The 57671-nt window shown below is 40.9% G+C and carries 42 protein-coding genes, 4 tRNA genes and 1 riboswitch (2 of these 47 only partly in view); of the genes, 16 read left to right on the top strand and 30 right to left on the bottom strand.

The features are described 5' to 3' along the window. The 4 genes from holA to leuS all read right to left on the bottom strand — a co-directional run. A protein-coding gene (gene holA, locus HXT58_RS01870) for a DNA polymerase III subunit delta (RefSeq protein ID WP_112928706.1) crosses the window boundary here: on the bottom strand, positions 1-461 show its beginning. 547 nt of this gene lie to the left of the window's left edge; the window shows 461 of its 1008 coding nt (coding positions 1-461); the start codon lies at positions 459-461; the stop codon falls past the left edge of the window. Positions 462-527: 66 nt separating this feature from the next. After that, positions 528-2219 (bottom strand): ComEC/Rec2 family competence protein, encoded by a 1692-nt coding sequence (locus HXT58_RS01865; protein WP_415706045.1) that lies wholly within the window; start codon positions 2217-2219, stop codon positions 528-530. A 7-nt stretch (positions 2220-2226) separates the two neighbouring features. Beyond that, positions 2227-3030 carry a ComEA family DNA-binding protein gene (locus HXT58_RS01860; protein WP_415706044.1) on the bottom strand — a complete coding sequence of 268 codons (804 nt, stop codon included), beginning with the start codon at positions 3028-3030 and terminating at the stop codon, positions 2227-2229. 650 nt (positions 3031-3680) lie between these two features. Next, entirely contained in the window at positions 3681-6665 is a 2985-nt protein-coding gene (gene leuS / locus HXT58_RS01855; protein ID WP_415706042.1) for a leucine--tRNA ligase, read from the bottom strand. A 240-nt stretch (positions 6666-6905) separates the two neighbouring features. Between leuS and HXT58_RS01850 the strand changes: the two genes are divergently transcribed. From HXT58_RS01850 to HXT58_RS01835, 4 genes are all read left to right on the top strand, one after another. Next, positions 6906-7346, top strand: coding sequence for a hypothetical protein (locus HXT58_RS01850; protein ID WP_415706040.1), 441 nt, complete (start codon positions 6906-6908; stop codon positions 7344-7346). Positions 7347-7420: 74 nt separating this feature from the next. Next, positions 7421-7864: a DUF2871 domain-containing protein gene (locus tag HXT58_RS01845; RefSeq protein WP_004106454.1), complete on the top strand. Its 444-nt coding sequence runs from the start codon at positions 7421-7423 to the stop codon at positions 7862-7864. A 90-nt stretch (positions 7865-7954) separates the two neighbouring features. After that, positions 7955-8770, top strand: coding sequence for a fructosamine kinase family protein (locus tag HXT58_RS01840; RefSeq protein ID WP_064340255.1), 816 nt, complete (start codon positions 7955-7957; stop codon positions 8768-8770). A gap of 123 nt (positions 8771-8893) precedes the next feature. Beyond that, complete coding sequence (locus HXT58_RS01835) at positions 8894-10603, top strand: hypothetical protein (protein ID WP_004106457.1); 1710 nt, start codon at positions 8894-8896, stop codon at positions 10601-10603. Between the two features lie 97 nt (positions 10604-10700). On the opposite strand, the gene HXT58_RS01830 is transcribed toward HXT58_RS01835, so the two are convergent. Continuing rightward, on the bottom strand, positions 10701-12512 hold the full coding sequence (locus tag HXT58_RS01830) for an AMP-dependent synthetase/ligase (RefSeq protein ID WP_116442767.1): 1812 nt from the start codon (positions 12510-12512) through the stop codon (positions 10701-10703). 142 nt (positions 12513-12654) lie between these two features. Further along, positions 12655-13272, bottom strand: a complete 618-nt coding sequence (locus HXT58_RS01825) for a M23 family metallopeptidase (protein WP_240321009.1) — start codon at positions 13270-13272, stop codon at positions 12655-12657. A gap of 205 nt (positions 13273-13477) precedes the next feature. Between HXT58_RS01825 and HXT58_RS01820 the strand changes: the two genes are divergently transcribed. Both HXT58_RS01820 and HXT58_RS01815 read left to right on the top strand, forming a co-directional pair. Next, a tRNA-Asn gene (locus tag HXT58_RS01820) sits at positions 13478-13553 on the top strand. Positions 13554-13734: 181 nt separating this feature from the next. Continuing rightward, complete coding sequence (locus HXT58_RS01815; RefSeq protein WP_116442768.1) at positions 13735-14631, top strand: ATPase; 897 nt, start codon at positions 13735-13737, stop codon at positions 14629-14631. 113 nt (positions 14632-14744) lie between these two features. On the opposite strand, the gene HXT58_RS01810 is transcribed toward HXT58_RS01815, so the two are convergent. From HXT58_RS01810 to HXT58_RS01795, 4 genes are all read right to left on the bottom strand, one after another. After that, on the bottom strand, positions 14745-16136 hold the full coding sequence (locus HXT58_RS01810) for an amino acid permease (RefSeq protein ID WP_004106466.1): 1392 nt from the start codon (positions 16134-16136) through the stop codon (positions 14745-14747). Positions 16137-16285: 149 nt separating this feature from the next. Further along, positions 16286-16472: riboswitch (Lysine riboswitch) on the bottom strand. A 113-nt stretch (positions 16473-16585) separates the two neighbouring features. Continuing rightward, positions 16586-16658 (bottom strand) — tRNA-Ala (locus tag HXT58_RS01805). A 166-nt stretch (positions 16659-16824) separates the two neighbouring features. Next, positions 16825-17901 (bottom strand): ATPase, encoded by a 1077-nt coding sequence (locus HXT58_RS01800; protein WP_116442769.1) that lies wholly within the window; start codon positions 17899-17901, stop codon positions 16825-16827. A gap of 190 nt (positions 17902-18091) precedes the next feature. Continuing rightward, positions 18092-19099 (bottom strand): DMT family transporter, encoded by a 1008-nt coding sequence (locus HXT58_RS01795; RefSeq protein WP_116442770.1) that lies wholly within the window; start codon positions 19097-19099, stop codon positions 18092-18094. 344 nt (positions 19100-19443) lie between these two features. On the opposite strand from HXT58_RS01795, the gene HXT58_RS01790 reads away from it, so the two are divergent. Then, a complete protein-coding gene (locus HXT58_RS01790) occupies positions 19444-19848 on the top strand; it encodes a pyridoxamine 5'-phosphate oxidase family protein (protein ID WP_004106472.1) in 405 nt (134 codons plus the stop codon). 314 nt (positions 19849-20162) lie between these two features. Here the strand turns inward: HXT58_RS01790 and HXT58_RS01785 are convergent, their stop codons facing one another. The 10 genes from HXT58_RS01785 to HXT58_RS01740 all read right to left on the bottom strand — a co-directional run bounded on the left by HXT58_RS01785 (position 20163) and on the right by HXT58_RS01740 (position 28471). Beyond that, the gene (locus tag HXT58_RS01785; RefSeq protein ID WP_004106474.1) at positions 20163-20612 is read right to left on the bottom strand and encodes a DUF3021 family protein; all 450 of its coding nucleotides are present in this window, start codon (positions 20610-20612) and stop codon (positions 20163-20165) included. A 112-nt stretch (positions 20613-20724) separates the two neighbouring features. Further along, positions 20725-21234 carry a LytTR family DNA-binding domain-containing protein gene (locus HXT58_RS01780; protein ID WP_004106477.1) on the bottom strand — a complete coding sequence of 170 codons (510 nt, stop codon included), beginning with the start codon at positions 21232-21234 and terminating at the stop codon, positions 20725-20727. A 138-nt stretch (positions 21235-21372) separates the two neighbouring features. Further along, on the bottom strand, positions 21373-22191 hold the full coding sequence (locus tag HXT58_RS01775) for a histidine phosphatase family protein (protein WP_415706037.1): 819 nt from the start codon (positions 22189-22191) through the stop codon (positions 21373-21375). A gap of 24 nt (positions 22192-22215) precedes the next feature. Continuing rightward, positions 22216-22638: a ribosome silencing factor gene (rsfS, locus tag HXT58_RS01770; RefSeq protein WP_004118984.1), complete on the bottom strand. Its 423-nt coding sequence runs from the start codon at positions 22636-22638 to the stop codon at positions 22216-22218. Positions 22639-22674: 36 nt separating this feature from the next. Then, positions 22675-24084: a bifunctional UDP-N-acetylglucosamine diphosphorylase/glucosamine-1-phosphate N-acetyltransferase GlmU gene (gene glmU / locus HXT58_RS01765; protein ID WP_004118983.1), complete on the bottom strand. Its 1410-nt coding sequence runs from the start codon at positions 24082-24084 to the stop codon at positions 22675-22677. Positions 24085-24198: 114 nt separating this feature from the next. Next, positions 24199-24269: transfer RNA gene (locus HXT58_RS01760), tRNA-Gln, on the bottom strand. A gap of 91 nt (positions 24270-24360) precedes the next feature. Next, positions 24361-25383 (bottom strand): ribose-phosphate diphosphokinase, encoded by a 1023-nt coding sequence (locus tag HXT58_RS01755; RefSeq protein ID WP_032835511.1) that lies wholly within the window; start codon positions 25381-25383, stop codon positions 24361-24363. A 96-nt stretch (positions 25384-25479) separates the two neighbouring features. Then, positions 25480-26292: a nicotinate-nucleotide adenylyltransferase gene (gene nadD / locus HXT58_RS01750; RefSeq protein WP_004106489.1), complete on the bottom strand. Its 813-nt coding sequence runs from the start codon at positions 26290-26292 to the stop codon at positions 25480-25482. Continuing rightward, complete coding sequence (locus HXT58_RS01745; RefSeq protein ID WP_410294615.1) at positions 26282-26800, bottom strand: phosphoribosylglycinamide synthetase; 519 nt, start codon at positions 26798-26800, stop codon at positions 26282-26284. Before HXT58_RS01745 ends, nadD begins: the two co-directional genes overlap by 11 nt. Before the next feature lie 393 nt (positions 26801-27193). Beyond that, on the bottom strand, positions 27194-28471 hold the full coding sequence (locus HXT58_RS01740; protein ID WP_415706035.1) for a glutamate-5-semialdehyde dehydrogenase: 1278 nt from the start codon (positions 28469-28471) through the stop codon (positions 27194-27196). A gap of 199 nt (positions 28472-28670) precedes the next feature. Between HXT58_RS01740 and thrC the strand changes: the two genes are divergently transcribed. Then, positions 28671-30197 carry a threonine synthase gene (gene thrC / locus HXT58_RS01735; protein ID WP_415706033.1) on the top strand — a complete coding sequence of 509 codons (1527 nt, stop codon included), beginning with the start codon at positions 28671-28673 and terminating at the stop codon, positions 30195-30197. 59 nt (positions 30198-30256) lie between these two features. On the opposite strand, the gene HXT58_RS01730 is transcribed toward thrC, so the two are convergent. From HXT58_RS01730 to HXT58_RS01695, 8 genes are all read right to left on the bottom strand, one after another. Then, positions 30257-30925 carry a regulatory protein RecX gene (locus HXT58_RS01730; RefSeq protein WP_004118976.1) on the bottom strand — a complete coding sequence of 223 codons (669 nt, stop codon included), beginning with the start codon at positions 30923-30925 and terminating at the stop codon, positions 30257-30259. Between the two features lie 31 nt (positions 30926-30956). Further along, positions 30957-32096, bottom strand: coding sequence for a recombinase RecA (gene recA / locus HXT58_RS01725; protein WP_004118965.1), 1140 nt, complete (start codon positions 32094-32096; stop codon positions 30957-30959). A gap of 205 nt (positions 32097-32301) precedes the next feature. Continuing rightward, positions 32302-32991, bottom strand: a complete 690-nt coding sequence (locus HXT58_RS01720; RefSeq protein ID WP_421775647.1) for a CinA family protein — start codon at positions 32989-32991, stop codon at positions 32302-32304. 109 nt (positions 32992-33100) lie between these two features. Continuing rightward, on the bottom strand, positions 33101-33781 hold the full coding sequence (gene pgsA / locus HXT58_RS01715) for a CDP-diacylglycerol--glycerol-3-phosphate 3-phosphatidyltransferase (RefSeq protein ID WP_032835516.1): 681 nt from the start codon (positions 33779-33781) through the stop codon (positions 33101-33103). Positions 33782-33859: 78 nt separating this feature from the next. Next, entirely contained in the window at positions 33860-36559 is a 2700-nt protein-coding gene (locus HXT58_RS01710; protein ID WP_004118953.1) for an FtsK/SpoIIIE family DNA translocase, read from the bottom strand. A gap of 216 nt (positions 36560-36775) precedes the next feature. Beyond that, positions 36776-37789 carry a class C sortase gene (locus HXT58_RS01705; RefSeq protein ID WP_415696154.1) on the bottom strand — a complete coding sequence of 338 codons (1014 nt, stop codon included), beginning with the start codon at positions 37787-37789 and terminating at the stop codon, positions 36776-36778. An 89-nt stretch (positions 37790-37878) separates the two neighbouring features. Further along, positions 37879-39615 carry a SpaH/EbpB family LPXTG-anchored major pilin gene (locus HXT58_RS01700; protein WP_180946750.1) on the bottom strand — a complete coding sequence of 579 codons (1737 nt, stop codon included), beginning with the start codon at positions 39613-39615 and terminating at the stop codon, positions 37879-37881. A 233-nt stretch (positions 39616-39848) separates the two neighbouring features. Next, complete coding sequence (locus tag HXT58_RS01695) at positions 39849-43622, bottom strand: Rib/alpha-like domain-containing protein (protein WP_421775646.1); 3774 nt, start codon at positions 43620-43622, stop codon at positions 39849-39851. A 46-nt stretch (positions 43623-43668) separates the two neighbouring features. Between HXT58_RS01695 and HXT58_RS01690 the strand changes: the two genes are divergently transcribed. Next, positions 43669-43854 (top strand): hypothetical protein, encoded by a 186-nt coding sequence (locus HXT58_RS01690; protein ID WP_421775645.1) that lies wholly within the window; start codon positions 43669-43671, stop codon positions 43852-43854. A 178-nt stretch (positions 43855-44032) separates the two neighbouring features. Here HXT58_RS01690 and HXT58_RS01685 read toward each other — a convergent pair. Further along, positions 44033-44108: transfer RNA gene (locus HXT58_RS01685), tRNA-His, on the bottom strand. Between the two features lie 139 nt (positions 44109-44247). Here HXT58_RS01685 and purT point away from each other — a divergent pair. The 6 genes from purT to purD all read left to right on the top strand — a co-directional run bounded on the left by purT (position 44248) and on the right by purD (position 54414). Continuing rightward, the gene (gene purT / locus HXT58_RS01680; protein WP_101886090.1) at positions 44248-45531 is read left to right on the top strand and encodes a formate-dependent phosphoribosylglycinamide formyltransferase; all 1284 of its coding nucleotides are present in this window, start codon (positions 44248-44250) and stop codon (positions 45529-45531) included. A gap of 175 nt (positions 45532-45706) precedes the next feature. Beyond that, positions 45707-46489, top strand: coding sequence for a phosphoribosylaminoimidazolesuccinocarboxamide synthase (gene purC / locus HXT58_RS01675; protein ID WP_004105967.1), 783 nt, complete (start codon positions 45707-45709; stop codon positions 46487-46489). Positions 46490-46631: 142 nt separating this feature from the next. Continuing rightward, positions 46632-50387: a phosphoribosylformylglycinamidine synthase gene (locus HXT58_RS01670; protein ID WP_421775644.1), complete on the top strand. Its 3756-nt coding sequence runs from the start codon at positions 46632-46634 to the stop codon at positions 50385-50387. Between the two features lie 81 nt (positions 50388-50468). After that, positions 50469-51956, top strand: coding sequence for an amidophosphoribosyltransferase (gene purF, locus HXT58_RS01665; protein WP_004105975.1), 1488 nt, complete (start codon positions 50469-50471; stop codon positions 51954-51956). 80 nt (positions 51957-52036) lie between these two features. Then, the gene (purM, locus tag HXT58_RS01660; protein ID WP_410297023.1) at positions 52037-53071 is read left to right on the top strand and encodes a phosphoribosylformylglycinamidine cyclo-ligase; all 1035 of its coding nucleotides are present in this window, start codon (positions 52037-52039) and stop codon (positions 53069-53071) included. Between the two features lie 71 nt (positions 53072-53142). After that, positions 53143-54414 (top strand): phosphoribosylamine--glycine ligase, encoded by a 1272-nt coding sequence (purD, locus tag HXT58_RS01655; protein WP_415706025.1) that lies wholly within the window; start codon positions 53143-53145, stop codon positions 54412-54414. Positions 54415-54530: 116 nt separating this feature from the next. Here the strand turns inward: purD and HXT58_RS01650 are convergent, their stop codons facing one another. Further along, positions 54531-56600 carry an LTA synthase family protein gene (locus HXT58_RS01650; protein WP_415706023.1) on the bottom strand — a complete coding sequence of 690 codons (2070 nt, stop codon included), beginning with the start codon at positions 56598-56600 and terminating at the stop codon, positions 54531-54533. A 308-nt stretch (positions 56601-56908) separates the two neighbouring features. Here HXT58_RS01650 and HXT58_RS01645 point away from each other — a divergent pair, with 308 nt between their 5' ends. Next, positions 56909-57671, top strand: the 5' portion of a protein-coding gene (locus HXT58_RS01645) for an alpha/beta hydrolase (protein WP_064340224.1). Its footprint extends 617 nt past the window's final position; 763 of the gene's 1380 nt are visible here — the first part of the coding sequence; the start codon lies at positions 56909-56911; the stop codon falls past the right edge of the window.

Raw genomic sequence — 57671 nt, 5'->3', positions numbered from 1 at the left:
ACGAAGTTGAGCTTGGCATCGTCTTTTTTAAGATCCGGCACTGTAATTGTGTTTGCGCCAGCTTTCGTAAGGCGCGTAATAATAGACTTTCCTTTAAGCCCACCTTCGTGACGCGCAATAACCCAAGTTGCAGAAGAGTCTACAAAATTATTTTCGCTATTTTCACTATTTTGCGCTTGTTTGCAGAAATTTTCGATTGCGTCCACTAAAGACTCGTCTGCTTGTTGCAAATTATTTATTATTACAATCGTTCCGTCACCGAAAAGCGAAGGACCTACAGCTTCGTCAAATGCGTACTGATCCGCAGTTGACGCATCAAGTTCAATAATTTCAGCATCCGGAGCACTTTTTTGAACTTTTTCACGCACATTTCGAGCATTTAGCTCGTTTAAGTAAGCGTCACCTCCAACTACCAGCGTAACTGGCATAACGCGTTGCGCGCGCTTATTATTTGCTGCCATAATGCTCCTTAAACCAACCAACTCTTAACCATCATAATATTGCATTCGAATATGCGTGCGTGTTTGCTACTCTTCGAAAATTTTCTCTGCTTCTCGTAATGTTCGCTTTGCCGAAGCAGACCACAGTTGACCAATTATGCTAGCTCTTTGAGCATAATACTTATTGCGAAAAGCGCGCAAAGCTAGCATAAACAAAGCCAATATCACAAATTCTGCACACAACATTGCCCACGCTCCTGCAGCACCTTTTATCCATGGAAACACGCCAAAAGATACTTCATCGCACCAACACGCGCACTTTTGCATAAAGCTTGTTCCAATTGATGAAGCTCTCGCAAAAATAAGCGATAATCCACCGTTAAAGCTCGCACAAACTAGTGAAATTAAGCCGCACACTGTTGCCCAATCCATAAGAGGCGCAACTATTAGATTAGCTGGCACAGACATAAATGACACTTCCGGTTGCATAAGAATTTGCACTGGCATAGTCCAAAATTGTGCAGAAAGCGTTATAGCTAGCGCAGAAGCAACACAAGATGGCATATATTTTGCAAGCGTTTTAGAAATCGGCACTCCCATAACAACAATTCCCAAAGTTGCTGCAGAAGAAAGAGCAAAAGCATAATCCCAAGCATACGAAGGGTTTACTAGTAACACTCCAATAACAGTCCAACTTAAAGCACTAACTGACTGGTATGGACGTTTGCAACACCACGCAACAGCGGATATTATTCCCATAATTAACGCTCGAAGCACAGATGCAGAAGGGTAAACTATCGCAGCCAAAGCAATTTGCAACGTAATTTGTATTAAAGATGTAGCCCAACGAGCCAACAGTAATCGTGCGCAAAACTTGCGAATAATCATACTAAGTAGCAAAAAGTGTCCGCCTGAAACTGCCATAACGTGCATGATTCCAGCATGTTGAAAATGTTGACGTGTCATATTCGCATAAGTTTCGTCGACAGGCTCAAGTGAACTTGCATCCTCTACTGGCACATATTCTTGCCCAAGCATGCCAACAGTTACTCCAGGAACCAACATTCTGCCTTGCATATCGAGCTTATTTGTTACGTCATAAAACGATTTCCACAAATTACTAACGGCTTTGTGCCAAAAGTCTGAGTCTTGTACAACATGCAAATTTCGTTGAGTTTTTTCTACATGCAATTCAGGCTTACTACTATCAAATCTCGAAGCTTTCACGCTAACAGGAACGCTTAGGCTAGAACCATAGCTAAGTTGCTTGCATATTGGCGAATACGCATACAGTCGCGCTTGAACGTAACTTTTTTGCGCATCAAACTTATGCACTTGAACATTAGCTTGGCAATCTCCTTTAAAACTTCTAGACGAGCGCACAGGAGTAACTACTGTAAATTCTGCAAAATGTGCGCACCCGGCATTATTTCCTCGAGAATACAGTGCTTTAGTAGGATTATTGCCGCGTATTTCTCGCATAATAACGTCACCAGATATCACATATTGAGTTATGTACGAAAGCATGAACGCAGCTACAAAAGCGTTTATTATCACTAAAACTGTTCTACGCCATATAAAAAACTTAAATTTTTTGCAAAATATAAAAATCGAAACTATAGTTGCATTGAATAAAACTATTGAAATGCAATAAATTATAGTAAAATCGCATAAGAATTTTCCAATTAAGCACCCAGCCCAGCACGCTGCAGCAACAGGAATCATACGAAAGTCACGACTTCCAGAAACGTTTTCTACTTTTTCTACGTTTTCTCGCATAATTCACCTATTTGACGTCAACATTCCCACGGAATTTATTCAAGGTTTTAGGCCCAATTCCTTTAATTTGCATCAAATCTTCTAAACTGCGAAAATAACCAACTCTTTTACGCTGAGCGATAATGCGCGCAGCAGTTTTGGGACCGATTCCTTTTAAGGTTTCTAGTTGATCAAGCGTTGCCGTGTTTATATTGATTCTGCCAGTGCTACTTTGATTAGAAGCAGTATTTTTGTCGCTTCTGTCACTTTTATTACTTCTGTCACTTTTATTACTTCTGTCGCTTTTGTTGCTCACGTCGCTTTTGTCGTTACTATCACCTTTACTTCCTCTGTTGCCTTTACTTCCGTCACCTCCGCTGTTTTCGTCGAGTTCATTACTTACACTTTTTTCTTCATCATCATTTTTATTGTTACCTTTTAAATCGCTAAAAGAATGCTTTTCGCGACTAGTATCGTCGTTTTCTATTGCAAACGCGCCTGCTTTTTCGTTCTGAACTCGTTGATATGTTAAGGATTGAGAAATAAGCATTGTCAAGCTTGCACAAAGAGCCGCAACTAGTATCAGCATTAAAGCAAGCGTATGTACAGGCTTCATGTGAAATCTAGGATGAGTTTTTCTACTTATAATTTCTTCATCAAAAGAATTACAAGCTTTTTCGCAATAGTCGTCACTAAAATTTTTATCAACATTGCTGTTAGAAAATTCTTCTAAAGACGTTGCAATTCGTCTCCTAGGCAAATCAGACGCAGGCTTATTAAGCCTAAAATTATGCTCATGATTCTGCCCAAAATTCTGCTCAAAGTCTTCCATAAATCCCCCAACTCTTAAAGTTCTTAACTTAACTATTGGGCAACTTATAACACTTCGCAACAAAAATATGCGCCTGTGGTTAAAACCTTTAACATTCTCTACTGTTCAAAGAACACTAAAATTAAAGCTCTGCTGACACCACACCAAACACACTCACCCACAAACTACCCCGCAGCTTAATTAAGCGACTTTAGTGTACGAATACCAACGTGGTGAGATTTGAGATTTTTCGCACTGAGCGAGGCGAACGTCAGAGCCGCAGGCTGCTGATTCGCCAAGCGAAGAAGAAAAATCGAAAAATCTCTGCGATGAGCACGGTTATTAACGATTATCACGCAGAGTTTGGGGGATTTCTCTACGAGCACTAAAAGAGGACTGATGGAGCAACATTCTTTAAAGAAAGGCAAACACAATAAACGCCTTTAACAGCCAAAGCGACTGAAGGACGGGACGTGCGAGGAGAGAAATCCCCCAAAACTCGCGCCACATAAAGCAAGTATTTGCGCAAACACAAATTTTCTAGCCTCGTCAAAACCAAAAAACTAAATCAGTTACAAAACTCATAGACGAAACCCAAGAATAACAAAAAATGCTGTAAAGCACGAAAAATCGCGCAATACAGCATTAATTAAGCAGATTTTAGCTTCGACTCAGCTCTCGTCAGGCACAATAGACACAATCTTAGGAGCCTTCACAATCACCTTGCGCGGAGCCTTACCGCCCAAGCGATCAGCTACAGCTTCTAGCGCGAGCTTTTCAAGCTCAGAAGCGTCAATATTTGGGTCAACTTCAAGCTTTGCTCGAACCTTGCCCTTTATTTGCACAACGGCAGTAACAGTATCCTCACCAACGTAGCGAGAATCCGCAACAGGCCAATCTGCGTGAGCAATCGACTTTGCGTGTCCAAGCTTGCTCCACATTTCTTCGCAAATATGCGGCGCAATTGGAGCCAGCATAAGAACCAGCGGCTCGACAGCTGCTCGCGGCACGTGAGGAAGCGAAGTCAAGTGGTTGTTAAGCACAATCAGCTTAGCAATTGCAGTATTTGGACGCATTGCTTCCATTTCCACAGTCACTTCTGCAATTGTGTTGTTAAGAACCTTCAACGTCTTCTCGTCGAGTGCGTCGTCGGTTACCACGCAAGCTCCGGTTTCTTCGTTCACAACGTTACGCCACAAGCGCTGCAAGAATCGCATGCCACCAACAACGTTACGCGTATTCCACGGGCGAGATTCAGAAAGCGGACCCATGCTCATTTCGTACAAGCGGAACGTATCTGCACCGTAGTTCTCGTACATGTAGTCTGGAGTCACAATATTCTTTAAGCTCTTGCCCATTTTGCCGAACTCGCGGTTCACGCTCTCGCCATGCCATGTAAAGGTTGGCTCACCAGCGCTGTTTGAAGCACCTTCTTCAACCTCGTCAGCAGGAACGTACTGTCCGCGCTCATCCGTATAAGCGTAAGCCTGAATCATACCCTGGTTAAACAAGCGGTGGAATGGTTCAGCAGAATCCACGTAACCCAAGTCGTAAAGCGCCTTATGCCAGAAGCGCGAGTAAAGCAAGTGCAAAACTGCGTGCTCTACACCACCAACATAAAGGTCAACGCCGCCAGAAACATGCTCTTTGCCTGGACGGTTTGTGCCCATCCAGTAGTCGTATTCATCGCTGTCAACCATATGCTCAGCATCGTTTGGATCCAAGTAGCGCATGTAATACCAGCAAGAACCAGCCCAGTTCGGCATAGTGTTGGTGTCACGATAGTAGGTTTTTACGCCATCGCCAAGGTCGAGCTGAACTTTTACCCAATCTTCGTTTCGGCTCAAAGGTGCTTCAGGCTCCGAATTTGCATCGTCTGGAGCGTAAGTTTTTGGCTGATAGTCAGGAACGTCCGGCAATGCAATTGGAAGCTCGCTATCTGGCACTAAGTGAGCAACACCATCTTCGTCATAAACGATTGGGAATGGCTCACCCCAGTAGCGCTGGCGAGAGAACAGCCAGTCGCGAAGTCGGTAAGAAACCCTACCTTTTCCTACGCCTGCAGCTTCAAGCCAAGTAGTCACCTTTTTAATAGCTTCGTCTACGCGCAAACCGTTAATAGACAAAGCGTCACCAAGCTTGTGCGTATGTTCTACTGCTGAATTAATAACAATTCCGTCGTGAGAAACAAACGGAGCTTTACCTTCGTAATCTGCCAACTTTTCTTCGGAATCAGGCAAAGGCTCAACAGTGTAAATTACTGGCAAACCGAATGCTTTTGCGAAATCATAATCGCGCTGGTCGCCGCCAGGAACCGCCATAATTGCGCCTGTACCGTAACCCATAAGCACGTAGTCAGCAGCAAACAGCGGAAGTTTTGCTCCAGTTACAGGATTAATTGCGTAAAGACCAGTAAACAAGCCGGTTTTTGCTCCTGCATCTTCCGTGCGATCTTTAGCAGTCTTCGCGCGAGCTTGAGCTTGATACTCTGCCAAGCCTTCTTTAAGACTTGCGTAACCGCCCTTCCAGCTTTCTGGAACGTCCGCACCCCAAGCTTCTGGAACATGCTCAAGAATTGGGTGATCTACGGAAACAACCGCAAACGTTGTACCAAAAAGCGTGTCTGGACGAGTAGTGTACACTTCCAAATCGCGCGCTTCGCCGTCTGCACATGGCACCTCAAAGTGCACAGATGCACCGTGAGATTCGCCGATCCAGTTTCGCTGCATAAGCTTAACTTTTTCTGGCCAATCAATAGTGTTCAAATCTTCCACCAAGCGGTGTCCATAAGCGGTAATTCGCATGGACCACTGGCGAAGGTTGCGCTGGAATACTGGGAAGTTTCCGCGTTCAGACTTACCTTCTGCAGTAACTTCCTCGTTTGCAAGCACAGTTCCCAAGCCTGGGCACCAATTTACAGGAGATTTAGAAATATAAGCAATGCGGAAATTGTTTAATACATCCGCTTGCTCTACTTTATTAAGCTCTTCCCACTTTTTGCCTACAAAACCAGGAATTTCGCGCTTGCCGCTCTTAAACTCATCAACGAGTTCAGCAATCGGACGAGCAGAACCCTTTCCGCCGTCTTTGCGCACAAAATCAGTGTCATACCAAGCGTCATAAAGCTTCGAGAAAATCCATTGCGTCCAACGCACATAATTTGTGTCAATCGTTGCAAAAGACCTACGATCGTCAAAACTCAAGCCCATACGATGCAACTGCCTGCGCATATTAGCAATATTTGCCTCAGTGGTGATGCGCGGATGCTGACCAGTTTGAACAGCATACTGTTCTGCTGGCAAACCAAAAGCGTCGTAACCCATTGCATGAAGAACATTCTCACCCTTCATGCGATGGTAACGGCTTACAACATCCGTTGCCAAATATCCAAGAGGATGTCCAACGTGTAAGCCTTTGCCGGAAGGATACGGGAACATGTCCATTGCAAAGAAAGAAGGACGACCGTCCGCAAGCTTGCCTTCGCCATCCTTCAAATCGCCTTTAACATTAGCAGCCCAGAACGTGCCTTGTTCATCCCAGGTTTTTTGCCAGCGCTGCTCAATATCTTGTGCGAGCTGCGCGTTGTAACGAAAAGCTGGCTCAGCAATAGTAGCTTTGTTGTCAGCTGTTGCATACTGTTGATCGTTGTCGTTCATACCCTAGGACTATAGCGTCTAATATCGTCATTACGCAACACTTTTTACAAGTTTTGTTGATATTTTATTAAGAAAATATGTGGTTTTAACGTAAGTTTTCCTAATATGCGCACAAGATTAAGATTTTATGATTATTTCGCAAAATAAATCATTACAATAGTAAATAAACTTTTTGAGCAAATAAAGATTAGAAAATTAGGTAAAATTCAATAAAACTATAAATATTAAAGAGGTTGTGAATTGAAAGTACAAAAAAATACGTTACTTCTTATTGCTTGCTTAGTTTGGGGAGCTGCTGGTTCTAATATTCTTAAGATTGGCTTATTGGCATACCCAAATTATTTGCAGCCACTAAATTACGCTTTATCGTTATTAGTTTTTGCAATATTCCAATTCCTTATTTTTGGAAAACTCGTTAAAAAACATACTCAAAGAATTAACGGCTATGTGGAAGAAAAGCAGTTTTTCCTTAAATTCTTTGACGTTAAATCTTTTATAATCATGGCTTTTATGATGACTTTTGGAATTGTTCTTCGTGCAACAAATATCGCTCCAGAACGCTTTATTGCCGTGTTTTATACGGGATTAGGCTCCGCATTAGCCTTAGCAGGATTACTTTTTGGATATCAATTTGTTAAAACTGTATATCCGCATTACAAAAACACTCATACTATGCAATAGTGCTTACAAACACTTGCAACACCAGCAACATTACTAGTGAATATTTGACTATCACTCTACGTAAGGAAGTTACTATGAACCATGTTATGAAACGTTATATTAATACGTCTTTGTTGTATGCTGTCCTCGCCATGATTGGCGGCGTCTTTTATCGCGAATTTACAAAATTTAATGCTTTCCATGCAAAAAGTATGCTTGCTGTAGTTCACACACACTACTTTATGCTTGGCATGGTTGTTTTTCTGTTACTTATACTAGTTGAGAAAAACTTCAGTTTTAGTAACGAAAAAACTACGAGAATCTTAATAACTTATCATATTGGACTCAACCTAACAGCAGTAATGATGATTACTCGTGGAATTGCACAAGTACTACGTCTACATCTCAGTCCATCTATAGATTTTGCCATAACTGGTTTAGCAGGAATCGGACACATCCTACTTGGCGTAAGTATTGTACTCATCTTATTGCAAATTAAACGCAGCATCGCTCATTGTGCTAATACTTCAGTAAAATAGTGAGCTTGGGAATAATTTAATTTATTAATAAATATTTTATTAAGTATGTAGCGCATGTTTCGTATGCGCTACTACGTTAAGAAGGCTTCTATGAACAACGCTGTATATAAGAAAAGTAGATTATACGCGCCTGAGCGTTTCTTTGAATGCGAAGGTAAAGGCTTAAAATGGCTTTCTGAAGCTCACAAATACGGCGGCCCTAGAGTGGCTGAAGTATTTGATTGGGGAAACGGTTACCTTAATATTGAGCGCATTGACACTCACTCAGCAACACCACTTGCTGCATTTGAGTTTGGTGCAGCGCTCGCTCATATGCACGATTACGGTGCAAAATATTTTGGTGAAGCACCAGCAGATTACGATGGCACATGCTATTTTGGACCTTTAAGTGATCCAGTTGAAATGCCAACTGGCACTTGGAGTAATGTTATTGACTACCTTGCGGACGGACGATTGCGCCCTATGGTTGAGCTTGGGATTGCTCGCGGAGAGCTTACTAAAAGCGACTTAGATCTTACAAACGAAGTTATTGATGCGCTGCCTGATTTATTAGGAAAAGCTGCAGAAGATAAGCCTGCTCGAGTTCACGGAGACTTGTGGAGCGGAAACGTGTTATGGACTAAAAGTTCAGACGGCGAACACACTGAAGCTGTTCTAATCGACCCTGCAGCACATGGTGGGCACCGCGAAGAAGATTTAGCTATGCTTCATTTATTTGGAATCAGCTATTTTAAGCAGATTTTAGACGGCTATCAGTCTGTTCATCCACTTAAAGCAGGTTTTGAGCAGCGCATGATTATTTGGCAGCTCTACCCTATTGCAGGACATTGCGTGTTCTTTGGTGGAGGCTACGTGAGCGAATACCGTAATATGTGCGAAAGTCTTATAAAAAGTTCTATAAGATAATTTTGCTCACTAAAATAGCAATGTAAGTATTTAGCACACGGCTATATACAATGTTAGAAGATAGTTACAAGTAGAACACATATAGACAGCAACAGATAGACCACGAAACGAGAGGTCACTACTATGATTCGTTTGTGCAACAGAACTATGCATCGTTCTTTAGTTATGCTGACAGCATTAGTTACGATGCTTTTTGTTGTTAGCTCGTGCGCAAGTTCAACAAAAACTTCTTTAAAATCTGAAAATAAAGAACAAGCGAACCACGGTAACGTTATTGTTTTTACTCCATCAGATGGATTGGCAATAACACGTAATAAGCCTCTAAGCACGTGGGATATACTGGTCCCAGAATTAATAAAATCGTTAAAAGATAAGGGATTTGACGATAATTCTATTACTACTAAAACTTCTTCTAGCCTTTCAGAACAAAGCCGCGATGTGCAAGATTATGTAGTAAATTTGCTAAGCTCATTGAACAATGCAAAACAGAATAATTCAGAAAAGCACAATTCTGTTTCCGAAAATTCAAAAGTCAAAAAACAATTAAGCAAAACGACAATTGTTATAGCTCCATGGACTAACAAAAACGGCAATAATAACTATGGAGATTATGCAACATTACCTGCGTCTAATTCTGAAAATACGCAAAAATCAAATACTCAGGACTTAAATTTACAAAATGCCGATAACTCTCAATCATCCAAAGATGAGCTTAATGCAGAAAAACGATTGGCATCATCACTTAGCCTAGCAAAAAAGGCAGGAATACACGTTGTTATGCTCTCACGACGTGTTAGCGGTTTCAAACCTGATGTGATGTTCCATTTATCTGACGCAAGAACCATTGGCGAAATTCAAGCAACAACTCTGGTACAAAAAATCGCTCTAGATCGTGCAACTAAAGAAAATCCACGCTACATTGAAGTTCTTTTGCCATGTCACAATCAAAAAAATATTAATGCAAACAATAATAATCAACAAAATAACAGCGACGAAGCAAGCGAGGATGATGATTCTAACAACAATACGCATGCAAATAGCGAAACAGCATTCCATGATGATTTTGCTGAAGAAGCATTCGCTGGCATTTGGAAAGTTTTGAGACCATATTTTGCTTCGGGGACATTAATAAGCACTTCTGGAAGACTGAATGTGAATAGTAGCGAAAAAGACTGGACCAATGTTGCTTTCGACGCAGATGTAGCTGACTCTGTGAAAAATGAGTTAACAAAACGAATTACGAGAAGTACAAGTCTTTTTTCACACTCAAGGCATCGCGTTGATGGAATTATTGCACTCGATGATCAAATTGCTTTACAAGCCGTACAAGCACTAAACGATCTCGGTTATGAAGGAAGCGCAGCAGATATAAACCCATCTTTCAATTTGCCGGACGTTATCGGAAACTTCATAGGGAAACGAGATCTTAATAAAAGACCAGTTCCTGCTCCAAAAGATTCTGCGAAGAAAACTGAAAAAGAGTTACAACAACAGCAGAAAAAAGATGAGGAAGAAGAATCAGAAGCAAAGAAATGGCCAGTAATAACTGGTTATGGCGCGTACAAAAATATTATGCCAAACATTGTGAGCGGAAAGCAATGGATGACAACTATAGAAAATCATAAGCAGATTGTTCAAGATCTTACTGCTACTTGTTATTCTTTGAACAGAAACGGTAAACTTGACAAAAAAATCGCTACAGTGCAAACAAAAATTGAACACGGGGAAACTGTCCCTACTGTTAACGAGCGACTAGTGGCAGTAAGCGCAACAAATCTAAAGTCACGTTTAATTGACCCAGGCTACGTATCATTAGCAGACGCAGGCTTGTAAATACAATTTTTGGATGCAAGTTGTGAAATATAATTTGTGGAACGCAATCTGTAGCTTCAGGCTAGCTTCAAGTTATATTCCACGAATTTACACGCAGCTAACGTTTGCGTGGAGCATAAATAACATGTTCGATAAGGTCGTTATAACGCTCTACAACAACTTGACGACGCGCCTTTAAACTTGGCGTAATCAAACCGTTTGCTTGAGTAAACTCATCTGGAACTATTTCGAACTTGCGAATAGACTCAGCTCTAGAAACTAGCTCATTTGCTTTGCTAACAGCACGCTCAACTTCTGCTCGCACAATACCGTTACGTGAAGCCTCTTTTAAAGACCGTACAGGGCATGCGCCACGCGAAGAAAGCCAAGTATTTACTTCTGATAAATCGAGCGCAATAATTGCTGAAACAAACGGCTTCCTGTCTCCAATAACAACAGCTTGAGAAATAATAGGTGAAGACATTAATGAAGCTTCCAACACATTTGGAGATAAGTTCTTACCGCCAGCAGTAATAATAAGATCTTTCTTTCTGCCTGTAATACGCACAAAACCGTCATCGTCTAAAGACCCAAAATCTCCCGTATGCAACCAGCCATTTACAATCTGCTGTTTGGTAAGCTCAGGATTATTATGGTAGCCTTTGCATACTGCAGGACTCTTAATGCACAATTCACCATCGTCAGCAATAGCAACAGATACACCCTTTACAGGCAAACCAACGGTACCAATGCGATAACCTGTCGTAGGATTCACCATAGAAGGTGCACAAGTTTCTGTCATTCCATAGCCTTCTAGAAGAGGCAAACCAATGCCATTAAAGAAATGCGCAATCGACAAATCTAAAGGAGCGCCGCCCGAAATAGCGTATGAAACAGAGCCTCCAAATACGTGTAGTAGTGGAGCATACACTAATTTTTTACATATTGAATGGCTAAGAGCAAGCATTGGAGGAACCATTGAACTAGACTGCTGAGCGCGAGACCATTCGCGAGCAATCTTAGACGCATAAGCAAAAATAAAACCTTTTACTCCCCTGCCTGCTTTTTGAGAAGCAGCATTGTAAATCTTCTCAAAAATGCGTGGAACACCAAGAATAAATGTTGGTTTAAAAGTTTGAAAATCAGACAATACAGTTTTCAAATTACTCGTCAAACCAAGAGTTATATTTCCAGCAAAGCAGAACAATTGCATAAACCTAGCAAAAACGTGCGCAAGAGGCAAGAACAGCAAAAGACGCGGGCTGTCTTTTAACGCAATATCTGGCATAGAAATAACACCTGATTTAGCAATAAAAACAAAATTGCTATGAGTAAGCTCAATTCCTTTTGGCTCACCAGTTGAACCTGAAGTGTATACAATTGTTGCTATGTCACTTCCATTAACAGCGTGCACTCGCTCATAAAATTCAGCATCAGTTACTGCTTTACCGTATTCAATGCACGCGTCGATAGCACCACGATTCATTACATATACGTCGTGAAGAGTAGGACATTCTTCCTGAACAGCCTCTACTTTTGGCAACATTTCAGGAGACTCCACAAATATTGAACATACTTGAGAATCTTGAACAATATGTTGTATTTGCAGCGAAGAGCTTGTTTCATAAATTGGCACTGTCAATGCGCCTATAGACATAATAGCCATATCAAGAACTGTCCATTGCCATGAAGTGTGAGCAATAATTGACACAGCGTCACCAGGCATTACTCCTCTAGCAATAAAGCCTTTAGCAACAGCTATTACCTTATCTCTAAATTCTTCAGCAGTATATGACTTCCAAACGCCGTCAGCTCCAACGTATTCAACCAAAGAACCATTAGGATTGCGCTCTGCTCGCTCTTCTAGCAGTGAGAAAACATTAACATCTGTATTAATAGACTCATCAAGTGGACGAGAATATTCTTGCATATTAGCTCCTCTATCTGCTGAATTGACGTATATCTTTACTATACGCGATTTGCAAGCCTTCGCATATGCGAATATCTACAAGATTGTAATCAATTTTGTTCATTTATCTACAAATATCTACGATATAAATATATTATTTTGCTCATTCCACAGGCTTAAGCACAATGCGACGCTTAACAGTCATTCTTTCAGGATTAACATATGTGCGATTTTTACGCTTTAAACCCCACTGCACACAAGTTGTGCCGCAATGGTCCGAACCTCCTTCGACATGTGCAAAATTCTGGCCTCTTTTCACAAAAACCCCAACGCTAAACTTTGTTACAGCAGGCTCAAAAGTGGATGTCAGTTCACCATGCCTAATAGTCACAACTGATTTACCAGCGACTTTACCAGCAAAACTAATAACGCCATCTGCAGGCGCAAATAAAGGAGTCCCTGTGCTTGCAGCTAAATCTACGCCACGATGCCCAACCATCCAAGGTTTAGGCGGAGGATTAAAAGCTTTTACTATTTGTGCAGGTTTCACAGGCCATTGCATAGCTGACTTGCATGTTTTTTCACTATAATCACCTTTAGAAAGAGCACACTTGTGGCAACATGTCACAGCAGATTCTACAACATAATATTTAAGATGATGATTATTTTGCGAAATTTCGGGTTGTAAAAACAGCGCATCTAATAAAATAACTGAGATTATAAAAATCCCCAAACAGGCAGATATTTTGTAATATAATCCATAATTTTTGCGAATACACATATATTCCCCATCCATATTTTTATAAAACGACTTTTATAAAAGTTTTGCAGCTAATTTGCGAAAATCATAAGCTTTTAAAGCATTGTGGATAAAAATATGCTTATAATCACTATTTCGACACGCCAAAACACGCCATATTTGCATCTTTGAAAATTCCGTGTAATATAAATGTCTTGTGCACAGCGCTTAGTTGAGCACAAGATATTCCTGCGTAGCTCAGTTGGCAGAGCGTTCGACTGTTAATCGAATGGTCGCTGGTTCAAGCCCAGCCGCAGGAGCCATAAAGCCACTGGTTTTCCAGTGGCTTTTTGCGTTAAATATTACGACTTGCATCCACAAGCAAAATCTTAATTGTTTAGCGCTCATGAGCGTGGCTAACATAAACATTTTGGCGTATTATATAAACAAGTTGCGTATTCAAATGCGCTAATGTTGAGCAGCAATAGATAACAGAGGACAAATATGAATCAACATAGCTCCGATAATGTTGAAACGAACCAAAAGAAAAAGCTCATTATTCTCATAGCAGGAATTGTTGTGCTAGCTTTAGCTCTTGGCACAGTTGGCACACTTTGGTACATGAAGCAAACTGAACGCACTAAAGCAGCTCGCAGACAGTGCGAAATAAAAGTTGCGCAAGTTTCTAAAGCCAATGCCGTATGGAAAAGTTTAGTACACAACAGCGTAATAACAGATCTCACAAAAGGTGACTCTGATAACGCAAAAGAACTTGCTAAAATCATGAGCGAAAAGGTTCCTGATGCAGTATCTTGCACAGCAAACTCTCCTGAAGAGCTTGGTTCCCAAAGCGCAGAAGCTTTAGCTGCTTCTGAATGGTATGCAGTCAAAGCAAAAAAAGTGCGCGAGTTGGCTGTTACATTAATCGATGAAAATAACAAAAAAGATAAAGACAAAGACAAAGACAAACAAGACGAAGAAACAAAGAAGCAAGAGATAAATGAATCGACTGGAATTGTAATTCAGCGTTCAAATGTTGTCCCACCAAAGCCAACGCCAGCGCCGACGACAAATACTCAAGACACTAAGAAACAGAAGACTGAGAAAAAGCCTGAAACAAAGACTAACAAAAAGCCTGAAAAAAATAGTAATACAGAAAATTCACAGCACAAAAAAGGCAACGAAGAAGGTGAAGGAAGCACAGAACCAGGCAAAAAAGGCAACGAAGAAGGTAAAGGAAGCACAAAATCAGACAAAAAAGGCAACGAAGACGGAGCTGGTGCTGAAAAACCTAAAGGAAATAGTGGTCAAGGAGATCCGAATGATAAAGCAAAAAAGGACAACCAAGATTCCGATAAAAAACAAACCCCGGACATAATAGCAGGTTCACAAAAACCATAAAACATTGCTCTGTTATCTGATTCAATGTAAAAGCTCCCAGTGATATACGCTGGGAGCTTTTACATTATCTAACTCTACATCGTAAACGATGTTGAACTTTATAAACTATTCGTTCATTTTGCTACTCGAACATGAGTTAAATCGACTTCTTCAAGAGGAATTACTCGAGTATGATTTTTAATCTTGTAGCCAATGTATAGAACGATGAATAGCGGCACAGACATGTACGTGATTCCAATAGCCTGCCAGTTAAGCGTTGCAAATGAATGCAAATCCTGACCAACAATAACAAGAATGCATAAGAAGAACGCAACAATAGGACCAAACGGATACCACTTTGCTCGGTAAACTAATTCATCTAAGGAATGACCTTGAGCCAAGTATGCCTTACGGAAGCGATAATGAGCTGCAGCAATACCAGCCCAAGCAATAAAACCAGTCAAACCACTTGCAGCAACCAGGAACATGTATATTTGATCGCCAAAAATACTCATAAAGAAAGTAAATAAAGCAACTACAAATGTAGCAATCAACGCAGGAACAGGAATACCACGAAGACTTACCTTGCCAAATACTTTTGGAGCATTATCTTCTTTTGCGAGCGAATAAAGCATTCTTGTTGAAGCATACATGCCGGAATTTGCTGCAGAAATAACAGAAGTCAAAATAACAGCATTCATAACTGCTGCAGCAGCTGCAAGACCTGCACGCTGGAACACGAGCGTGAATGGGCTAATAGCAATATCAGTTACATCAGAACCAAGTAAGTTCTTGTCAGTATAAGGAATAATGCAAGCAATAACGAAAATAGCAAGAATGTAGAAGAGAAGAATACGCCAGAACACTTGCTTTACAGCCTTTGGAATACTCTTTTCAGGAGTTGCAGACTCGCCTGCAGTAATACCAATAAGCTCAGTTCCTTGGAAAGAGAAGCCTGCAATAGCGAAAGCACACAACACTGCAGGAACACCGCCTGCAAATGGAGCGTCCTTATGAGTGAAGTTTTGCAAGAATGGCGCTTTGCCGCCAACAATGCCAACAATCGTAAGCGAACCGATAACAAGGAATACGATTACTGCCAACACTTTAATAATAGAAAGCCAGTATTCGGTTTCTCCAAAGCACTTAACTGTAAGCACATTGATAACCAAAATAAGCATAAGAACCGACAGCGAGAAAATCCATATTGGCACTGTTGGGAACCAGTATTGCAGAACTATTGCTGCAGTACTAACGTCCACTGCAACCGTAATAGCCCAATTAAACCAATAGTTCCAGCCCATTGCGAAACCGAGTGCAGGATCAATAAAACGTCCAGAATACGATGCAAACGATCCACTAATAGGCATAAAAGTGGCCATTTCACCAAGGGAAGTCATAAGGAAGTAGACCATAATGCCAATCGCACCATAAGCGAGCAAAGCGCCGCCAGGACCAGCCATATGGATTGTTGCACCACTAGCAACAAATAAGCCGGTGCCAATGCTGCCGCCTAAAGCAATCATGGAAATATGGCGGGTTTTTAATCCTCGATGAACATCGTTATTTTGCTGAGTATTTTGCTGAGTATTCTGTACAGCAGTAGATGATAATGAGCTACTCATTTTTCCTCCTTTCATGACAATCAGAGGCAAAACAAGCAAGCAAAAGCAAGCGTGTCGATAGCTCTCCGCAGCGAATGCCGACTCGCTGCGACAGTCCTTGGTATATTAAGCCAAGTCCCAGCTCACTACTTTTGGGATTAAGCAGTAAACTTCGGCGCTCTCCCCTTTTGTAAGCAATTAACGCTTTCCCTAGCTCATGCTTATTACTCTTGTCGAGCGCGACCTCTGGTCGATGGTGTTCATTATTAGTACGACTTGCAGACAAACAGTAAAAAATACGGCGTGGCGCATAAAAATCGAAAAATAATAACAAAAAACGCCACTTCATGAGAAGTGACGTTTAAAATTTGTGGAGCTAGGGGGATTCGAACCCCCGACCCCCTCCATGCCATGGAGATGCGCTACCAGCTGCGCCATAGCCCCGTTTTTACTTATGCCGTTCAAACGAACCTTTGATAGAATACAACAAATAGCCGCTCTATCCAAATGCGGCGTGTCGAATTCAACTTACAAATTCCAAAAATCCTGCGAATTCTACTAACAATTTAATCGCCAATTCGGCAAACCAATTCAAGAACCAATTCGAAAATTAGTTACCATTGGCACTTCCAGATTGATCACCATTACCAGGAGAAGTTACATTGTTTGAAGAACCAGTAGATCCCGAAGATCCAGCAGATCCAGCACCTGCATCAGAACTATCAGCACCCGATCCACTATTCCCACTAGCAGCATCACCTGAATTCGTTCCTGAATCATTGTTAGTATCACTACCTAAATCATTATCAGAATGACCACCTGTTGAGCCAGTTGCGTTTTCATTGCCATGCTCATCATTTTCGTCTTCATTAGCATCTTTACTATCAGAATCATCATGAGACTTCTTATGGTCTTGATTAGTATTAGTGTTAAGACGTTGCTTAGGTTGCGGCTGATTTTGCTGCTGCTCATGACTAATTTCTTCAGGCTTATCAATATTGTCTGTGCCTTTTCCTTGTGTAAACAAAAGAACAGCACCTGCAGTAACAATAACAGCTATAAGAGCACTTATAACAGCAACAACAATTGTTGTACGATGATCGTTTCTATTTTGGTAAGATCTAGAAGAGTAACCGTAGTTTTCACTAACAACCTTAGATAACGGCACCGGCTCTGGAATTGTGCCCTCCGACAGTTCCATGTCTTCTTCATGCTGTTCACGTAATTTCGACAATTCCAAAATACGCGTATTTTCTAATTCTGGATTACGGACTTGCGAACTAACAGTGCGTCCAGATCTTGCATCTTGAACAGTCATATTTTTGTCATCTGAAGGATCAGTATTACATTGCAACGAATTTGATGAATATTGCATATGAATATCATCTCCAATTCTTTTAGAATCAACATTCTCTAAACCATTTGAACGCACGCTAGAATCTGACACATTACTAAAATTAGACTGTTCTGTAGAAGTATTCGGATTCACTTCCGAAAGTTTACGCGATGAAGCGTGAATAACATTCTGATACAACTGTGATGCTACTGCTGAGACAATAGAACCAATAGCTACGCCAATAACTGAACCAGCAATACCAATTTTAGAAGCAAGTAAAAACGAAGTCACTGCAGCGAGCGATCCAGCTAATACTTGCGTAAACGATATGCCTTTGAAGAAATTCTTCACTTATGCACCTTAACTATTTATGCGAATATAATGCCAAAATGCATGGCAAATATGCAAATTCCACTACCAACATCATTACAACAATGATGGTATCACTCTACGCAAAAATTGCACAGTATCGCCAGAGCATTCTTACAACAAAATCACAAGTCTTATATACATAAAACTTAGCTACACAAAACTGAAATGCCTAAGACTTAGCAACCTCAAAATCTCTATCTTTATAAGAAAGCTCACAATTCGCTCTTTTATCACAATAATGCTCACCTAAGCTTGCAGTAATAATTGCAGCAAATATTAAAGCAAATCCCACAAAAGCCATGTTAGAAACATGCTCATGAAAAAGAACAGTAGAGAATAAAAGCGTGAACAAACTTTCAGTGCACATAATCACAGAAGCATTTGCAGTAGAAAGATTCACCAAACTATAGTTTTGCATAATTTGCGCAACTACTGTTACTACCACTGTAAGGTAGAACATATTAGCAAAAATAGAGAAATGATCAGCAGCGTTAAAGTTTGGCAAAGGCTCACAAATAAGCGCACCAGCTACAAAAAGTACGCCTGAAACAACAAATTGCCCAAAAGTTAACGTAACTGGATTATATTTACGAGAATAATACGCAAGGAACGTAAGATTAAAAGCAAAAACTGCAGCACATAATAAAGTAAGGAAATCTCCATAAGACAATGTGAGAACAAGCATTCCAGGCTTTAATGCCACAAAACCTACTCCAGCAACGCACATAACTGCAGCTACTAATCCTAAAAGAGTTGGCTTTTTCTTGACAATTAACCAAGCAGAAAATGGCGTAATTACGCAATATGCTGCTGTCAAAAACGCGCTACGGCCTGGATCGATTGAACGTAATCCTTCAGTTTGCAAAATTAAAGTAGCATAATACGTAATTCCAGTTAGTAAAGAAGGAACAATAAGCTTTTTTGTAAAAGTTTTACGAAGTGTACCGAAAAAAATAACAGCCATAATTGTGCAAGCTCCAACCATACGAACGCCCATAAGCCATTGCACAGGAAACACTTCAAGAGCATATTTTGAAGAAACATAGCTGCCACCCCAAATAGCAGCACAAATCAACAACATAATCTGAGCAGTACGAACACTTTTGCCTTGAGGCATGCCCGATTTATCCGAAAGCGGTTCAGCTATAGATTTAGCTGTTTCATATTTCACCTTCATAATGTTCCCCTTCAACTATAAAAGTTGATTCTTTAAAATTTTTCTTTTATAAAGCGTTTTAGCTTATAAAATAGACAGAATAGCCGTAAAATCGTGAAAAGTACAACTTTCTGGCGTTCTTTCGTAAAATTTCCGATATACGCTCCAGAAAACAGTGGCAATCAAGTATTTTGCTGTATAAATTTCGCCCACGAAACTATTGAAGAATTGGGTGATTTATATCACAACTTACAATTTTTTTACGCTACACGCTCGTATACACTTTTAAATCAGCGTAATGTAGCAATGTAGGCTTATAAATTGCGTACGAAGAAAGTACGCAATCTTGTTAGGAAAGGAATATTATGGCAACTCTTAGCGCAGATATGAAAGAATTTATTGCGAATAATTTGGCTTGGATTGCAACAGTAAGCAAAGATGGCGAGCTTGATTTGGGACCAAAAATGTCTATGTTCGTACTCGACGACAACCACCTTGCCTACCACGAGCGCACTGCAGGTCAGCATTATAAGAACTTGCAAGACGGCAGCCAGCTGGTTGTAGCAGTTGCTAATTTGGCAGAAAAGAAAGGCTATCGCTTCCGCGGAACAGTAACTCTTCACACTGATGACGCGATTTACGAAGAACAGGTACGTGTGGCCGAAGAAAAAGGTACGAAGAAGCCAGCTGCAGTTCCAGTTATGGAAATCACTGAGATTCAGGACTTGACTTCTGGAGCTACTGCCGGCAAAACTATTGCAAAAGATTAATGCGTCGTCATTCAGTCGTGTGGATATTAGTGCGGTAGAGATTTGAGATTTTTCGCACTGAGCGCGGACGCTCGCGCGGGTAACGCGCTCACTACGAAACTCGCGTTGGAAGTCCACTGGACTTCCAACTTAAGCGAGTTTCCGCTCCGAGTTGCCTTCGCGCGCTACGCTTTAAACGCTCAGGCAAGTCGTCGCGCAAAACGCCGAATTAGTACGTCTATAGTAGGCGTCATACAATATCGAGTGGCGTTCGTCCTCAACGGCGAAGATGAACACCACTCAATTCTTTACTTGATTATTTAGTTGTCACTAATTTACTTGCTTTCTTTACGCAATGCTTTCAGTCTAGCGTTCATTTCTTTCGCTTTCTTCTTCTCGAAGTAATAAATTATTGCAGCAATAGGAATCGGTAAAATAACAGTGAACGCAATCCATCCGCAAATCACCGCTGGCTCATCTTTGAACGAAATCCATCCAACAATCACCGATACAATAAACTGAATAGCAATTGGCGGAACTAGCGCAAAAACGAACTTTGCAAAATTTGACATGCGTTCATTCGACCAAAAAATAGCGAACACTCCATATCCTATGCCTATAACAAACGATGCTACAGCATAAGATGCAATTCTATTTCCAACCTCACTATGCGCTAACAGACTTGATATAAAAGACATTACTGTAAAAATAGTGCACCCTATGCCAATGCCTTTAACAATGTTTTTTACCATTGTTTTACCTAATGTTGCAACTTGCTTTTCCATAATAATCGCTTCCTTTTAAGTATTAAAATCTAGTATTAAAAAAAAATCAGTATTAAAATTTTTGATAGTTTTATATTTGACTACATTCTAGCTACATTCGTTATTACTATAACTACATCCCTAAGCGCTTTTTGAACCCACCTAAGCATCTGCGACTAATCCACTCAACGCTTCCATCGTCCATTTTTACGCTCATACTTCCACCAAATCCTGGATCAACTCGAACAATGCGATTCAAGTTCACGATTGCGGATTTAGATATGCGCACAAACGACGCGAATTGCGGATTGTCAAAATCCATTAGGCGCTTGTAAGACACGCACTCGCCTTTATCACCGTGAATGATTACGCGCGAATTTTCAACGCAAATCATAATCACATCTGGCTCATGCATAACAATAATCGAATCGTTAATATAACCGTATATGAATGGATTATTGTTGCTCAACTTATCTGAAGTATTAATTTCAGTATTATTTTCAGCACTTCTTACATTTGCATCATTGGAGTCAATGCTTTGTAACTGAGCGATAATGTGCTTAAGCTCATCGTCAATATTGTGAATTGACAACTGAACTGACTGCTCTTCCTCAGGCGGAACGATAGCAATAGTTACTTTCATCAAGCCTCCTTTCCGTACACTACTGTTAGCGTTTGTTAGCTTTTTGTTTTGTAATTTTGACTATACGGCACTGTAAATAGTCTGTCTTTACAAAATCGCTAAACGGTAGCTTTCGGTAATTAAGCGGTAAAGGAGAGATTACGCAGCACCCCAAATGCGAATAAGACGCTGGCTTGTAGGGTCAGCTGCAGGACCTTGATCATAAGCATCCAAACGCCAATGAATCGAACCATCAGCGTTAAGACTTGGAATTAAGCGCGCCCAACGACCGTTTCCCATGCCGCCAATCGTCTTGTAAGAAGGATCTACTTTATCTAATCCAAGCAGCTTATGAACAGTTTGCGAAAGACAGGAACCATGCGAAAATACTAGCAAATCACGGTCTGCGCCAGTTTTGCGAGCCCAATCTTCTACTGCAGCAGCAGCGCGCTCTCCTACTTCCTGCTTAGCTTCAGCACCATGACGAAGCTCTCCGCTTTTACCTTCAACCCAAGCTTTGAAATCTTCCGGCCACTGCTCGCTAATCTGCTGACGATTCAAACCTTCCCACTCGCCAAAGAAACGCTCGCGCACACCATTTTCAACATGCACATGAAGCCCAATCTTATCTGCAAAAGCATGAGCAGTCTGTTGAGCGCGAATAAGTGGAGAAACAATCGCCACAAAACTCTCGTCCGCTTCTTCTGGCGTAATGCGCACGTGTTCAGTGCTGTTCGGGTCCTTTGGATCTTCTAAATCAGAAGCACCAAAAAGCACGCGCAAAGCTTTTCCAGAGCGAGTCACCTGATCCATTCCAGACTCATCCAAAGCAATATCAATCATGCCTTGCAAACGGAACTGTGCATTATACGGAGTTTGACCGTGGCGAATAAGCATAACAGAACGAGCAATTCCTTCATGCGCACTATTAATGGAATTATTTACGTTACTCGCAACATTTTCTACGAAATCAACCATGGTTTGTACCGTACTTTCTTCTTATTATTCAGTTTCGCTAGAATCTTCAGTTTTGCTAGAATCTTCAGTTTCGCTAGCATGCTCTGGCAGTTGCAAATCGATTGCCGGGCAATCATTCCACAGGCGTTCCAAGCGGTAGAATGCTCGTGCTTCCTCATGCATTACATGAACCACAAAATCGCCAAAATCAAGCAAAATCCACTGTGCTAATTCCAAGCCTTCACGAGATAAAGCCTTGCGTTTGTTGTCTTTCAAGTACAAGTCTTTTTCGATTTCTTCTGCAACAGCTAATACTTGACGCTCATTTGAAGCAGAAACAACTAACATAGCATCCGTAATACCAAGCAAATCGCTTACATCAAAAGCCTGCTCGTTCGTTGCTTTCAAACGGTCTGCAGCAGCGGCAGCAATACGAATTGCACTAATTGAGCTTTCTAAAGCTGTCATAATGTTACTACTCCTTAATTCTCCAACAAACGCTTTTTAGCGTTCCCAAGCTGGCTTCCAGCCCTCTACAACGTGCTGAGTATTTTCCGAGTACACCATAGAATCAGCCGGAACATCGTGACGTACCACCGATCCAGCGCCGGTAGTAACATCATCTCCCACAGTAACCGGTGCTACAAACAGGTTTCCTGCGCCAACGTGAGCACCAGAACCAATCGTAGTATGATTCTTATGCACTCCGTCATAATTTGCAGTAATCGTACCGCCGCCAATATTCGTATGCTCACCCAAATCAGCATCGCCAATATAGCTTAAATGAGGTACTTTAGTGCCATTTCCAATATGAGCTTTCTTCATTTCTACGAAAGCTCCTGCCTTACTTTCCTCACCAAGTACGTTTCCTGCACGCAAATACGTCCAAGGACCGATGTTTGCAGCTCTACAAATATGCGATTCCTGTACACGCGAACGTTCAACCACAGCATCCTCATCAATTTGCGCATCAATAAGAGTCGTGTAAGGGCCAACTACAGCACCACTTGCAACCGTAGTACGACCTTGAAGGAAGCACCCAGGAAGCACAGTAACATCTTGTGCGAGCGTAACACTATCTTCAATCCAAGTAGTATCAGGGTCGAGAATAGTTACACCTTCAAGCATCCATTTTTCACACACGCGCTTATTATGTGCTTTTGCGAGCGCAGCTAATTGCACACGATTATTTACGCCCTCTACAGTAAGCGGATCTGGAGCAGACATTGCACCAACATGACCAAACTTTCGAGCATGTTCCAAAGCATCAGTCAAATAGAACTCACCTTGAGCATTTTGAGAGTTAAGATCTGCAATCGCGTCACATAATACAGTCGCATCGAATACATATACAGAAGTGTTCACTTCATGAATAGCAAGCTCTCCAGCATTTGCATCTTTATGCTCAACAATACGCAAAACGTCACCGTTTGCTTCGCGCACAATACGGCCGTAGCCAGTTGCATCGTCTAATACTGCTGTAAGAACTGTTGCCACATTGTTATTATTATTGTGAAAATCAACTAAAGACTGCAAAGTTTGCGTATCAAGTAGCGGCATATCGCTTGCGGCAATCAGCACAGCTCCTTTTAATGCTTCACCAGTTTCGTTTTTAGCAATTTCGTTAAGATCTTTAATAGCACATTGCACTGCTCTGCCGGTTCCAGGAGTTTCGTCCTGATTTACAATATGCACATTTTCGTTATAGCTAACAGCAGCAGCAGCTACGCGTTCAGCCTGAGCATGCACAACTACAGCTAGTTTTTTAGGATTTACGCCATTCATGGCATCCATAACACGATTGAGAAATGTTTTACCAGCAAATGGATGTAGTACTTTTGGAGTTTCTGAACGCATACGCGTCCCATCGCCTGCTGCCAAAATTATTGCCGCAGTTACATCATGCTTTTCCACGCATACGCTCCTTATACTATTTCAATAAATTTCGCTGTATGTAATTCTATTACTTATTAGCAGCGTTTAAAACAAAAAACGCCACCCGATTCAACGAGTAGCGCTTCAAGTAAGCTCCCTCACCTGGATTCGAACCAAGACAAAGGGTTCCAAAGACCCGTGTGCTGCCATTACACCATGAGGGAACGGCGGAAAAACCGCCAAGTCACTATTATGCCATAATATCAAAAAACGTCAAATTGGCGTGCCGAAAAGCAAACCGCACGAAATCAATACTTAAGCAAATAAGAATCCTTGTCCGTGATGCTCAGGATAAGTGTCGAAAAGCTTAGCAACCGAACCATCCTCAAACACTGCTTTAATAGCACTTGCAAGAAGCGGAGCAATTGAAAGAACAGTCAAACCATCCCAACGCTTCTCTTCTGGAATAGGCACAGTATCAGTCAAAACAACTTCCCTAGCACCACAAGACTTCAAACGTTCGACTGCAGGACCAGAAAGCACGCCGTGAGTTGCAACAACTGTAACAGACTTAGCTCCAGCTTCCTTCAACACATTGCAAGCTCCTGCAATAGTTCCTGCAGTATCGATCAAGTCGTCAACCATAACGCAATCGCGTCCAGCAACGTCACCAACGACGCGATTTGCAACCGTCTTATTAGGGCAAGTGATATCGCGAGTTTTGTGCACAAAAGCCAAAGGACCGCCGCCTAAGCGCTGAGCCCACTGTTCTGCTACGCGAATACGACCAGCATCAGGAGACACAACAGTCACATTAGCAAGATCATCGCGGAAACGATCACGTACGTAATCAACCAAAACTGGCATAGCAATCAAGTGATCAACAGGACCGTCGAAGAATCCTTGAGACTGAGCTGCATGCAAATCGACGCTCATAATGCGATCAGCACCAGCAGTCTTTAGCAAGTCAAACATCAAGCGGCAAGAAATAGGTTCACGACCGCGATGCTTTTTATCTTGTCGAGAATAACCAAGCAACGGGCATACTGCAGTAATTGAACGAGCAGAAGCCCTCTTCAAAGCGTCAATCATAATTAACTGTTCCATAATGGACTTGTTAACAGGATCACTGTGGCTTTGAATAACGAATACATCTGTACCACGCACAGATTGCGTATAGCGAACATACATTTCACCATTAGCAAAATCGTATGCCGTAGTTTCAAGTACATCAATTCCAAGCTGATCAGCTACATCACGAGCAAGCTTCGGATGTGCGCGACCGGTAACGAGAACAAGGTTTTTATCTGGCTTTCCTTCAAGGACGATGCTCACCATATCTCCAAACATTAGTTCGCTTTAATTCGCGAAATGAACATAATCAATACTAACTTTTTGCACAGACGATAAACGACAAGCCTACAAAATCAATAATTACGCACGATACAAACCATGCTTAACTATGTACTGAACTACTCCATCTGGAACTAAATACCACACCGGCTCACCATGCTCAGCTCGACGACGAACATCAGTAGAAGAAATAGACAACGCTGGAATCTCTAAAATATCAACCGGCAAATGCGTAGAATCACAATGAACCATATCGTCACGATTCGCTGCAATACCAGTATCATTCGTATGCATTTGGCGAGGCATTAACGGAGAATTAGAATCTGCTAACTTTTCTGGCCTCGAATAGCCAGGACGAGTAACAGCCACGAATCGAGCCAAATTCCACATTTCGCGCGCATTTTTCCATTGCATTATTTCAGCAATAGCGTCAGCTCCAGTAATAAAGAAAAGTTCCGCATCAGGATGTTGAGCACGTATATCTCGCAAAGTATCGATAGTATAAGTAACTCCAGGGCGATCAATATCAACCCTAGAAACAGTGAACTTTGGATTGGAGGCTGTTGCAATAACAGTCATTAAATAACGATCTTCTGCATTCGTAACTTTTTTATCAAGCTTAAAAACAGGCCTACCGGTAGGAACGAAAATAACTTCGTCAAGATCATAAACCCAAGCAACTTCTGAAGCAGCAACCAAGTGACCATTGTGTATTGGATCGAATGTGCCGCCCATAATTCCAATGCGCTGACGCTCGTGCACATTGCCACGAGTAGAAGTACGTTTATGAACTGAATTCACAACCGCAGGAGGAGCCGCTTCTTTACCAGTAAACGCGCCATGAAATAGGTCAGACATGCGACGTTCTGCATCTTCGTGAATTTCAGGACTCATTCGCTTCAGATTCCTTGTCTTCCACTTGAGTTTCATTCACTAACCCAGATGCAACATTTGCGCTATCCGGATTAATATTGCCCATTTCTTCATCCCACTCATCTTTTACGACACGCTGGATTTCGGCAAAAGTTGGAAGAGGGAAATCTGGTTGATATGCACCACGAATTTTCGCTACAGATTCCGAAATTTTAGCAAGCATGGATGTCATGCCATCAATATCATGATCACGTTCTAATTCGCTAAACTTAATAATATTCTTTTCCATATTGCGAACATTTTCAAGAACATTATTAAACGAAGCTTCATCAGGAATAGTCACATCATTCGAATCAGAATCTGGCCAGCCCATTAACACTGCGTCAGCATACTCAAGCGATGAACGTTGCGATGCAGAAGCAATACCATCTTCAATTTGCACCAAAAAAACATATCGCACAATGGACAAACGTTCAGCAGCAATATCAAGCGCTTCAGCTGTACTCAAATTCACGTCATTATTAGGCATACTCTTACCTTACCGCCACGTAACTATTAAAACCAGTACGTCTATTTTTTAATTTGCTTACTGTGGCGCGAGTTTTGGGAGATTTCTCTCCTCGCAAGTTCCCGTCCTTCGTCGCTCTGGCTGTTAAAGATTTTACTGTCTGCTTTGTTCTTAAAATAATGTTGCTTCCTCAGTCCTCTTTTATTGCTCGTAAAGAAATCCCCCAAACTCTACATGTCAATCGTTAATAACCGTGCTCATCGCAGAGATTTTTCGATTTTTCTTCTTCACTCGGCTTGTCAGCAGCCTTCGGCTCTGACGTCCGCCTTCGTTCAGTGCGAAAAATCTCAAATCTCTACCACACGAATATTCACACGACTGAATAGTAGTGCGCATTGAGATGTAAAAAATAAACTATAAACGTATTTGCCCATCTCCGTAGCCGATCCATTTGGTTGTTGTCATTTCAAGCAAACCCATAGGGCCTCTTGCATGTAATTTTTGCGTAGAAATACCAAGTTCTGCGCCGAAACCAAATTCGCCGCCATCTGTAAAGCGCGTTGAAGCATTTACCATAACTACAGCGGAATCAACACTTGCAATAAAACTTTGAATAGTTGAGTAATCTTCAGCAATAATGGTTTCAGTATGGCCAGTAGAATATTTCGCAATATGAGAAGCTGCATCAGTATAATCATCTACAACTTTTACACCCATATTCAGCGACAAATATTCTCGCTTCCAATCTTCCTCAGTGGCACGCTCAAGCTGCAATCCTTGAATATTAGCGGATTGCAAAATATCGTAAGATTTATCGTCTGCATGCAAAATTACATTATGCTCAGCTAAAGCAGCAGCGATTTTTGGCAAAAATTCTTGCGCAACAGCTTTATGCACTAATAATTTTTCAGCAGCGTTGCACACGCCCACTCGTTGCGTTTTTGCATTAATAATAATAGGTACAGCTTTTTTAATATCAGCGCTTTTATCTACATAAATATGTACGTTTCCAGCTCCAGTCTCAATAACAGGAACCGTAGATTCTTGAACAACTGCTGCAATAAGATTTGCACTACCTCTAGGCACAAGCACATCAATATGACCGTGAGCATGCATCATTGACGTAGCTCCGTCTCTTCCTAAATCATCAACAGACTGAATCAAATCAGCACTAAAGTTAGAATTTTTAAGAACCGATTGTATAACTTCAATACTCGCCTGATTCGTATGAAGAGCCGCGCTTCCGCCTCGCAAAATCGCAGCATTTCCAGATTTAATACACAAAGCAGCTACGTCAATAGTTACGTTTGGACGAGCTTCGTAAATCATTCCCATAACGCCCATTGAAACTCGAATTTGCGAAAGTTTAATTCCATTAGGAAGAGTGTATCCGCGAACTACTTGACCTACAGGATCCTGCAATTGCGCAATTTTTCGCACGCTTTTTGCAGAAGCTTGGATTCGCTCTTCATTAAATTTAAGCCGATCGAGCTTTCCAGCATCCATTCCCTTAGCTTCAGCTTCTTTAAGATCTTTTTTGTTAGCCTCAGCAATATTTGAAGCTGCATACTCTAAGGCATCTGCCATTTTTTCGAGAAGCGCATTTTTTGCGCGAGTATCTGCATGAGCAAAATTACGCCACGCTTTGCGCGCACAATCAGCACGAGCATTCACTAAATCATCAACAGACAACGTTCCCCCTATAAATTATTTGCCTAATCGCCAATTAATTAATAGTAAAACAAAAGCATTTATATATATGAGATTAGCACACGCCCATTCGCCCAGCGCTTCAGGTACCATAATTTGATATAAGTTGTGTAAATAATTTACATAAATAATCTACGTAAGTAAAAAATATTCTCTATAAACAGACGGTTACGGAGTTATTATGGCATCAGATACAACTATTTTCCATAGCACTCGTTCGCTTAAGCCAACATGCACATCAAAAGAGGCAATACGTAAAGGAATTGCTGAAGATGGCGGATTATTTGTAGCTGATAGCCTTGGTAGCGAGCGTTACGATATTTCTAAATTGCAAGGCAAATCGTATCAAGAAATTGCGCAGGATATTTTGCAACTGTTGCTGCCTGATTATACTTCAGAAGAGCTTTCTTCTTGCATTAAACTGGCATACGGCAATCAATGGTCTAATAACGCTATTACTCCACTCCAGCAGCTTGGGAACACTAGCGATTTTGTGATGGAACTTTTCCATGGTCCTACTTGTGCGTTTAAAGACGTTGCTTTGCAAATGTTGCCACAATTAATGTCTCGCACTAAAACTCAACACGAGAACGAATCTGATATTGAAAAAAGCGTTATGATTCTAACTGCAACTTCTGGAGATACAGGTAAAGCTGCTTTGGCTGGTTTTGCTGATGTTCCAGGCACTTCTATGATTACTTTTTATCCAGAAGGAAAAGTTAGCCGCGTCCAAGAATTGCAAATGACTACTCAGGTAGGCGAAAATGTGAAAGTTTGCGCAGTCCGCGGTAATTTTGACGATGCTCAAACAGGCGTTAAACAGATTTTCACAAATAATGAGCTCAACAAAAATATTGAAGAAGATGCGAATACAGTATTGTCTTCAGCTAACTCAATTAACGTTGGTCGTCTTGTGCCACAAGTTGTTTACTATTTTGCAGCATACAAGCAGCTTATTGAACGCGAAGTTATAAAACTTGGAGACGAAGTAGAATTTTGTGTTCCTACAGGCAATTTTGGCGATATTCTAGCAGGATATTATGCAAAAATGCTTGGTCTTCCAGTGAAGCATCTCATTGTTGCTAGCAATAGTAACAATGTGCTTTTTGATTTTTTGGTAAGCGGCACTTACAACCGTCAACGCACATTCCATCACACTGTTGCTCCTTCTATGGATATTTTGGTTTCTTCTAATTTGGAGCGAATGCTTTATTACATGTGCGATAAAGACACGCGTTTAATACAAATGCTTATGAATGACTTGACTCAATGGGGCGCTTTTGAGATTCCAGAAAATGTGCTTGCAAAGATTCGCTCACTGTTTGGCTGCGGTTGGGCGAATGAGGATCAAATTCGCGAAGCTATTTATGACTGTTGGAACAAGTACAAGTATGTGATCGATCCACATACTGCTTGCGGATTCTTCGTTATGCAAAATATTCCACATGACGAAAGCACACCTAGAGTATTGCTAAGCACTGCAAGCCCGTATAAATTCCCTCGTGTTGTTGCTGAATCTTTGAATATTGAGCATGTGCAAGATATGGATGATTTCAAATGCATGGACGCTCTTAGTAAAGCTACAGGAACTAAAGCTCCAAGCATGCTTAGAAATCTTGAAAATAAAACTCCACGCTTTAATGATGTTATTAATGTTGAAGATATGCCTGAGTATGTTGTAGCTCAAGCGCATAATTTCGCAAAATAATCATAAAGTTTTAAGCGAAAGAGGCTGGTTTACTTGTATAATCCAGCCTCTTTTACTATTCATTCGTTATTACTTTCGAATAAAGCTGCATACACTTCGTTAATAACGTTTAAATCATGACCTTTTCTTGCAGCTGCTGCGAAAAATCTTCGTCTTCTGACTAAAGGCTCAAGATTTCTCGTGCGCGAAGCCGTTTTGCGACCGAGTTCCCACGCTGCTTCAGTGAATACTCCAGAGTTTTGAGCAGAAGCTACGTTTTGTGAAATAGCAGCAGGATCAACATTTTTACGCTGCAATTCCATTCGAGTAGCTCTAGCACCAAGAAGCCTCACAGCGCAAGAGCGAATCACCATTTGAGCATATTGATTGTCATCAAGAAGATGCAATTCAAGCAAACGATGAATAACCGCGTCAATAGCAACTTCCGTGTAGCCTTTTTCTTTAAGCCTTTTGCGCATGTCCATCACAGAGCGAGGAGCATAATCTAAAAGCCTTAAAGCAGCTTCCCTGCAATCATCTTCACTACTATTGCAAAGTTCGTCGCTTAAATCACTTACTTTAGTGTTTTTTACATACGGCATGTTTTTTGTATTATTTTTTGCGCTTAAAAGTACTGATTTATGCGATATTTTTTTGCGAGTATGTGGCTTTACGCTATTACTTTCGTCATCTTCTTCAGTCCGCTCTACTGGATGATCGCGAAGAAAACTCTCTACACTAATAGGCATATTGCATTCGCTTTACACTGTAATCTTATTATTACTTCGATTCGGATGACTTTTGTGCAGAATTTTTAGCTACAGAATCATCAGCGAATTGATCTAGTTCAGAATCTTCAGCGAATTGATCTTCAGGATGCATTAAACCTAACGAAGCTTTGACTTTTTCGCTAATTTCTTCAGTAATAGCTGGATTATCTTTCAAGAACTTACGGACGTTTTCACGACCTTGTCCAAGCTGCTCACCGTCATAAGTAAACCAAGAACCAGATTTCTTAATAACTTCAGCTTGCAGCCCCATATCGATAACAGAACCTTCAGTAGAGATACCTTCTCCGTAAAGAACATCAAACTCAGCAGTTTTGAAAGGCGGAGCCATTTTATTCTTGACAATCTTAACTTTAGTTCGGTTGCCAACAGCTTCTTCGCCCTCTTTAATAGTAGAAACTCTGCGAATATCCATACGCACAGACGCATAGAACTTCAAAGCTTTACCACCAGTGGTAGTTTCAGGATTACCAAAGAATACACCAATTTTTTCACGAAGCTGATTAATAAAAATAGCAGTAGTGCCAGCTTGTGAAAGAGCACCAGTCATCTTACGCAACGCCTGACTCATTAAGCGAGCTTGTAAACCCACATGACTATCTCCCATATCGCCATCGATTTCAGCTTTAGGAACTAATGCCGCTACAGAATCAACAACAATAACATCTAACGCCCCAGAACGAATAAGCATATCAGCAATTTCCAATGCCTGCTCACCGTTATCTGGCTGAGAAACAATAAGAGCATCCGTGTCTACTCCAAGCTTTCTCGCATAGACAGGATCCAACGCATGCTCAGCATCAATAAATGCCGCTACCCCACCATTTTTTTGAGCATTTGCAACAATATGCAAAGCAAGAGTTGTTTTACCAGAAGACTCAGGACCGTAGACTTCAACTATTCGCCCTCTAGGAACACCGCCAATCCCCAAAGCAGTGTCCAACGCTAATGAACCAGTAGGAATAACTTCTACATCTTGCATAGGTCTATCACCTAAGCGCATTGCAGAACCTTTTCCATATTGTCGTTCAACATTGGCTAACGCAGTTTCCAACGCTGCTTGGCGACGCGGATCTGTTTTATCCGCATCAATAAGGCGATTAATACTGCCTTTACTTTTCGTTTGCGCCATGTATGCTACTCCTTTCGCATGCCGTTATGTATCGAACGACCTTAGTTCCATACTAGATTCAAGTACAAGCATTTTTGTGCAATGTGGATAAAACATTTAACCCAAGCACTTAAACGCTTAACTCAGCTTAAACCATCTCGACAAACACAAGTATACTACATATGCGAACATTTGTTCGATAGCGCGTGTCTTGATTACAACCCAACTACTTACAATCTTCGACATAAGCAATCAACTCATCAGCTATTCTCAACAACTGAAATACAGTAGATTCGCGAACTTCTTGACGACTGCCAGATAATCTCAATTCAAAAACAAAAGCAACACTTGATTGCGCAATCTTAGTTACGCTTTGACTTTCGATTTGAGCAAAATCATAATCATAGACGTTACTCACGCATCCATCTTCAAGTTCTTTATGAGCCGCATCTTTCACAGAATCCATAACATCATTAACTTTAGGCAAAAATATTCCAACATAAACTAAACCTGCTGGTTTATTGCCATCGGGACCAGGACCTGCAACACCAGTTGTAGACAAGCCAATAATAGGAAAATTTGCACAACACTCACAATCTTCCTCATATTCCCAGCCATCGCCACGATATATTTGAGCAGCTCCAAGCGCCATCTGAAAAGCAACATCCTGGTAAACCGCGCCTTCAGATTGTAAAAGATTAGAATTTACACCAAGAATTTTGGATTTAGCATGAATATCATAAGTGACAGCAGAGCCACAAAAAACTCGTGACGCGCCAGGAACAGAAACAAAAGCATCAGCCAAAAGCCCGCCAGTTAACGACTCTGCTGAAGCAATATGCATTCCTTTAATAAAACTTTTTTCCAATAGATCCGCGGCTAAAGAAACTGTATTAAAATCTGAAGAATTATTCATAATACGCTCGATATGATTGTAGCTTACGATTTTCCACAACATAAACCCTTTAGGGATAATCTATGAAAAACCGTAAGCTACAAACAAGAAGTTTACTTATTGATTTTATTTACTTCACAGGAGGCAAAGGAACTGCATTTTTTGCATCATCAACTTGAGATTCGCTATCTGAAGAACCTTCAAAGAAAGCACTATAGACATACAAAACTGCAGAATAGAAAGCAAAGCCCAAAGAAATACCAAGCAAGCCAAAAGCCACTGCATAGTAAGAAACCATCCAAGAAGGCAATGGATTAGCATGAAGAGTTGCAACAAGCGGTGCAATAATCATTGCAATACCAATCGATTGCGTAAGAGTCTTATACTTTCCTGCAGAAGATGCAGCAATTACTCTTCCACGAACATTAACAACATAAATTCGCACAAGAGTAATAGCAATTTCGCGAATCATGAACAAGATGGTTATCCACCAATAAATTTCGCCGAAAACAGAAGCAATAATAAGCGCAGCTAGAATAAGAATTTTATCCGCAATTGGATCAAGTAACTTACCTAATTCTGTAACCTTATGATATTTACGAGCCATCCACCCGTCGAGCTTATCCGTAGAAGCAGCTACGACAAACAGCACAAACGCAGCCCAACGCAACGAAACTGAATCAAAACCCCACGTACCTGCTTTCAAATATAAAACAATAAAAACAAGCGAAAGCACAATACGGATATAAGTCACAATATTTGGAGCATAATTCCAGCCAGCAAAAAATGATGACTTAGCTTTTTTCTTCATACGCATAACCTTCATTCTACTGCAAAGTAAAAACTTCTAGCACACACAACTTGGTGTTGTACACAACAATACAATATCTTATAACGAATCTGACTCGCCACGAATAAAAGCCAAAACTTTTGGCAAATCTTCCGGCTGAACCAAAACTTCGCGAGCTTTAGAACCTTCAGAAGGTCCCACAACACCTCGAGATTCAAGCAAATCCATCAATCGACCTGCCTTTGCAAAACCAACGCGCAACTTACGCTGAAGCATTGAAGTAGAGCCAAATTGCGAGCTGACAACAAGCTCAGCAGCCTGAAGCAACTCATCCATATCGTCGCCAATATCGCTAGTTTTAAGCTTGCTTTGAGCTTGAGCATCCGCTTTTTGAGCCATTTGCTCAATATCTTCACGATACTTTGGTTTACGCTGCGTGCGAACATACTCCACAGCCTTGCGGATTTCAGATTCACTCACCCACGAACCCTGCACACGTTGAGGTTTTGCAGCACCCATTGGAAGGAACAAAGCGTCGCCTTGACCAATCAAAGTTTCTGCACCAACAGTATCGAGAATAACCCTTGAATCAGTAGCAGACGAAGTAGCAAAAGCCAAACGAGAAGGAATATTTGCTTTAATCAAGCCTGTTACAACGTCAACAGACGGGCGCTGAGTAGCTAGAACCAAATGCACTCCTGCAGCTCGAGCAAGCTGAGTAATACGCTGAATAGAACTTTCAACATCGTTCTTAGCAACCATCATTAAATCAGCCATCTCGTCCACAACCACAAGCAAATACGGGTATGGAGCAACTTTTCGCTCAGATCCAGCCGGTGCGTGAACCTTTCCTTCACGAACAGCCTTGTTGAAATCTTTAACATGACGGAAACCAAAGAATTGCAAGTCATCATAGCGAGCATCCATCTCTTTAACAACCCACTCAAGAGCCTGCGCAGCCTTCTTAGGATCCGTAATAATCGGAGTAAGCAAATGCGGAATGCCAGCATAAGCAGAAAGCTCCACGCGCTTAGGATCGACCATAATCATGCGAACTTGTTCAGGAGTTGCTCTCATAATAATCGAAGTAAGCATTGAATTAATAAAACTCGACTTACCAGAGCCGGTAGCGCCAGCAACAAGCAAATGCGGCATTTTATCGAGAGCTGCAGTTACGAAATGACCTTCAACATCTTTTCCAACACCTGTAAGCATAGGATTAGGGTCATTCATAGCTTTTTGCGAGCGCAGAACATCTCCCAAATGCACAATTTCGCGGTCGACGTTTGGAATTTCAATACCAATAGCAGACTTTCCTGGAATTGGCGACAAAATACGCACATCCGTACTAGCTACAGCGTATGCAATATTTTTTTGCAAATTCGTAACTTTTTCAACTTTTACACCAGGACCAAGCTCAACCTCGTACTGCGTAACAGATGGTCCTCTAAGGAATCCAATAACGTGAGCGTCGACGTCAAATTGCTCAAAAGTAGAAGTTAGCGCGCGAATAACGTTATCGTTTGCTGGAGTTCTCGCAGCATGAGGCTTGCCATGAGCTAAAAGATTCAAATCAGGGAGCTTGTAAGGTTCAGAGAAAGAATCAAAAGAAGGCTCATTATTATTGCCAGCACCATTTTCACTGTCGGTAGCATTTTCATTATCTGAATCTTCCTGATCCCTGCGATATTGATCCATACGTTCAGCTGGAATACTTGACCATGGATCGCTTGCAGATAAAGAGGAATCACTCATAGGAGCTTTTGGCAATATTTCTTCAGGAACAGGCTTTGATGAAGATGAAACACTTCTAGGTGTAAGTTGACTTGAATTATTATCAGCATTTTCAAATTGGGAATTATTTGCAGCATTATTATCGGAAGAGCTGCTCACAGTTCTTGCTTTACGAGGTTCAACTCTTTCAAGATTATCTACACTATTACCGTGAGAAGCAGCATGCGAAAATGCATCATCGCCGGCGTATTCGTCAAGCAATTCCCCATTATTATTACTGTTTTTACGCTTAAAGAATGATTTAAACAGTTTCAACACAGAAGACATTTGAGAAGATCCGCTATTATTTTTCGACGACTCTTCATTGTGAGTTGGCACGCCATCTGCAAATTCCAAAGAATTGGTTTTGCTGTCAGAATTATCTTCTTCAGAGTTTCCTAAATCTTCAGAAGATTTTTTACTGTTATATTTAGCAAAAATAGTAGCAACACCTTGAGCTATATCAGTTACATGAAGGCGAGTAATCATTAATATCGAAAAAATAGCAGCTACTACAAAAATAATAATTGCAAAAATACGAGAAAGACCCCACGATAGCGGAGATCCAAGCACAAAACCTAACAACCCACCTGACTTTTGCACAGTTCCTAAATTAAATGCTTTTCCGCGAGGCGCAGAAGAAATATCAAGAATTGAGCAAACAGATAACAATAGAATAATAAATCCGCTAATAACACGAGGATTACCAGAGCCAACTCCACTGTTACGCATCAACCTAAAAGCGACAACGCTTAACCATACAGGCAGAACAACGCTCATAATTCCAAGCAAACTAGAAGACACAAAATGGAGACCTACTCCAATAAATCCACTAACTCTAAACCATTCTGATGCGCAGAATAAAATCGCAAGAACAAGCATAACGAAGCACAAACCGTCCCTGCGATATGCCTCATCGTATTCTCCAACACCAAAAAGCGAGCGCACTAACTTTCCTAAAGTTCTAGGCACAAACAGGAGAATTGTCTCCCACAATGGTTCACTAGGTGAAGCCTTACCAGCCATAAATACTCCTTCTGCACCATGTGCTATTTAGTACGCCATGTCATCATCAACATACATATGCGTAACCATACCAGTCTACTCCATAGACTGAGGTTATTTAAATGAACCAATTACCGCTTACTCTAATGCTAATATGATGCACATTCCTCAAGTATTTCATCAACTGATAAATCGCTGATATATCACTTCTTTCTTTCACAATAAGCAATCATGTATTTATTTTTCACAAATATGCATTCCTTGCGGCGCAATATTATTATTACGACGTTTTCGAACTATAGCAATAATCATTGTGGCAAGAACCACCGCGCAACTTATCAATGCTATAAGGAACATAGTCATCCAGAATGGCCACTGAAGATGATCTTCTGGAGCATGCGCTGGGTCCGGCAGCACGCGATACCCCGTCACTAGCAATCTATGCGAGTTAACACCATACGGCGTACATGTAAGCAACGTCGCTAAATCGCGACCCTTTTCACGCTGCAACAAACTAATATCATGCGGATCAACCACGCTAATGCGAAACACCTTATAGCGCATTGTATAGCCCTGTACATCAATGTAGAAGTAGTCTCCACGCTTCATATCGATTAAACCGTCAAACATGGTTGCTGTAGGCAAACCAGTATGAGCTGTGATAACAGTATGCCTGTTTTTGCCGCCCACTGGCAAATCTGTGCCATACAAGTGCCCTGCTCCGCGAGCTAGAACATCGCGCGAAGCACCATGATAAATCGGTAGTTTTACGCCTATTTTTGGGATTTTTATGATTCCCATAATTCCCATTGGTTCGTCTAGTTGTTTGATATATGACTTATAGTCTGCTGTTTTTTTGTAATTGTCACTACCGTCATACGGATCGGCTGTAAAAATTTTTTTTCTGCGCGCATTGTATTTTCGCGCACTTTTTAGAATAGATTGTCGCACGCTAGCGGCTTGATTATAAGTTACTTTGTCGTAATCTATGGAAATTTGTTTAGACACGTGATTATTCCACAGTGTTGATGCCACTGGGTAGGTGAAGCATAGAATTGCAGCTAGCGCCAGAATGATTGGTTCAATAACGCATTTAAAAACAGATTTTTTGGGATTTGCAGAATCTGAGTCTGCAGAAGATTCGTTTGCAGACGATTCATTGGGAGTGGATTTAAGAATATGTAAGCCTGCTAATCGCACTAATCTCTCTAAGCTGCTGCGGCAAGCTTTTGCAAATTTAGTAAAACTCATAAATCCACTTCCAAAAAGTAAAACAGGGGGCTAAGCAAATACCACCCAACCCCCTGAGTTTTTTATAATATATTTACGTTAGAAGAATACTAAGCGCGCTGCTTATCTTCTTCTTTGCGATTGTTACGAGTGTAAATAAACACGCTTGCAGCAATCAAAACAATGCCAGCGATAGCGAAAATAAACACGCCATAAGCACCGGTCTTTGGAAGCTTGAACCAGTGGTCGATGTTATTGCTCGTTGGAACATCAGCAATCGGAACTTCAAGCGATTCAGTATCGCTTGCTTTAGCAGTATTCACTTCATGAACATCTTCTGAGCGAACATAACCTTTTGGAGCATTAACCTCAACAAGATAAATCTTGCTATTCTGATCAGTAGTCTTGACAACATAATCAGAAGTCTTACCGTCAGTGCCAGTTGTAGTGATGGTAGAAGTTCCTGCAGTAGTGGCAGCAGCAGCAAAGCCAGGCATAGCACTATTGCAATTATTTCCACTTGGATCCTTTGCACACTTTACAGCTTCAGTTTTATCAGCAAACGCCTTGAACTCTGCTCCAGAAAGAACTGTCTTCTTCGAGGTATCAGTGCCGTCATACTTCAAGATATGGAACTTGTGGAATACAGTATTGGTATCGTTACCAGGTGTATCCTTGCCGCTGTCTCCGCCTGGGTTAAAACCATACTTGTTGGTAAGTGTAGTCTTTACACTTTTTGTACCAAAATCGCTCTTAATCTTAAGATTCAAAGTTACCTGAACTCGAATATCCTTACTAGCGTACGCTTTAGAATCTGTTCCAAACTCGTTAGCAATTTTAGCTAAACCAGAATCTTGGAATGTGAACAGAATGCGCTTACGAGTATTATCCTTAGGCGTATTAGTACTATCACTTACACTAAAATCATTAGCTGCTTTAGTTAACTCAACAGCACCCTGCTTCAAAGCTTTAGTGCTGGAATTGTACTCACCAACGTAAACCTTATAATTACTTACAGTATCACCAAACTTGTCAAGGTTGCTATATGCGGATATTAACGCATCATCCCAAACCTTAAAGCCTTTGAAATTAGAGTTTGCTAACTTATTGTTATCCATTGCAGGTGTTAGTGGAAGCTTCACCTTAGCGGTAATCACGTATGGAAGCGTGTCTCCATCGCCTACCATCTTGCTAGTTTGAGCATCCTTAGTAATACCACCATTAGCATTCCAGTTCTTTGGAGAAACGCTTACATCATACGTATAAGTGTTGGCAGCTGCTTTATCTTCACGCGTAATTTGCGGAACAGTTATAAAGAATGGAGTAAACTCAGGGCTATATCCTGTTGGCACTTTAGTTTCCTCAACGTAGTACAAGCCGATTGCAAGATTATCGAACTTTGCAACGCCTTTTTCATTACCAACTGTTTTCGTGTCTTGGTTCATCTTGCCATTAGTGCCAAATTTGTCATCAAAGCCGACTTTGGTAGTATTACCAGCTTTTGCAGCTTCGTTAAGTTCCTTAACTTTAGAGGCAAGCTTAATCCAATCATCTTGCTTAGTAAGATCAGGAACAGCAGCGCTATCAATCGTACTAACCTTCTGAATTGTAAAGGTTGCACCGTTAAGACCAACAGGTGTACCAGAAGTATCATCCTTCTTATGAATGGTGATAGTACCAGTCAGCTTCTTACCAGCTTCAGACCAAGGTGCTGGCTTAGCAGCTTCAGCACTTGGACTATTAGCAAATGCTACGTTGTTTGCCACCACAGCACCGGCAACGCACAGCGTGCCAGCCATTGCGAGCGAGGCGAATGCCGCCACGCATTGTTTAGTGAATTTGTTCATATTCATTCCTTTCATAAATGCTGTTTCCAGCAATTAAAAGTTTTGAAATTTTGATGTAAGTATGTAATTGTTTATCGGTTTTAACCGAATTTCGAATTATTCACGCAATTTGCTCATAAATGAGTAAATTTTTTAAGTTTAGGAATATTATGTTGCAATATCACGCTCCAAAATTCCATGAGATTTTGCATCAAAAACACGCACATTAAAAACATGCACCCAGTAGAAAAGCTTCATACGAGTCGCCACCTTCCAAGCAACTCGTGACCGCGCTTAGTTTGATCCATTACAAACACAGCAGCAATCAAACTAGACAACATCGCAGAAACAACGCACAAAGACGCATTCCAGCCGCATCCGCCGGTCTTTGGCAGCGCGAATGGTTTCACAACGTGAATCATGAAAGTCTTAAACTCGTAATCTTTACCCCTGGTGTACTGATCACCGTAAACTTCATTCAACAAATCATATTTAGCACCATGATGATTACTCATACCATCAAAAGATTTCTTAGCTTCTGGTTTCAAAGCCCAAGCAACGCACTGATAGTCACCAGTTTTTTCTGGAATACCATCGAGCGTAGCAGTAGTACGTTGAGCAGCATCGAACGGATTATTCGGATTATCCTTAGCGTTATAGCTATACAATTTATGCTGCGCGTTGCAATTAGAATTATTCTTACATTTCTCACGCTCGGAGTACGTATCAATATGACTCCATGTAATTGGATTACTTGCTTTCATACCCGCAAGTTTTGAAACAAAATCACGGTCATCATTTTCGCATAAAACTTCCAAGCCTATTTTCTTCTCAGTTTTATTACCACTATTCCACACGTCTTTTGTAGACCAAGCGTCAATAAACGGTCTATACATAAGACTCATGCCACTCATAATGGTAAGACCGCTACCACTTCCAAACTGACCATCAGTATCACTAATATCAGGCGCGTCAGGAGAATCTGACCTTAGCACTCGAAGCTTTATATCATCGCCTTCCATAGGATCCACTGTCACTTGCGCGTACACTGGATTTGGTTTACTTATGCCATCCCCATTACCAGCATCTTTATCCGTAGACTTTGAACCGTCCGGATAATGTACGATCACAGGAATTTTATACACGCCAGGCTTCTGCCACTTAAGCGGCTTAAAAGACATCACTCCATAGTGAGAACCATCACCCGTACCATGGTTTTTACCAGTCTTCCCACCATCGCTAGGCTTATTATCTTGACCATTATCGTAGAAAGACATTCCATAAGGATGACCCTTATCCTTCTTATACCAACCAGAATTATCTTTCTTATACTGGTTTTCATCAAACTCAAACCAAGTGCCGTCTGGAAGCGCGCCTTCTTCTATATCATCCTGATGAGTAGCATTATTAGCACCTTTCTTACTCTTAGGCACATCAGTAACATTCTTATAACCGTTAGTAAGGCTTGCATGATATTCACCAGCCTTCACTTTCAACGGCACGTAACTAGGATTATTCCTATGCGCGTAAGAAGCTTTAACACTAAACTTTAAAGTTTGATCATTCCAATCTTTACCCTTTGAATCCTTAGTCTCGCCCTTAGTACCATAATTAGCAAAGAGCATTTTCTTATAAACAACACTTCCGCCAGTATCATTGACAATTATGTCATCGAAATTCTTAAGACTAACAGCATTGTTAAAAGCAAACACGCGACACTCGTACTTACCGCTTTTCCTAGGCGTTCCAGTAATAATCGCGCGAGAACGAGCCATAGTATTCGTGTTGTACTCATCTTTAGTTAAATACGAGTACTTAAAATCATTGAGATTACAGTCTTTATTATTCCTGCACTTGTTTTCTTCGTCTTCCGTAGCGATTTTCCATTGATGAAAAGCTGTAAACTTTAATCCGTTAACCTCACCGACAGACCTGTTTTTCGCTTCATCCCATTTAAGAAGCGTATAATTATCCTTATTTTCTTCGTGGCAAATAGCGCGGAATGTAATCGGAGACTTATTATTCGAAGACCACGCGTCAGGTATAAGAAGCCTATTCTTGTCTATCTGCTTATCTTTATCAAGATTCGTGTAATGATCCGTATGATACGAACCATAAGTAATACGGTCGGAATAGTTACTACCGAAATCGTGCATACCTGCACCCTCAGCAATAGAAAAACCTAAATCGTTATTGCCTACAGTAAGTGGCGTTACTTTAACGTGAGCATAAACCTGCCCATTATCCGTACTACTTGAGCCATCAGGATAGTGAGCAATTACAGGAGTATCGTAATTATTAGGATCTTGAGGTTTGCTCGGAGTAAAAGTTACCTCACCAGTATTAGCATTAGTCATTTTTGACCAAGAAAGCACTGGTTTAGAATATTTATTACTCTTACCAAGCTCAAAACTAGTACCTTTCGGAAAATCGCCTTTAGTAATCCCCTCGTTTTTTGGAACCGACGTAATTGATTTTCCAGCTTGCACCTGTTTTTTATCATAATCTGGATACACAGGCTTATAAAAATGAGACATAGGCCAAACTTTGAATTTAGCGACAACCGTCTCTGAAAAAGGCTGAGGATGATTACAGCTGTAGTTACTTGGATTAGGATAAGTTACCTTAATCGGTATATAAACTGTATGATTCTTATGCGAGTCTGCCGGGTTAAAATACACTTTGCCTGTGGACTTGTCAATCCACGCATGACCTTGTTGCAAAGTCTCTGGCTTCGGACTATTAGGATCATCAAAAGTAACTTGAGCATTGGAACTCTTATTGTTATCAAAATAAGCGTTACCATCAATAGAATAAGTAAGATTCTTAGGAATATGATCGTACAGCCTACCTCTTTTACCGTCACTGCCATAATCAGGAACAAAACTACCCTTATTATCGAAGTAATCACCATCATTCTCATGCCAATGACCATCATCAGTATAAGCTCTTACGGAAGAAGCTTGACGAGGCTGTGAATCCTCCGACTCCTCAAAATGTAATCCACCAGGCTTAGTTGGATCGGTACTATTATCCCACTCCACGTTATCTGGTATGCCATCACCATCGTGATCATACGGACCATAAGTTGCATAATCACGCTCATGAGATTCAGCATTAGTAGACTGATATCCAGCAATAATAGGCATGTAACGAATATCAGTACCATCTGGCACATCTGCAGTAATAACCCAACGGTAGCAAGTCGTAGAATTAGCACTTTCAAACGAACGCAGCATTATACCAAAGTCGCCATTGTCATGCCACTTCTTTATTTCGCATAAACTGTAATTCTTAAATTTAGACGAAGGATCAGTATTATATCCACAGCCAAAATTACCATTGCCAACAGTATCTTCCCACTGACCATTAAAATCGTTACTACCATACGTATAATGCCAACGAGAAATTGTTCTAGACCAGCCCCAATACTTATCCCAATTTTTCATTGTTTCTGGGATGCCTTTATCATTCTGACTTGTCCAGTCATTCCACTTTTTCTCGTAAACATTTCGCCTATCTCTTTTCACTCTAATAGTGTCTGTAATAAGCTGTTTCGGAAGATCTACGTAAAAAGTGACTCGTGCTGGAATACGCTGTCTAGGCTGAGGATTTAACTTCTCCTTAAAAGCATAGTTAAAATATATTTCATACTGCACATGAGTACCATTAGAATCCTTAGTAAGTGTTGGTGCAATATGCATATTTTCAATAGCATTACCAATACCATTACCATTAGCAGTAAAATATCCATAGCCACCATACGACCACATAACCTGCGCAGCGCTAGCATGCTTAGTAGGCAAGACGAGCACAGCAAGAATAGTCGCCACAGCAACAATCAACGCAAGAGCCGCGCGACGAATGTAATACAATTTAGAAGCGCTAGCAATAGAGCACCCTTTAGTGCACCTTTTAGATTTTTGTAAAGTTACAGAACCGTTAACATCATCAAGCGCATGATGACAATTCATAAAACTACAAGTTATACGTATAAGGTTAGAGAAACAGCCGTGAAGCCGTGACATTCTAACGCCTCGATTTCTTAAAAATCTAAAAGCTGCTCGAATACTCATGCCTGTTGGTTTTATGAATCAACAAGCATTGCCCGGGGTGCAGAACACTGCATTATCAGCAGCAAATGAGCGCGAAATATCACAAATCACCAAAGCAAACGTCGATACGAACGCAAGCAAGCACAATCATGCCCAAAATCAGCAGACTAATTCACGCCAAAAACTTAAACGCAAGATAATGTAGTGCACTACTGCTAAGCACATACGTTGTTATACCCCCCCCCCATGAAAAATTTCAAGTAAAATTTGCAAATTTCTTAATATTCGTAAAAATTCCTAAATTCGGGGTTATATACGGGTTATAGGCAAAAATATTGCAATCCAAAAAACAAAAAACGGCAGATATTTACCTGCCGTTCAAGTGGGGTGGCTAACGCGGCTTGAACGCGCGACCTTCTGAACCACAATCAGATGCTCTACCGACTGAGCTATAGCCACCATGTGCGCGAAACGAATTGAATCACACAACAAAGGGATACTATACACGATTTCCTCGATTTATGCTAGCGCAACACACTTCGGCGCGTCGTAGTAACAACATCAATTATTCGACAATGGCAAATGCAACAATGGATGTATGAGTTTTTCTGAGCAAAATCAGCGCATATTTGGCGTAACTGAAAACAGTAACAACACAACCGCGCTTCTTCTTGGATCTGGCGAGCTTGGCAAGGAAATTGCGATTGAGCTTATGCGACTAGGCGTGCGAGTATGCGCTGCCGATAGCTACAAAAACGCTCCAGCAATACAAATAGCTCACGAATACCACGTGCTAGATATGTCGAATCCACAAGAATTGCAAGAACTTATTTCAAATGTGAATCCTGACATTATTATTCCAGAAGTTGAAGCTATTGCTACTGAAGTTTTGAAAGATGCTGCTAAAAAGAATATTCAAGTCGTTCCTAGCTCAGATATTGCCGCGATTGCAATGGATCGCGAGCGCTTGCGTAGAATTGCGCACGAAGATTTAGGACTGCCTACTACACCGTATTGTTTCGCTTCATCTTATGAAGAGTTAGAGGATGGAGCTAAAAAAGTTGGATATCCTTGTGTAGTTAAGCCTGTTATGAGCTCTTCTGGTCACGGTCAGTCAATAGTTCGTAGTTCTGAAAATTTGCTTGCAGCTTGGAATGAAGCTCAGCATGGCAGGCGTGCAGCAGCTGGTCATGAGAATGAGTGTTCACGCGTTATTGTTGAAGCTTTAGCTCCGCTTGATTATGAGCTTACAGTACTTACAATAAGCTCTTGCGCAGGAATTACTACTTGTGAGCCGATCGCTCAGCGTCAGCAAGACGGAGACTATAGAGAATCTTGGCAGCCTGCAAATATTCCTGAATCGATCCGCACTAATGCGAAAGATATTGCAAAGCGCGCTGTAGAAGGTTTGACTGATATTGCGCAAGAAGCTGGCGAAGCAGGTTGGGGCGTTTATGGAGTCGAATTATTCGTGCTTACTGATGGCTCTTTGCTTTTTAATGAATTGTCACCTCGCCCACACGATACTGGCATGGTAACTATGATTTCGCAGCATTACAGTGAATTTGCATTGCATGCATTGGCTATTTTGGGAGTTCCAGTTACAGCTAACTATACTGAGCTTTCTTTGAAAAATAATGAAGTTGCAGCAAGTCACGCCATTGTTATTAAGGCGGAAGGATCTGTTGGTTTTACGAATATTGCTCAAGCTTTGCAATCTGGCGAAAATTATCGATGCAACTTGCGTATTTTTGCTAAGCCTTCTGTACATGGTCACAGACGCATGGCAGTTTCTTTAGCTACTGGATTAACGCAAGAAGAAGCTAGAGAAAATGCGACACGCGTCGCCATTTCGCTAAAAACTACACAAACAAATGCTTAGATACATTGAAAATTAAGGCATAGGAGTTAAAAAAGATAATAATTTACAGTATGCACGAAGGGAAATTTTGTAGGTAACAATTGTTACGCTAATCGTGCTAGCAAAGGTCAGGTAAACCTACAAATATTGTTGGTTTGCGCCTACAACTGTGAATGCACATAAGAGAGGGCATATCATGGAAAAACTTGAGAAGTTGTACGAAGGCAAAGCCAAAAAACTGTATGCTACCGATGACACCAATGTGCTATGGGTTGAATACATGAACCAGGCAACAGCTGGTAACGGTCTGAAGAAAGCTCAGATTGCAGGTAAAGGCAGTTTAAATAACCGGATTACTTCGTTACTATTCCATTTACTTGAGGCGCGCGGCGTAAAAAGCCACTTCCTCGGACGAATTTCCGATACTGAACAACTTGTAAAGCGTATGCGCATGTTCCCACTGGAAATTATTATGCGAAATACTGCTGCAGGTTCTTTTGCAAAACGTTATAACGTTAAAGAAGGAACACCTTTAAAGAAGCCATTGTTGGAGTTCTGCGTAAAGTCCGACGAGCTTGGTGATCCATTTATTAATCCTGAAGGCGTTGTGGCTCTTGGATTAGCAACAGATGAAGAAATAGCAGAAGTCACTCGTCAAGCTCATGCTGTTAACAATGCTTTGTTGGATATTTTCTCAAAGATTGATGTTCAGCTTGTCGACTTCAAGATTGAAGAGGGCGTGGACGCCGAAGGAAATATTCTTCTCGCTGATGAAATAACTCCTGATACTTGCAGACTTTGGGATAAGCGCAATGCTGGTACGAACGGAGTAAGTCATTTGGACAAGGACTTGTTCAGGCGCGATTTAGGCGACATCATTCCTGCTTATGAAGAAATTCACGATAGGCTTGCATCTTTAGCTCAAAGCGAAGGTTTGGATGTTTCTGTGCGCAAACCTGACGATTGCGTAGAACGATAATGATTGTTGTGGCTCGTACCTTTAAGGGTGCGAGCCACATGCATTCTTAATGTGATTTTGAATAATTTAATATTTATAATTTAAAACCAATACAACAATAAACACTGCATTCATACCGCACATTCAACAAGGTAGGTTTCTCGTGGTATTTCGCGTATATGTGGAAAAACGCACTGGTTTTGACGTTCAAGCGCAACAGCTTTTACATGAGCTTAGGGAGATTCTTGGCATAAGCGCGATTACTTCCGCAAGAATTATTAACCGTTATGACGTTGAAGGTATCAGCAAAGATTTATTCGACAATGCTGTGCAAACAGTATTAAGCGAACCTCCAGTTGATAATACTTACGATTACTTGCCTATTGAAACCGACGAGCACGTATTTGCTGTAGAATTTTTGCCTGGTCAATTCGATCAGCGTGCGCAATCTGCTAGCGAATGCATTCAACTTATTAGTCAAGGCGAACGTCCAACAGTGCGCACTGCTAGAGTAATCGCTTTAAAAGGTGATCTTGACGAAAAAGCACTAAACGATATTAAACACTACGTTATTAATCCTGTTGAAGCGCGAGAAGCTTCACTTGATGAGGTAAAAAGTTTACAGCGAGAAGCAGTTGTACCATCTGATGTAGAAGTAATTAGCTCATTTAACGATTTAGACGAAGCTGGATTACAAGACTTTATTAATACTCGCGGTTTGGCAATGGATTTGGCTGACGCAAAGTTCTGCCAGAAGTATTTCTGTGAAGAACATAGAAATCCTACTATTACAGAAATTCGCGTTATTGATACGTACTGGTCCGACCACTGCCGTCACACGACTTTTGGCACCGAGCTTACAGATATTTCTATTGACGATAACACTGTTCAAGAAGCATTTAGCCGTTATCTTGATTTGCGAAAAGAACTAAATCGCGAAAATAAGCCTGTTTGCCTTATGGATATGGCAACTATTGGCGCAAAATACTTAAAGCATACTGGCGAGCTTAAAAATTTGGACGAGTCAGAAGAAATCAACGCTTGCACAGTAAAAGTTAAAGTGGACGTAAACGGTCACGACGAAGATTGGCTATTCCTGTTTAAAAACGAAACACATAATCATCCTACAGAGATTGAGCCTTTCGGTGGAGCTGCAACGTGCATTGGTGGCTGCATCCGCGATCCTCTTTCTGGACGCTCTTACGTGTATCAAGCAATGCGCGTAACTGGTGCTGCAGATCCACGCACGCCTATTAGCGAGACTTTAAACGGTAAGCTTCCACAGCGAAAAATCGTAACTTCTGCCGCCGCAGGATACTCTTCTTACGGAAATCAAATTGGTTTAGCTACTGGCGAAGTGCATGAACTTTATCATCCGGGTTATGTTGCAAAACGTATGGAGGTTGGTGCGGTTGTTGCCGCTACCCCAGCCGACCATGTGCGCAGAGAAACTCCAGCTCCTGGCGATGTGATTATTCTTCTTGGTGGACGCACTGGCAGAGATGGCATTGGTGGTGCTACCGGCGCTTCTAAAGCTCAAGATGTTGAAAGTATTGAAGAGTGCGGAGCTGAAGTTCAAAAAGGTAATGCTCCTATTGAGCGAAAACTCCAACGACTTTTCCGACGCAAGGATGCTTGCCAACTTATTAAGCGTTGCAACGATTTTGGCGCTGGCGGCGTTTCTGTCGCAACTGGCGAAATTGCCGACGGCTTAACTATTAATCTCGACAAAGTTTCTAAAAAGTATGAAGGTCTCGATGGCACTGAGCTTGCTATTTCTGAATCTCAAGAGCGCATGGCTGTCGACGTTGCGTCAAGTGATGCTGAAGAATTTTTGAAGTATGCTCGTGAAGAAAATCTTGAAGCAGAAATAATAGCGACTGTTACTGAAGAAGCGCGAATGCGAATGACTTGGCGTGGAAAAACCATTGTTGACTTAAGCAGAGCATTCTTAGCTTCTAATGGCGCTCCAAAACAGCAGATACTGCATATTGAAAGTGGAGAATCTTACGAAACTCCATGGCAGAATCAGTCAAATTTGCCGTTAGAAAAGCGCATGCATAACTTAGTTTCGGATATTAATATTGCTTCAAATAAAGGCTTATCTGAACGATTTGATTCTACTATTGGCGCTGCTACTGTGCTTATGCCTTTTGGCGGTCGCCGTCAGCTTACTCCTGCTCAAGCTATGGTTGCTAAATTCCCAGTATTTGGCGAAACAAACACAGCTTCCGCAATGGCTTGGGGCTTTAATCCGTATTTAATGGAAAAAAACCAATTCACTGGTGCCTATGTTGCTGTTGTTGAATCATTGGCAAAGCTAGCAGCTAGCGGTTTCACGCGCGAACGTGCTTACTTGAGTTTGCAAGAATATTTTGGCAAGCCTCACGATATTCCAGAGCGTTGGGGAAAACCAGCTGCAGCAGTTCTTGGTGCTTTAAGTGCACAGCTTGATTTTGGCGTTGGTGCTATTGGCGGCAAGGATTCTATGAGCGGTAGTTTTGAGAATCTGGATGTGCCACCAACTTTGATTTCGTTTGCTGTTTCTACTGGAGATGCACGTTTAACTGTTTCACCTGAATTTAAGGGTGTAAATCATAAAGTTATACGTATTGCTCCAAAGTATAAATCTGACGGAATCACTCCAGAAAAAGAAAGCTTCCTGAAAGCACTAGAAATTGTAGAAAATATTACGAAAAACAAGCAAGCTCTTGCTATATCTACTCCTGGCTACGGTGCTAGCGCAGAGAGCTTATTCAAAATGACGCTTGGAAATCATATTGGTTTTAAATTATTCAACAATTTAAGCGACGATGATTTATTTAAGCCAGCATATGGAAGCTTCTACGTTGAACTCAAGGAAGACGCTGAAATTCCATCTTTAGCTAATACAAGCTTGGTTGACGTTGAGATTGTTGGCGAAACAACTGAAAATTACGCAATTACTTCATCAAATAGCGAAGAAATTGATTTAAGTGATTTGCAAAAGGTTTGGGAAAGCGAACTTTCCTCAATCTTCCCGTATAAAAAGCCTGGCGAGATTGTAGAAACTATTAATAACAAAACTAATGTTTCTACTACAAATCACATGCACACAGGAAAACTAAATCCGCTTTCGCATCCGCGCGTTATTATCCCGGTTTTCCCTGGAAATAATTGCGAATACGATACGCAAGCTGCTTTTGAAAAAGCTGGAGCAGACGCTCATACGCTTATTATTAATAATTTAAGTGCAAAAGATATTGCACAATCAGCTGAACAATTGGTTGAAGAGATTAAAAAGAGTCAAATTGTAATGATTCCAGGAGGCTTCTCCGGAGGCGATGAGCCGGACGGTTCTGCGAAATTCATTACAGCATTCTTTAGGAATCCAGCAGTAACAGACGCAGTTCGTGACTTGCTTAATAATCGTGACGGTTTAATGCTTGGAATTTGCAATGGCTTCCAAGCGCTTATTAAGCTAGGCTTGGTTCCTTTTGGAGATATTGTTCCTATGGATTCTAACTGCCCAACTCTTACCTACAACACTATTGGCAGACACCAAAGTAGGATTGTTCGCACTAGAGTTGCTTCAAATCTTTCACCATGGTTAGCAAATACGCAAGTTGGAGACATGCATACTGTTGCAATTTCTCACGGAGAAGGTCGCTTTATTGCTACTAACGAAGTTATGGAAAAGCTTATTAAAAACGGTCAAATAGCTACACAATATGTTGACAGCAATGGCGTACCAAGTATGAGCTTAAATGTAAATCCTAACGGCTCAATGATGTCAGTAGAAGGTATTACAAGCCCAGACGGTAGAGTTTTTGGAAAAATGGGACATTGCGAGCGCGCAGGTCGTGACTTGTATGTCAATATTCCTGATTTCCATGAGCAACCATTGTTTGAAGCTGGCGTTGAATATTTCACTGCATGAGCTTTAGTTTACAGTTACAAAACTTGTATCAAAATAACTACAAATTCGACGATTACAATCATCGATTATTAGGGGGTATGAATGTCTGCAGAACTTGAAGATATTCACGAAGAATGCGGCGTATTTGGTGTGTGGGGTCATCAAGATGCAGCTAGGCTGACATATTTTGGACTTCATGCACTACAGCATCGAGGACAAGAAGGTGCCGGCATTGTATCTAACGACAATGGCAAACTGCATGGGTATCGCGGATTGGGATTGCTAACTCAAGTATTTAGCAATGAACAAGTTATGGATCGTCTTACTGGAAACAGGGCTATCGGTCACGTGCGATATGCTACTGCAGGTTCTGGAAGCGTTGATAACATTCAGCCTTTCCTATTCCGTTTCCACGATGGAGACGTAGCTCTTGCGCATAACGGAAATTTGACAAATTGCACTAGCCTACGTAATTCCTTGGAAGATAAAGGCTCAATATTCCACTCAAATTCTGATACTGAAATATTGATGCATTTGATTCGCCACTCTAGTAAAGCAACTTTTATGGATCGCCTGAAAGAAGCTTTACAAACTGTTCATGGCGGTTTTGCTTACTTATTGCTTACTCAAGATGCACTAATCGGAGCAACTGATCCAAATGGTTTCCGCCCTCTTTCGCTTGGTCGTATGAAGAACGGCGCATACGTGCTCGCTTCTGAAACTTGTGCGCTTGATATTGTGCGAGCAGAGTTTATTCGCGATATTGAGCCTGGCGAAATCATTGTTATTAATGACGATGGCTACACTATTGAGCAATATACGAAGCACGTACAGCATGCAGTATGCTCAATGGAATTTATTTATTTCGCTCGCCCAGATTCTAATATTTACGGTATTAATGTTCATTCTGTGCGAAAGCGTATGGGTGCGCGTTTGGCTAAAGAATCTCCTGTTGAAGCAGATATGGTTATTGGAGTACCTAATTCTTCACTTTCTGCTGCTGCAGGATACGCTGAAACAAGCGGAATTCCAAACGAAATGGGATTGATTAAAAACCAGTATGTTGCACGCACTTTTATTCAACCGACGCAAGAATTACGCGAGCAAGGCGTTCGTATGAAACTTTCTGCTGTTCGTGGTGTGGTTGCAGGAAAACGCGTTATTGTTATTGACGATTCGATTGTTCGCGGAACTACTTCTAAGCGCATTGTGCAATTGCTCCGAGAAGCTGGCGCTAAAGAAGTGCATATGCGTATTTCTTCCCCTCCGCTTAAATATCCTTGCTTCTACGGTATCGATATTCAAACTACGAAGGAACTTATTGCAGCAAAGCATTCAGTTGAAGAAATTCGCGAGTATATCGATGCTGATTCCTTAGCATTTTTGTCTTTAGATGGATTAGTCGAGTCGATTGGATTAAAAAAGCCTGCTCCTTATGGCGGTTTGTGCGTTGCTTACTTTAATGGCGACTACCCTACTGCACTAGACGATTACGGCGAAGAATTCTTGGCTTCCCTTACTCCTGAAGAACGCGAACATTTGCAAGAAGTAAGGAAACATAGTAAATATTCGCACGAAAATCTTATATAACTTAATAATTTAATTGTTTATTGCAATTTATAAATAAAACTTAAGAAAATACTTATAACAGTGTTACGAAAGGAACCGATATGCCACATGCATATGAAGAAGCTGGCGTAAGCGTAGAAGCAGGATACGAAGTAGTACGTCGTATTAAATCTCATGTAAATCGCACAAAGCGCCCAGGCGTTGTAGGTGGCATTGGCGGATTTGGCGGCTTATTTGATTTGGCGTCTCTTGGTTACAAAGAGCCAGTGCTGATTTCTGGCACAGATGGCGTTGGAACCAAGCTTGTGATTGCAAAAATGATGAATAAGCATAACACTATTGGCATTGATTGCGTTGCAATGTGCGTAAACGATATTGCAGCTCAAGGTGCCGAGCCGCTTTTCTTCCTCGATTACATTGCGTGCGGAAAAAACAATCCTGAAATACTTGAGCAGGTAGTTTCAGGCGTTGCAGACGGTTGCGTGCAATCAGAAGCAGGTTTAATTGGCGGCGAAACTGCTGAAATGCCTGGAATGTACGACGAGGACGAGTACGATCTTGCAGGTTTTGCAGTAGGCGTTGCAGAACGTTCGAATATTGTTGACGGCTCCACTATTACTGCCGGCGACGTGCTTATAGGACTTCCTTCTTCAGGAGTTCATTCAAACGGATTCTCTCTTGTTCGCAAAGCTTTGTTTGAAGAAGCAGGTTTTAGCGTTGACACCAAACTAGATGAGCTTGATGGCAAAACACTTGGCGAAGTTCTTCTTGAACCTACTCGAATCTACGTAAAAGCTTTAAAGCCACTTTTTGCAGAACATCTTATTAAGGGAGTTGCTCATATTACAGGCGGCGGATTTATTGAAAATGTTCCACGCATGTACGCAGATGATTTGGCTGCAAAAATTGATACTACTAGCTGGAGCGTTCCACCTATTTTTGGAGTTATTGAAAAAGCTGGAAAAGTTGCTCACGCTGAAATGTTCAACGTTTTTAATATGGGTATTGGCATGGTTTTGGCAGTTGACGAAAACAAAGCAGACGAGGCAATGCGAATACTAAACGAGCATGACGAAACAGCTTATATTATTGGCAAAATGGCTAAACGCGAAAACGCTGCAGTCGAATTGTTGTAATCCACAAAACAGCAAAATATAAAGCTACAAAACAGTAGACAGCAAAATCTTAAAGCAATAAAGGATTAAAAATGAAAGTTTTAGTAGTTGGTTCTGGCGCTCGCGAACACGCTATTGCACACGCGCTACTTAAAGGAGAAAGCGTTGAAGAAGTAACTGTTGCTCCTGGAAATCCTGGTATTGCAGCAGATGGCATTCAAACTGTAAACATAAGTCAATCAGATCATGACGCTCTTATTAAGTTCGTTAAAGACAATAACTACGATTTTGCGTTCATTGGTCCTGAAGTTCCGCTTATGAATGGCATTGTTGACGATTTTGAAGCGCATGGAATTGCCGCTTTTGGTCCAAACAAAGCCGCAGCTCAAATTGAAGGCTCTAAAGATTTCGCAAAAAAGCTTATGGCTCGTCACAGTGTTCCAACTGCCTCCTACAAAACATTTGACGCTTTGGAGACAGCACGCGCATACGTTCTTGAGCATGGTACTCCAATTGTTATTAAAGCGGATGGTTTAGCTGCTGGAAAAGGCGTTACTGTTGCTATGGATGAGCAAACAGCAGTTGATGCTTTGGAGGATATTTTCGTCGATCATCGTTTTGGTCAAGCCGGAGCAAAAGTTGTTATTGAAGAATTTTTGCAAGGCCAAGAGTTTTCGCTTATGAGTTTTGTAAGCGGAACTGATTTTTGGGTTATGCCTATTTCTCAAGATCATAAGCGTGCTTACGACGGCGACAAAGGACCAAATACTGGCGGCATGGGAGCTTATAGCCCTGTGCCACAAATTAGCGACGAAACAGTTCAGCGTGCTATCGACGAAATTGTGCGCCCAACTGTCGAAGGACTAGCTAAAGAGGGTACGCCTTTTACTGGTGTGCTTTATGCTGGCTTAATTGATACAGCAACAGGTCCTAAAGTTATTGAGTTTAATGCTCGTTTTGGAGACCCAGAAACAGAAGTTGTACTTCCTCGCCTTACTTCAGATTTTGGTGCAGCTATATGGAATATTTTGCAGCATAAAAATCCGACTTTTACTTGGAAAAATAGCGGTGTTACGCTCGGCGTGATCATTGCTAGCGAAGGCTACCCTGGCACTTTAGTTACTGAAACTCCTCTTCCTCAAATTCCTGTTGACGAAAATCAAGGTCAGCACGTGTATTATGCAGGAGTAAAAAGCGATGAAGAAAGCGGCAAACTTCTTACTTCTTCAGGCAGAGTAGCTCTTGTACAAGTGCATGGAGACGACGTAAAAGACGCTCAAAACAACGTCTACAGCATATTAGATAAGCTTAATCTTCCGCACATGTTCTTTAGGCATGATATCGCAGAAAAAGCTTTAAAATAGTTTGTTAATTAAATATAGTTTTCATTAACAAACTGCAAATCAATAAGCCCCTCGCTATTTGAAAAATAATATTTATCAAATACAAACGAGGGGCATTTTAATTATCAAACTAACTTTTAGCGCGGTAATTTCATAAAATCAGTATTACGCAAATAATGCTTTCCAGCAGTAATATCGTATTGTATTAAGCGATAGTCGTGAAGAAGTTGACGTGACTTCTTATCCATCTTAGACAAAATCATCGGATTACCATCGTTATCCAAATAAATTGATTGTCCTTCAGGAATTCTATCCCAGCCTTGAATAGTATTTACAACAGGAGGCTCCATAGCACTCACATGCTCATGTAAACGAGTTAAGAAAGCAAGATACGGAGAAACTTTAGCGTTCATATGTAAAGCAGCCTGAGAAATAAAGAAGTTAGGTGAAGAATACTTATTAGTACGCTCTACATCTTTATTTGTATTAGAATGCTCTACATTTTTGTTTGAAGATTTTTTCTCACTACGCTCTTTACGCTCCAAAGCAACTTTATTTGACCAAATAAAATAATCAGTCAAATGCAAAGACAATGAATTCTTTTCATCCGAACTTGCAGTGCCGTAAATTCCTGGCAAATGGTCACCATAAAACATAACAGTAATAGGCTTATTCAGTTTATCTAAACTCTTCAAAAACGCTTGCGTTGCTTCATCAGTGTGCTGCACACCCTTAGCATACGTTTCAATAGAAGTTTTTTCATCATCACCAAGATCAGCGGCACCATCTTTAGAAGACGCTTCGAATTCATTATTCGCATACCAATCCCTATAAGGCATGTGGTTTTGCATAGTAACAATTTGTACGAACCTAGGTTGCTTATGTTCTTTAATCTTTTCTAACGCACTCTTATATGCTGATGCGTCAGAAACATACGGCGATTTATCTAGCACATCACGGTGAGCAATAACATCAGGTCCTTGCAATGCATAGAACTTACTAAATCCAAACTTTTTGTAATTAGTAGCGCGCAAATACATGCTCGGCTCATACGGGTGGAAAGCTATAGATTTAATAGAATTACGAGAATCATCCCAATATTGATTAATAGTTGGAGACCATTGAGCATTAGGAACCAACTGCTGATACGGACTCGTCATTGAAGGATCAAAATTAGCCATGCTCAAACCAGTTAAAGACATGTACTCTAGGTTTGCAGTACCGCCACCGTAACCAGAAGAAAGCATCAAACCACTATCCGTATGCTTCTTCAAATTGCTAATAAATGGTATTGGATTCTTGTTCAACCTCAAACCAGGAACACGAGTAGGATCAGAGAACGATTCAGACAAAATAAGAATAAAAGTATTATCGTTCATATTTGTTGTACGAGAACGATTTATACGTTTAGCTTCATCGTTATAACGCTTGTATACAGCCTTCATAGTTTCTTCACTGTAATCAGCCGGCCTATCCATAATTTTAGGATTTACATTACGCAAAAATGCCACAATAGCACCATTGCGTTGAGCGTCATAAACAGAATCCCACATAGCAGGACTGTCACCAAGCATTTTAGAAAAAACGTTAGCCGAAGAGTCAACTGTGCCAACGCCGCCAATATACCAGCTTAAATTCCCTATTAAAATCAACGCAATTGCAACACGAATACCAGCAGAATAACGCCAATCTTTAAATCGCACAATCTTTCCATGATTTGTATCAAATATGTGTAAGCAAACAGTTGTAACTAAAAGCAAAATAAAAACGCCTAAAGCAACACCAATGACCATAGGGGCATTATCTGGCAAAAATGAAGCGACATTACCAGTGTTACTTTTTAAAAAGTTTAAGTCCGCAGGAAGAATAGTTTCATAACGAACATTTACTTTCATATATTCAATAACAGCAATAAGCAATGAAACACTTAGAATTATTGCACTTGATATCCAAAATCGGTTACTAATCAAAAGGATTAAACCGTATATCATCGCAACGACGAGCGCACTAAGAACAATAACAAAATTAAGTTCTCTCCAAGTTTTAGTTATTAATCCCCAACGTCCACCAGACATTGCAGAAGTCATCTCAACTCTTCCAGCGCGCTGCACACCCATTTGCACAATAATTACCGACATGCCGTCAATAACAAAGAAAAGAAATGCATACAGCCAATACGGAACTTTCAAGCGCAAAAATGACTTCATATTATCCTCAATAAATCACACACATACTGATTATTACTAATAATGTGCAAGTTTACTTATTGCTATCGTCATAACTTTTTAACAATGCATTGAAACAAGAAAAATAGCGATTTTAATACTTAGGACTGATTACAATATATGTTTCGATATTTATTATTTAAATAGAATAAATAATAAAAATAAAACAAATATTGAGGAAAATTTCAGATACTAGCATTACATTACTAGGTTGGGCAATTACTGTGCGTATATGTCACTTAGATTGGTAACTGGTACGCAAATTAGACTAGAAAGTATAGGAGTCAAACATGCTGCAATTGGCAAAAGTGAGTCTTTTGCAAGGATGGCTACCAATAAGCCTTTTTAGCGTAAATGGTATTTCTTTAGTCTTGTTGCTTTTTATGAAAACAAAACGCGGCAAGAAAATGTTCCACTTACTAATACAGCTTGCAATAGGTGTCATAACATTTTTTGTCGGTGGAATAATTGCTTGGCTTATTTCTGACGTGTTTCTTGTATTCGGAGTAAGTCTTGGATGGCTCGTTATTTTTTCTATTGCATGCGGCTTCGGGCTTATAGGTTTTGCAGCAACAGCACTTGTTTTCTTACACAAATGGAGGAAACTAGTTGCAGTAATAGCTATTATCTTGACGTTAGCAAGCACAGCTCTTCATGTAGACATGATTTATGGGGAATATACGACAATAGGTTCAATATTTGGAATGGGCGGTTTTCCAAAACTAGAAGTTAATAAGCAAAAATCCGCATCCTCTAGTATTAAGCAGTGGAGAGAGTTAGCAGCCCAACAAAAACTGCCAAAACTTCCTAAAAAAGGTATTGTTCGTTCAGTTTATATCCCTAACACTGCTTCACATTTCAATGCTAGAATAGCGAACGTATACTTGCCACCTGCTGCACTTGTTAAAAAACCACCAAAACTGCCAGTTATGGTCATGTTCGCAGGACAACCTGGTAGCCCTAATCACTTTTTTGCAGCAAGCGATATTGCAAATACTTTAGACAATTACGCGAAAGATCACTACGGTCTTGCACCTATTGTTGTAGCTCCTG

Source organism: Gardnerella sp. KA01000 (genome assembly GCF_049244035.1).
In the GTDB taxonomy this organism is placed as follows: Bacteria; Actinomycetota; Actinomycetes; order Actinomycetales; family Bifidobacteriaceae; genus Bifidobacterium; species Bifidobacterium leopoldii.
Note: the sequence above shows the minus strand (reverse complement) of the source record. Positions and strands in the feature narration are given on the sequence as shown.

What these genes read in the sequence shown, in the direction of transcription:
- HXT58_RS01865 (WP_415706045.1), bottom strand. Translation starts at nt 2,219, where the DNA reads ATGCGAGAAAACGTAGAAAAAGTAGAAAACGTTTCTGGAAGTCGTGAC.
- HXT58_RS01860 (WP_415706044.1), bottom strand. Translation starts at nt 3,030, where the DNA reads ATGGAAGACTTTGAGCAGAATTTTGGGCAGAATCATGAGCATAATTTT.
- leuS (WP_415706042.1), bottom strand. Translation starts at nt 6,665, where the DNA reads ATGAACGACAACGATCAACAGTATGCAACAGCTGACAACAAAGCTACT.
- HXT58_RS01845 (WP_004106454.1), top strand. Translation starts at nt 7,421, where the DNA reads ATGAACCATGTTATGAAACGTTATATTAATACGTCTTTGTTGTATGCT.
- HXT58_RS01840 (WP_064340255.1), top strand. Translation starts at nt 7,955, where the DNA reads ATGAACAACGCTGTATATAAGAAAAGTAGATTATACGCGCCTGAGCGT.
- HXT58_RS01835 (WP_004106457.1), top strand. Translation starts at nt 8,894, where the DNA reads ATGATTCGTTTGTGCAACAGAACTATGCATCGTTCTTTAGTTATGCTG.
- HXT58_RS01830 (WP_116442767.1), bottom strand. Translation starts at nt 12,512, where the DNA reads ATGCAAGAATATTCTCGTCCACTTGATGAGTCTATTAATACAGATGTT.
- HXT58_RS01825 (WP_240321009.1), bottom strand. Translation starts at nt 13,272, where the DNA reads ATGTGTATTCGCAAAAATTATGGATTATATTACAAAATATCTGCCTGT.
- HXT58_RS01815 (WP_116442768.1), top strand. Translation starts at nt 13,735, where the DNA reads ATGAATCAACATAGCTCCGATAATGTTGAAACGAACCAAAAGAAAAAG.
- HXT58_RS01810 (WP_004106466.1), bottom strand. Translation starts at nt 16,136, where the DNA reads ATGATTGCTTTAGGCGGCAGCATTGGCACCGGCTTATTTGTTGCTAGT.
- HXT58_RS01795 (WP_116442770.1), bottom strand. Translation starts at nt 19,099, where the DNA reads ATGAAGGTGAAATATGAAACAGCTAAATCTATAGCTGAACCGCTTTCG.
- HXT58_RS01790 (WP_004106472.1), top strand. Translation starts at nt 19,444, where the DNA reads ATGGCAACTCTTAGCGCAGATATGAAAGAATTTATTGCGAATAATTTG.
- HXT58_RS01785 (WP_004106474.1), bottom strand. Translation starts at nt 20,612, where the DNA reads ATGGAAAAGCAAGTTGCAACATTAGGTAAAACAATGGTAAAAAACATT.
- HXT58_RS01780 (WP_004106477.1), bottom strand. Translation starts at nt 21,234, where the DNA reads ATGAAAGTAACTATTGCTATCGTTCCGCCTGAGGAAGAGCAGTCAGTT.
- HXT58_RS01775 (WP_415706037.1), bottom strand. Translation starts at nt 22,191, where the DNA reads ATGGTTGATTTCGTAGAAAATGTTGCGAGTAACGTAAATAATTCCATT.
- rsfS (WP_004118984.1), bottom strand. Translation starts at nt 22,638, where the DNA reads ATGACAGCTTTAGAAAGCTCAATTAGTGCAATTCGTATTGCTGCCGCT.
- HXT58_RS01755 (WP_032835511.1), bottom strand. Translation starts at nt 25,383, where the DNA reads ATGGTGAGCATCGTCCTTGAAGGAAAGCCAGATAAAAACCTTGTTCTC.
- nadD (WP_004106489.1), bottom strand. Translation starts at nt 26,292, where the DNA reads ATGAGTCCTGAAATTCACGAAGATGCAGAACGTCGCATGTCTGACCTA.
- HXT58_RS01745 (WP_410294615.1), bottom strand. Translation starts at nt 26,800, where the DNA reads ATGCCTAATAATGACGTGAATTTGAGTACAGCTGAAGCGCTTGATATT.
- thrC (WP_415706033.1), top strand. Translation starts at nt 28,671, where the DNA reads ATGGCATCAGATACAACTATTTTCCATAGCACTCGTTCGCTTAAGCCA.
- HXT58_RS01730 (WP_004118976.1), bottom strand. Translation starts at nt 30,925, where the DNA reads ATGCCTATTAGTGTAGAGAGTTTTCTTCGCGATCATCCAGTAGAGCGG.
- recA (WP_004118965.1), bottom strand. Translation starts at nt 32,096, where the DNA reads ATGGCGCAAACGAAAAGTAAAGGCAGTATTAATCGCCTTATTGATGCG.
- HXT58_RS01720 (WP_421775647.1), bottom strand. Translation starts at nt 32,991, where the DNA reads ATGAATAATTCTTCAGATTTTAATACAGTTTCTTTAGCCGCGGATCTA.
- pgsA (WP_032835516.1), bottom strand. Translation starts at nt 33,781, where the DNA reads ATGAAGAAAAAAGCTAAGTCATCATTTTTTGCTGGCTGGAATTATGCT.
- HXT58_RS01710 (WP_004118953.1), bottom strand. Translation starts at nt 36,559, where the DNA reads ATGGCTGGTAAGGCTTCACCTAGTGAACCATTGTGGGAGACAATTCTC.
- HXT58_RS01705 (WP_415696154.1), bottom strand. Translation starts at nt 37,789, where the DNA reads ATGAGTTTTACTAAATTTGCAAAAGCTTGCCGCAGCAGCTTAGAGAGA.
- HXT58_RS01700 (WP_180946750.1), bottom strand. Translation starts at nt 39,615, where the DNA reads ATGAACAAATTCACTAAACAATGCGTGGCGGCATTCGCCTCGCTCGCA.
- HXT58_RS01695 (WP_421775646.1), bottom strand. Translation starts at nt 43,622, where the DNA reads ATGTCACGGCTTCACGGCTGTTTCTCTAACCTTATACGTATAACTTGT.
- HXT58_RS01690 (WP_421775645.1), top strand. Translation starts at nt 43,669, where the DNA reads ATGCCTGTTGGTTTTATGAATCAACAAGCATTGCCCGGGGTGCAGAAC.
- purT (WP_101886090.1), top strand. Translation starts at nt 44,248, where the DNA reads ATGAGTTTTTCTGAGCAAAATCAGCGCATATTTGGCGTAACTGAAAAC.
- purC (WP_004105967.1), top strand. Translation starts at nt 45,707, where the DNA reads ATGGAAAAACTTGAGAAGTTGTACGAAGGCAAAGCCAAAAAACTGTAT.
- purF (WP_004105975.1), top strand. Translation starts at nt 50,469, where the DNA reads ATGTCTGCAGAACTTGAAGATATTCACGAAGAATGCGGCGTATTTGGT.
- purM (WP_410297023.1), top strand. Translation starts at nt 52,037, where the DNA reads ATGCCACATGCATATGAAGAAGCTGGCGTAAGCGTAGAAGCAGGATAC.
- purD (WP_415706025.1), top strand. Translation starts at nt 53,143, where the DNA reads ATGAAAGTTTTAGTAGTTGGTTCTGGCGCTCGCGAACACGCTATTGCA.
- HXT58_RS01650 (WP_415706023.1), bottom strand. Translation starts at nt 56,600, where the DNA reads ATGAAGTCATTTTTGCGCTTGAAAGTTCCGTATTGGCTGTATGCATTT.